Below are 57,671 nucleotides of genomic sequence, written 5' to 3'. Positions count from 1 at the left end.
CTGCTTGTTGCCATTTAAATGTTATATCCTGAAAACAGGTTTGACCTTGGCGCAGCGCAACACATCGGTTTGGGGTGACATGCAAATCACTTGCTTTTTCAGCCATGTTGGCTTGAGTATGCATGCTCACAAGTGGCAGCAGGCATAATAAAACCAGCTTTAAATGAGCAGGGGTGAGCTGTTGTACTGTTTGATTACAATTAAAAGACATAACTAACGCTACAATCAATCACAGTATAAAAGTTTCTAGCCTTACTAAATAATGGACTTTTAGTATTGCCTAAATTTGACCCTGCAAATGCTTCAGCCCGAAACACCCAATGTTGTGATATCGGGTAAGTCATGCCCACTGAAGCATCTAAGTTTAAAGAGGATTGACCTAGATATGGACTCAATCCAGAGTCAGTTGCTTCTTGTTCTGTTACACCGTAGTAATAATTGTTGTGTTTGGCATCCCGAAATGACAATCCGATTAAGCCGTGAAAATTGACGTTTCGCACTTGCCAGTTTTGGCCTATTAGTGCGCTTGCAATGGTGCCATCATTTTTTCTAGAAACGTCGTGTTTTAACATCAACTGCACAATGTATTCACTGACATAGCCAGTTAATCTGCCACCTAACATGGAATTATTATCTCTGTCGTTGATGCCTTCAACATTGATATCGTTTTCATCTCTTCTTAGACCAGAGCCTGGTCCGGTAAAAATGACATCAAATGACCACTCGTGTTGATTATAAACGGTATAACCTAGCAAGACAGGGTCGGAGGCTTTGTTGGCGATATCAAAGAAAAAATTATGCCAATTGTAACTACCAGTAATGGTAATGTTAGTTTCGTACTCCTTGCCATCTTTATCATTAAACAATGAGCCCACATAGGCTGTTGTGCCGACACCTAATTCAAAAAAGTTTTCAGGTGTACTATTTTCATCGGTATTTGAAATTAACGAACGAGCTAAATCAGCCGCATAGGCACTTGATGCAAAATACGTAACCACTAGCACTGTCAAGATGAGCTTTTTAACAAGTGAATCAATCACTTAAACTTCCTTATTGATTAAACACCGAAGCAGTATAGTTTTTAGCAACAAATAAAGACGTAATAATATGTAGCGTGTGTAACAAAGTGTAGCTTGGCAGCATGAATACTATGTTGTAGCGTTTTTAGGAATGTGATGTTAATCGAGATCTCTCTATCAATCAATCAATGTAGTTTGGGTTGCACTTCATTAAAGTCCGCTCTTGTGTTTATCGCTTAACGCGCTTGGTGCAGATGTCCTAGCTATTTAAAAACTATGAATTTATTGTTTTCATTGTAGGAACGTACTGTTATTTTATTGTTCAAACTCAAAAGTGAGCCAGTGATTAGCGAACTAAAACGAGTCGCTAGATGATTGATTACTCGATTGCTTTGATCGCAATCGCATAATTTTAAAGGATTAAAAATGAACAACCTTATGAAACTAAGTTTGCCTTTTTTTGTACTCAGCCTTTTTGGATGTGGTGGTGGGGGTGCGACTAAGCCTGATATTCCAGCACCCCTTAAAAACTTTACTCTTAATATTGAGCTTACTGGCGCCACCGAAGCGGTCAATCTGAATTGGCTCGGCAGTGGTCATAAGATTACCGCTAATACCTCTTTATCCGCAAAAGCGCTGAAGTATTCAGAGCCAACAGGGTTAAGTTTTCCACTGCATCATCACTGCCAAACCCTGCATACTAAACAAAACGACCTCAATTATTTACTGAAAGTTAGTTGTGACGTTGAAACCCAGTGGCAATTGACCATGAAAAGTGAAAACGTCAGTTCACCGATGAAGTTTGAATGGTTTGGTCAAGAATATACATTACAAAACACGTTAGATTTATCTCATTGGGCGTTAGCGTATCAAGCACCGAATAATTTTAATTTTGCAGATAATCAAGGATGTGAGCTGTTATCAAGCAATAATGGGGTGCATTATACAGTCAATGTGAGTTGTCAAAGTAACGAGGCAGTTTTGTTAGTGCCAAAGTCATTACCTTATACTGTTACCGTTTCAGTCAATGGGCTGGTGGCACACTATCAAGAAATGGGGCGTTTTAGCTTTAATGACACGCTTTCATTATCGAGTTTTAACATTGGACACGTATTTGGTCCAGCCGAATGTACCATATCAAAGACTGACAACACGCAACAATTTACCTTATCGTGTAAAGAGTTCGAGCTGATCGATGAACAAGGTTCAGTGGCTCTCGTTTATCAAGATAATACAACTCGTTTGGTCGTAAATGGTGAAGGGAAAGTGCCACTTTCACCTGTGGTCGAGCATCAAGGGCAATTGCGTTATTTAAGTCAACACGGTATTGAATTACTTAATACTGATAACGGTGTGGTAACGGATTCTCAACTTGAACTTGGGCAAGCTTTAGCATTTGATTACCAGCCTGGTCTGTATTCAAATCCGCAAGCTTTATTAGCACAAGGATTATACGAATTTGAAGCCAATCAGTGGTCCTTAAAACAAGCTTTATCTGATAATGCATTGCCATTTTTACATCGCTCAGGGCCCGTTTTATCGTTTGTAACTCAAAACAGTGAGCAGCGTTTTCGTGTTGCTAAAAGACTCAATGGCAAGGCTTCGAGGTCGTTTATTTTAACTGATGAAGCGTCAAAATCGACAGGGTTAGGAGAGATTTTCAGTGATGATGTCGGTATTCTGACATTTTGGGATAACCAAGGTCGTTTAGGCTATCAAATGGCGCTGCACACAAATACGCCACTCGTTGATTATATCGATGGGGTTAAATCGGTCAGTGTGTGGCAAAAAGCGCCAAATGAACATCGCTTGGTTCGTGTGCACAATGGGCATTTTGAGAGCTTCGAGTCTTATGACATCAGAAAGTTTGCATGGATTGATAAAGGTGCGACCGAGGCGCGTAATCTTGTGGGTATAAAGGATTTGGTATGGCTTGGAGACTTTCAAGAAAACCAGTTATTTACCGTAGAAAATCTGCTCAATAAAGATCAAACGTTGTTAGCTTCGTTGCAGGCTAAAAGTGGCAAAGATACACAGTTTAACGCTCGATTTAATTTTGCATCGTCACCTTCAATAGAAGCGTTATTACCGAGTGAAAGTGAATTAGGGTGGGTTTTGTTATGGCAAGCCAATGAACCAAACAGTGAACTCGGCACTGTTTGGCTAAGCGATGGTATTGAATTGAAAAAGGTAAAAAGTAACTTAACACAACGCCAATTTTTAACTTATCAGCTTGCTTATACGGCAGATACGATGATGGTTGTCACTGCTGAAGGTGAGCGTTGGATTTTTAATTAAAGCTGTGTTGGTTTTAATTTAGCTTGTTGAATTTGTATCGTTCCAATATATTGTTGCTTTATTTACAGGTAACTAACAGAGTGAGTTATGAAAAACAAACAGTATATTGGGCTACTTTTTGTAGCGCTAACGGGGTGCAGTTCGTTATCAGAGCAGGCGTTATCTTCACCGGTACGTGTTGATATCACTGCTGATGAGGCGTTTATTCAATCGGTGTCGAGTCAATATCCAGATGAAATTGCAGGAGAAGGCCTCGCGCAGCTTTTTGATGATTCATTAAAAAGTAAATACTTATCGACTAAGCCAAATACATGGATCCAAGTACATAGCCCTGATGGATTTATGCTAAAAGAATATCGCTTTACATCTGCGCAAGATGCACCAATGCGTGATCCTGCTAATTGGCGAGTACTTGGGTCGGTGAATGAAACGACGTGGCATGAAATTGATACCGTATCTGATTTTTCGTTTTCAAGCCGAGGTCAAACAGCAGCATTTGTGGTTGATAATCAAAAAGTATTTAATTTTTATCGATTCGAGTTAAGTCAAAAAGGCACTACACAATGGGGTGATAATTATTTACAACTGGCAGATTTAGCTTTGTTTGTACCGACACTTGCACCTGTCGTTGATTTCACTGCTGCAAAAAATCGTGTCGCGCCGAATGAAACCGTGTTTTTGAAAAGCACCACACAAAACAAAGTTGACGAATATGTTTGGTCAGCCAATGGTGTGGCATTACAGACCAATGGCGACAGTGCAACCGTTACCTTTACGGCACCGGGTAGTTATGATGTCAGTCTCAGTGCAACAAACCAATATGGTCGTGATGAACAAACGCAGCATCGGCTCATCAAGGTACTTGACGCTGCACAACCTTGGCAGGGATTTGAAACACCTAAAGTTGTACTTAATTTTGTAGATCATGAATCTCAAGGGTATCAACGTTTGGTGACGCTTTTTCCGGACTTGACCCGAACAATTGACGAAGTGACTCGCGAATTAGTAAAAAAACTCTATAAAAACTATGCGCAAGTGCCTGATTTTAAGCAGGTTGAATTCAAGTTGGAATGGATGGATACCCTCGCATACCGTGCGGGAGATGACACGAACATGATCATTTCATTTAGCTCAAAATACATTGCGACTAAGTTACAATCCCAACCAGATGAGGTGGTTAAGTATGAGTTATTAGGCGTGTTGTGGCACGAATTAACGCATGGCTATCAGTTGTTTCCAGCCAATACGAGTTATGCAGAACAAGAAACGCATGCGTTTATTGAGGGGATGGCCGATTTAATTCGAATTGATGCGGGTTATCATCAAACGCGCTCAGCCAAAAAATCAGAAAGTTGGTTAGGTGGGTACACTAATACTGGTTTTTTCTTAAAGTGGTTAAGTGATAATAAAATCAATGATTTTGCATATCGTTTTAATCAAACAGCAAACACAGTGGCACCTTGGAGCTTTAAGAAGGCAATTGAATCGTTAAGTGATGAGCCCTTAGAGCAATTATGGCAACAGTATCAAGCGAGTTTAACGGTTATACCTTAAGGTAAAAAACACATATTGTTTCATAAACGTAAATAAATTGAACAATAATGGTTTGACAGCAATTATAAATTAAGTAAGTATTGGAACGTTCCACTGATTTTGATTTTAGTTAATTAAAATCAGTCATAAAATACGTCAATAAAATAGAGTAATAAGTGATTTATTGTATTTTTTGGCATGTTTAATAATAGATAATTGGAACGTTCCATTTGTTGGGCACTTTAATCTGGTGGGGGAAATGAAAATGATACAAAAGAAATATACGCTGTCTAACGTGTTTTTAGCGTTAATGGGGGTGATGGTTACACCGAGTTTTGCAGCAGACGAACCAGTAAAAACCTTGGTTGCGCAAGAAAATATAGAACGCATTATTAAAACGGGTTCACGTATAAAACGCACTGAATTAGAGGGTGTGGTGAATGTTGTTTCGATTAGCTCTGATGACATGATCAAAAATGGGTTTTCGTCTGTTTATGATGCGCTGGCAAATGTAACTGCAGCTAATGGCGCAGTACTTGGCGAAATTGATACTGGCTCCTACACCCCTGGTGCAAAAGAGCTTAATTTACGAGGATTAGGCCCGGAATATACTCTGATTTTAGTCAATGGAAAACGCTTGGCTTATTACCCAATGCCATTTGGTGGACAAACTAACTTTGTTAATTTGGATATGATCCCCACAGCGATGGTTGAGCGCATTGATATTCAAACCGGTGGTGCATCAGCAATTTATGGCTCAGAGGCGATGGGTGGTGTGGTCAATATCATCACTAAAAAAGGGATTGATGGCCATTATGTTGATGCAGAGGCAGGTATTGATACTTATGGATCAAATCGCCGCAAGAGTATCAGTTTAGTTGGCGGGCTTAATCAAAAAGAATGGACTTTCGATTACGCGCTTGAATATAAAGATAATGGCGGTTTGTTTTCTGGAGACAGGCCTTTTCATGATAGTGTGTGGGATAACCCATCACCTACGGCAACCCGGGAGCTAAATCGCTCTATTACAGTGTATTCCCTTGATACGCCAACCATTAATAACTATGCCGATCAATATTGTAATACAGCTGAAAATCCTCACTCTAAAGCAATTGCGCATTATATTAAACGTAATAACTATGGCATGAGCTGTGGTTGGGATGAAACGTCAGAAAACCACTTAATCAATAAAAATCAATCACTCAGTGCCTACTTAAATACCGAATATCATGTGAGCAATGACCTCACCTTGTTTGCGAATGGTTTTTATATTACTCAAGAGAAAAAGGGTAGCCGTGGCGCATTATTTTTTAATGACAAAGAGTTTTGGGATCCAGATTTACCCAATAAATCAGGTGGGTTAGGTGCCAGCGTTAAGTATATGTGGCGCAAAATTATAGATAGTGAATATACCAATGATGGCTATGGCCGCACGTTTGATGATCAATCGTATTCTCTTAATTTTGGCGTAATTGGTAAGGTAGGTGATTTTGATTACTCGGTTGGGTATGCCCGTTCGCAATATGATTTTGCCGATCAATACATCCACAATACGGTGAGCGGTTTAAATGCTGTTCTTGGCCCACAATTTGGTGAATACAATGGGTTACCGGTACATCGGCCAAATTATGCGTTGTGGTTTGGTGGATTAAATCAAGAGCAAACCTTTCAAATTGCAGATTGGGCTACCTATGAAGGTAGCTCATTTAACAATACGTTTACTGCTGATATTACAGGTGATTTGTATGAGCTCCCCGCAGGCCCGATTGCATTTTCAGCCTACATAGAGTTAATGAATGAAGGGACAAAAGCCATTCCTGATGCGCGTATTTTAAACAAACAATTTGCGGGTTTAACAGGAGTAACAACCGAGGGTGAGCGTGACCGATATGCCGCAGCCATAGAAATGATGCTCCCCGTTTTTGACACCTTAGATGTCGAAACAGCAATTCGTTATGATTATTACGACGATGATTCAAATGTCGGCGGCGCATTCTCATCTCAAATAGGGTTTAGTTATCGTCCTGTTGAGCAAGTTGTATTTCGCAGTGCCATTGGTTCAACCTTTCGAGGCCCAGATCTAGCGGCTGTTTATAAAGGCTTTAGTGGAAACTTTGGTGCAGGTAACGACCGTACGATTGCTGATGTATGTAAAAAAGTGGCAAAGGGCGAACCTGTGGCTGGGTTTGATGAGTCCGCGTTACACGTTAGCTGTGCTAATGCCGATTTAACCAGCAATCCAAGCCAACCAGGTTTATTGGTTAATTTTGAAAGTGTTTCGCAAGGCGATAAAACATTAAAAGAAGAAACAGGAAGCACCTTTACAGCAGGGTTAGTTTATGAATTTAATGACTATTTATCGTTTAACATCGATTATTACGACATCACAATCGAAGATAAAATCCAAGTTTTAAGCGCAGGCTACATTATGGCGGTTGATTATGATTGTCAAACAGGTGTTTTTGATAGCGGATCTGAGCGCTGTAAAAATATGGCCTCACGGATCAAACGTTATGATGCAAATGGTCAAGGGGTTGATCGATTAGGTAATGCAATTTCGGGCGATCCTTATACCCCTCATACAATTACTGAAGGATACATCAATGCGGCACAGCGCCAAGATGCTGGGGTAGATTTAGGCTTTAAAGGTGCCGCAGATACGGAATATGGCACGTTAAAGTATCAATTTAACTTAACTCGAACGCTTAAGAAAAAAGAGCGTTTACGCTCAGGCGATGAATTGCTCGATTTACTCGATGACCAAAATAATATGGATTTTCGCACCATGGCGAATGCCAATTTAACATGGGAGCGAGATGGCACAGCAGTGTCTTTGATGGCGAACTACAAAGGCGCGCTTTGGAATAATGCCAATTATGGGGAGCGCGTAACACTTCCCGCATGGACTCGATTTAACCTAACACTTGGGCAGCAACTCAATGATGATGCTCGTGTGATTTTTACAGTGACCAACTTATTAAATGCAATGCCACCGCAAGATGAAACGTTTGGCAGTTACCCGTTTTATCGCATGGGCGCATACGACACCTTAGGTCGGCAATTTGCGCTGCGTTTGACGTATGCATTTTAACCAAACAAACACTGACTTAAACGAAGTGGATGGTATGGACAAATTAAATAAGTGGGGTAACTAAAATGAAAAATTATAAATTATCAGTTGTAGCGTTATGTGTAATGGGGATGATGGCAGGCTGTAATGACGGCTCGGGCTTTGTATCAAATGCGGTTGAGCAAGTGTCAAAAACGACAGAGGTCACTTTAGCTGTACGCAATATGGTGAATGATGCGGGCAGTGAAATTAGTGCGATTGATGCCGATTCACCCTCGGGTGAGCAAGTGGGTAACTTAATTGATGGCAACCACGAGAGTAAGTTTTTAACTTTTGCTAAAACGGCCACTGTGGTGTTTAAAGCAAGCCAAGCTTATCAATTGGTATCGTACAATCTGGTGTCAGCGAATGATGAACCAAATCGCGATCCTAAAAACTGGGTCGTAAAAGCATCAACTAATGGTCAAGATTGGATTGAAGTTGACAGTCAAGCCAATCAAACCTTCGCTAAACGAGCTGAGCTTAAACAGTATGAAATTGAAGGTGATTTGAGTGAATACCAATACTACCAATTTGAACTGACTCATGGCGGCACTGATACGTATGGGAATGACATCCTGCAATTTGCCGAATTAGCATTATTTGTTAAAGCGCAAGCGCCCATTGTGTCGTACACAACAAGCGTTGCAAAGCCACAGGTTGATGAAATTGTAATATTTACCGACAGATCATTAGCGGGTGCAACAAGCTGGCATTGGCAATTTGAAGATGGAGTACCTGCGACCAGTACAGATAAAAGCCCGTTGGTACGCTTTAATTCAGTGGGTCCAAAAACAGTGACACTCACCGCCAGTAATGATAAAGGCAGCAGTACCTTAGTTGATAAACATGCGATCCGTGTCTGGGAACCAAGTCAACCGTGGTTGGGTTTTCCTAAACCTTCGGTGAGTTTTACTAAGTTGTTGCCTGATCATCCAGGCCAAGTAGCACTTGAGCGTGTTATGCCCGATTTAATTGAGGTGATCCACCAAATTTCATTAGGTGTGGCGCAAGTACTCTATAGCAATGTCACCGAAATCAATGTATTTGAGACTGTGAATTTTGAAACCGGTGAATACGATTTTCCGGCAGCAAAAGGCGGTACTGATCAAAATATGGTGCTGTATTTTGATTTAAACCATTTAGCCAATCTTGAAAGTCAAGGTGATGAAGCGCTGCGCAACGAAATTATGGGTGTGCTTTGGCATGAATTAACTCATGGTTACAACAATACGCCCGCTAAAGGGCAGTATCAGCCTGGCAACGAACTGCACAGTTATCTAGAAGGCTTAGCCAATTATGTGCGTATTCAAGCGGGATATTTAGAGCAGCACCGAGCTGGGATCCGTTGGATTGATAGCTGGAATGAAGATGCGTACAACCAAACAGCCTTTTTTTTAGAGTGGGTGGTTAAAAGTAATCGTAATACTGATTTTATTCGATTATTTAACCGCTCTGCACGGACAATAAAAGACTGGAGTTTTGATGCGGCGTTTAAATCTATTTTTGGTGCTCATCGAGGTATTGACGCGATTTTTGCAGAATATCAGCAACATTTAAAAGAAGATTTAGGGATTACTCCGCCTTACCCAACACCCGTTGACGGGTATCGTAATTTTGCGCAAGATGCCGCTATCACGGTCACTGCAAACGCAACCGATGTGGCTATTTGGGGGGAAGGTGTTGATAAGCTTATTGATAATAATATCAAAAATAAATACAACGCTATTATTGAAGCGCCATGGTGGGTTGAGCAATATGCCCCATCATTATTGCCTATCAAAGAAGTAAGCTCGGTTGATATTGATTTTACTTCGACTAAACCACAGGTGTTACAACGTTTTAGTGTAACGACTGGAAATGATAATCCACAGCGCGATCCTACAAGTTTTGCGGTAATGGGTTCGTTTGACGGCAACAACTGGGTAACATTAGCGAATGAGCAATACCCAGAAAATCCTCAAAGGCTCACCACCTATCAATTTGTCGTGCAAGGTAATACAACTGCGTACCCAATGTATCGTTTTAGTTTTAAAAATGAGCAGCAAAGTGAGGCGGTCGGTGGCACCGAAGGGCGTTTAGTGCAACTGGGTGAAATTGCGCTTTTAACCGAGCAGTAATTAATCACCTCAACATAAAAAGAGGCGTTATTTTAAAACACCTCCGTTCAATGAATGGAGGTGTTTTAGTGTGTGATGTGGAAATCAATTTAAAGGTAAAATCATTTATCTTTAAAATAGTTATTCGTCTTTTGTTTCTATGGTCACTTCAATGGTTTTAGCACTTTGAGCAAACCATTTTTGTAAATAAATAGTGCCAGCGACAGGGGCTTGTCCAGGTTCAGGTAATTCTTGATAGCGTACACTGTTTTTTGTTTCTTTTTCAAATTCAAAGGTGATGGTTTTTTTGGTCATAGGAATTTAGCCAGTTATAAAAGTAACAAAAGGATGCCATATCTAGGTGTGTTTCAAAATAGCGAGATGGTTTTTTATAACGGTAAGCTGTTATCGAGCATGGAGAAAATCGGTATAAATGGCTCATTTGAATTAAACAATCAGCTTAACCAAGCAAGATTAAGCTGATAGAGCAAGTCAATATTAAGTTCAATGTGCTATGAACATGGTGCTGTTGGCCTTTTTTAGCGACCTATTTTTGTAGTTTCTTTTGCATTAATTTATGTAAACGTTCAAGAGCAACCTGACTGGCGCGTACGGTAATGGTAATGCCATCAGCACCGTATTCTTCGGCTAATACTTTCATATTGCTTCGAATTTCGCCGACGATGCCATTGGCGGTGTACGGTACTAAAATTTGCTCATCCTGCATGTCTTTTTCGGAGATGGTGACGATTTTTTGATGCAGTGCACTGATATGTAGTGGGTTATGAGTCGACATCATGATGCTATCAGGATATTGCTCAAGTAACTCGGTTTGCTGCTGCTCGGTTAAGTTATCGGATTTATTAAGAATAAGTATTTTAGGTGTTTCATCGACGCCCACTTCCTGCATAACCTCATTAACAACCGCCAATTGTGAGCGAAAGCTCGGATCGGAGGCATCTACCACATACAGTAATAATGAGGCATCGTGCGCTTCTTCAAGGGTAGAATGAAACGATGCAACTAAATCATGTGGCAGCTTTTTGATAAACCCAACGGTATCTGAAATTAAAATACGTGGTTGAGTTTCGGGTTGTAATGCGCGCACTGTGGTATCGAGTGTGGCAAATAATTTGTTTTCTACTAAAACGTCACTGCCTGTTAAGGCGCGCATCATGGACGACTTTCCTGCATTGGTATAACCAACGAGTGCGACACAAAAATGATCCGAACGTTTTTCACGACGCCCTTGCATTTGACCTTGCACGCTGATGAGTTCACGGCGCAGTTCAGCAAGTTGGTCGCGCACGCGGCGACGGTCTAGTTCAAGTGCACTTTCACCTGCGCCTTTGCCCATTTGGCGCTCTTTTGTGCCAATATGTGATTCGCGTAGGCGCGGGGTGAGGTATTTTAATCGTGCGATTTCAACTTGTAAGCGTGCGGTACGAGTGCGCGCATGTCGGCTAAAAATCTCAATGATAATACCAGTGCGATCAAAGACTTCAACGCCTAACTGAGTTTCAACATTACGCAGTTGCGAAGGGCTTAAATCACAGTCAAAAACGACGACATCGGCCGTTTTTACTGGCAGTGCGCTGTGTGCGAGTTCCTCGAGAGTTTCATCATCCACATCCGATGTAAAAGAATCATTGTTTGGTTCGTCGTCATCGAGTTCAGCGGCTTGACTGGCAGTTAATTTTGCCAGTTCTGATAATTTGCCACTGCCCAGCACCGTAATGCGTTTGGTTGACGCTTGGCGTTGTGATTGGGTGCCTATTACTTCAAAGCCAAGTGTGGTAACAAGGCGAGCCAGTTCGGCGAGCGATTCTTCGGCTTCATGCTCTTTTTGTTGAGGAGTGCGAATGGAAATGAGCAGTGCGCGATGCTGCAAAGTATTTTGACTAAAGGACATAATAGCAAACCTCATAGGTGCAAATGATAGCTAGATCGTAAGCTTTTTATTGGTGCTTGCCTATGAAATTAAATGATTTTATATCATATTTTTGCATTGACATTTTGCAATGTTAAAAACCTACAGACACCCTACTGGTGGTTAGGTTGTCATAATAAAGTTAAGTATATAGGTTATTGAAATTTAATAGAAATATGTGAGGTTAAATTTTTACTATTGCGCTTAGTATTAATCTAACCCTATCTCGTAAAAAAGGGATAATTAAACGTGAAACTGCAAAGAATGTTACGCTGATTTTCCTTGCAGCTATATAACTAAATTATTCGATAGCGATTAACTCAACGTCAAATATAAGTAAAGATGCCGCTGGGATTTTACCCACACTGCGTGTGCCATAAGCAATGTGATGTGGAATAAAAAAGCGCATTTTATCGCCTTCTTTCATTAACTGTAATCCTTCAGTCCAACCGGGGATCACTTGATTAAGACCAAAACTAATCGGCTCGCCGCGATTAACTGAGCTGTCAAATACGGTACCATCAATTAGTGTGCCGTGATAATGCACTTTAACTTTGCTGGTTGCTAAAGGGTGCACCGTGCCAGTGCCTTCGGTTAACAGTAAATATTGTAATCCTGAAGGGGTTTCCATCACGTTATCGACTAGACGGTTGGCGGCTAAAAAGGTTTGCTCGGCCGCAATGTTGTCGGCGGCTTGGGCTTTGGTTGCTTGTGCGTTTCTATAGAGGAAAACACATGTTACGGCGATGAGGAGAAATAAAATAATATTAGTCATATTCGATTTTTGCATAAATTAAGTTAGCTCTAGTTTAAGGGAATTGATTAAAAACGTCATGTGGCTATTGCAGCTTTATTTCATTGGGTACACAGCGTAAATATTGGTTTTGGATAGTAATTTTAGCCCCTAGCTGATTTGCTGCATGCCAAGGCCAGCGTGGCTGATAAATAATGGCGCGGGCAAGAGCGATGGCATCAGCTTGTTGGGCAGTGAGAATATCTTCAGCATGCTGTGGCTCAGTGATAAGGCCAACCGCAATGACCGGAATAGATACTTTAGCTTTAATGGCTTGTGCAAAAGGCACTTGAAAGCCGGGGGCTGCTGGAATGCGCTGCTCTGGGCTTAAACCACCCGTTGATACATGGATAAAATCACAGCCCAATTGCGCTAATTTTACCGCAAGCTGCTCGGTTTGAATTAAATCCCATCCGCCATCTACCCAATCAGTGGCTGAAACTCGAACTCCCAAAGTGAATTTTTCACCTACCGCGCTTCGAATTGCTGTGAATATTTCAAGTAGTAATCGGCAACGATTAACAAAACTACCACCGTATTCATCGGTTCGAGTATTGGACAGCGGCGATAAAAATTGATGGATTAAATAGCCATGGGCAGCATGAAGTTCAATGCCGTTTAATCCAAGAGTTTGGGAGCGTTTGGCTGCCAGTACAAATTGGTCGATTAGTTGTGTTATTTGCTTGAGTGTTAATTGTGTTGGTGTTTGAAAATCTTCGCTATATGCGAGCACCGAACACGATTCAACTTGCCAGCCGTGGATGTCATCAGCAGCTCTTGCGCCTTGTTGTTGCCAAGGTGTATGGGCGGAAGCTTTTCGACCTGCATGAGCAAGTTGAATTAAAACAGGCATATCACTGTGGGCACGGGCAATGCTCAGCGATTGGGCTAGAGCTTGCTGGCAATCGTCATCCCAAAGCCCTAAATCTAAATGACTAATACGACCTTGCGGACACACAGCGGTGGCTTCTAAAATCAGTGCTCCAGCGCCAGAATGTAATAGCTGGCTCCAATGAGCGGTATGCCAGTGTGTTGCTTGGCCATTTTGTGCACTGTATTGGCACATTGGGGCGATAATAATTCGGTTACTTAGCTGGCAAGCACCTAATTTAAGTGAAGAAAACAATAAACTCATGATGTAACCTTGGGTTATTCAAATAAGTTTATTGTAATGGGAGGTCGTCTACATCTGCAATAGGCTGACTTGGGCCGAGTTGTTCCATTAACCAATCGAGCGCATTTTGCGCTGTACTTCGAAAAGTGGTGAGTTTTCCACCATAGACATTGAGTAGGTTTGGATGACCTTCTGGGCTGTGAAATAAGGTGTCGCGAGGTTTAGCAAATGCTTTACCTGTTTGTTTTGGTAATACTCGAACGCCACAAAATGTATCGCTAATTTTTGATTTTAGCTGTTCTAAATTGCCATGAGACGGAAAGTAATGCGTATAAATACCCAGTAAATAATCTTGCTCTTGTATGGTTGGTACGGGTTTTTGTTCGAGTGTTGTAATTTCAAGTTCTGTGGTGCCAAGTAAGGTTTTTCCATACCAGGGAATGACAAATATGACTCGATTATCAAAACAAGATTCGAGATAAATAATGCCATTTTGTGCTGGAATATCAAGTACTAAATGGGTGCCTTGCACCCATTCAATTTCTTCACTAAGGGCTTTTGGTGACACTTTAGCCATCACATGATTTACCCAAGGCCCTGCAGCATTTATCACCATTTTGGCTTGTATGGTATTAGGTTGATTATCCTTAAGGTAATGGACAAGATAGCCTTGATGGTTTTTCTCTATTTTATTGCAAGGTGCACGAGAAGTAATAGCGGCCCCTAATTGTGATGCACTTCGTGCAACGGCTTGGGTCAGTAATGCATCGTCTGTTTGTGCATCCCAATATTGAAAAACGGTTTGTAAACCTCCTTGGTTTAACCCCTTAATTTTATTAATTTGACTTGCATCTAGGGTTTTAAACCGCCCTAAAGGGTCAAAACCACTTAAACAGGCATAAAGTGATAATCCAATTCGAATTTGCCAGCTTGGCCTTTGGCTTGTTTTATAAATCGGAATATAAAAAGGAATTGGTTTGACTAAGTTTGGTGCAAGCGTAAGCAACATTCTTCGTTCATGTAATGCTTTGTGAACTAGATGAAATTGACCCGTTTCTAAATAACGTAGTCCACCATGAATAAGTTTACTTGAATTGGCCGATGTTTGTTGACCGATGACACCTTGTTCTAAAAGTTGTACACGATAACCTTGAGCGCTGGCAAATTGCGCAATACCGACGCCGGTTATGCCGCCACCAATAATTACAACATCAACCGCAGACTTGTTCATAACGACTCCATCAATAATCACCAAATCAACATAGCATAAAAATAAACAGTTAACTCAGTAGCTTAAAAAAATTATATTTAGTTATGCTGTGAACTTGAATACTGAGTAGCTAGGCAATATTCGTTATTAATCTCAAATTTAGCAACGTAATTGTCGCCTCATTACTTTATTTGAGCTTGATGTAAAATTTTATCTAAATGATTGGCAAAGTTTTGTCTATCAGCTTGGTTAAGCGCTGAAGGGCCGCCAGTGTGGATACCACTACTCCTTAATGTATCCATAAAATCACGTACGTTAAGACGAGACTTGATATTTTCTTTAGTAAACAACTCACCACGGTGACTTAATGCTTGACCACCTTTGGTAATAATTTCATCCGCTAAAGGAATATCACTGGTGATTACTAAATCATTGGGATTACAGCGTTTTACTATTTCATTATCAGCTACATCGAACCCAGCGCTTACTTGTAATGTTTTTATATAAAGTGAAGGCGGAACTTTTAATGGTTGGTTGGCGACAAATAAAGTGACGATTTTTGTGCGTTCAGCGGCGCGATATAAAATTTCTTTAATTACGATAGGACATGCATCAGCATCAACCCAAATATTCATTTTTTCTCTTTATTTAATAACTTTAATTCAGTGCCCTTATGATCAGACCAGAGTGATTATTTGTAAAGAGTCGTGGTTTTAAAACAGGTTAAGATATTTATAATTTGAGTAAATACTCAGATTTCAAATGTCTTAAAAAGAAAAATAATCAAGTTAATCAGTAGCAAACGAATAGATAAAAACAATTAAAATAGGTTGGATATAATTTAGGATACTCTTTGACTGTTCTAAAAACTTATATATAATGATCTTGTCTGAAAGTAAGTCTAGTATTTATGCACACCATTTTGATGTTTTATTTACAGTACCAATGTCCTGTTTTTAAAAAAGTAATGGCAGCACTTCCAGCCGAATCGTCTCATTTTGAGACTTTATTATTTTTGATTTAATAGGATAAGATTATGTCTACAACTACTACTGGTACAGTTAAATGGTTCAACGAGTCTAAAGGCTTTGGTTTCATTGAGCAAGAAAACGGTCCAGACGTTTTCGCACACTTCCGTGCAATCACTGGTACTGGTTTCAAAACACTTGTTGAAGGCCAAAAAGTACAGTTCAAAGTAACTCAAGGTCAAAAAGGTCCTCAAGCTGAGGAAATCGTAGTACTTTAATTAGTACTCGACTAAACCTATTTGGTTTAGACCTTCAAGCCGCCTAGCGCTTGAACTAAAAAGGCGATACTGAAAAGTATGGCCTTTTTTGCATTTTAGTCATATTAAAAAGAGCATTCATGTTAGAAATTACGCCTCATATTATTATCTCTGAATGGGAACTGGAGTTGACTGCAATTCGTGCACAAGGTGCAGGTGGTCAAAATGTAAATAAAGTGTCTAGTGCGATACATCTGAGATTTGATATTACCCACTCTAGTTTGCCTGCTTTTTATAAAGAACGTTTATTAGCCTGCTCAGATAGCCGGATCACCAAAGAAGGTGTAGTGATCATCAAAGCCCAGCAATATCGCGATCAAGCACAAAATAAGCAAGATGCACTAGAGCGTTTAGCTGATTTAATTAAGCAAGCCACCAAAGTTGAAAAAACTCGTCGAGAAACTCGCCCCACACGGAACTCTCAAAAAAGACGAATGGATAAAAAAACACAAAAAAGTCAAACCAAATCATTACGTGGTGCTATTCGGTTTTAAAGGCATTTCAAAAGAGGAAAAAATAAAGAACTCTGTTACGCTTACTTCATAAAAATTATAAATTTATGATTTTCAAACCCGATTATCATTGTTTTAAATTAAAAGAGTACATAACTAGTGTTACCCATCTCATTGTCTCGTCATTCTTTGTTTATAAAAGCCATCGCATTGGGGTTAATGGGAGGGTGTGTCAATCTGCTTCCTTTATATTTCTTATCAAGTACTGAGTTTATTTTCGGCCAAGTGTTTGCCTTATATGCTTTGTTAAGGTTTGGTCCTCGTATTGGATTTATTGTTAGTATCATCGCAGCCTGTTTTTTATGGTTTAAATGGGGACATGCTTGGCCTGGGATTTGTTTTGTATTAGAAATTGTATGGCTATCATGGTTTAGTATTCGACGTCGCCAGCCATTGTTGGGTTGGGGCATCGTATATTGGTTCGTGATTGGTTTGCCGATATTAGCCGCAATGGGCTATTGGATCGTCGAGATCCCACCTTTGGCGCTATTAACCGCATTGGTGAAATATTTACTCAATGCAGTTGTCTGTTTAGCTATTGCTGATGTATTAGGATTTTATTCTAAAAACTATTTATTAAACACAGAAAATAAAGTGCCACTAGTTCGTTTGTTGCGCTATACCGTGAGCTTATTGGTGGGGCTTGCATTGCTCATCATTACGGTGATTTTAATTAATTACAATTATCAAAATGTAGAAAGTCATGTTCGCTCTCAACTTAAAGGAAAAGCAACCGATATTGCAATCGGTGTTGATCAATATTTACATGAACATCTAAATGCGGTTGCAGTACAAGCAGAAGTGGTGGCAAATGGTTTTACCCAGCAAAAAGCGCTTGATATATTGACAGAGCAATACTCTGTATTTATAACCAGCCTTGCAACTGATAGCTTAGGTAACATTGTAGCGGCAGCACCAAGAGAGTTTTATGATAAATTAGATAGCCAGTCTGTTAATGTGTCAGATCGTTCATATTTTATTGAAGCAAAACAAAGTGAAGATCCCTATATATCGCCCGTTTTTCAAGGTCGGGGGTTCGGTACTCAACCGATTGTTGCTCTTTCTAAGGGGGTATATCACAACGGCCAGTTTCAAGGGATTATCGAAGGGTCGTTAAACTTAGATGCCTTCTCAGCTTTTACACCTCAGTTATTTGAGCAACCGGCTCAATTATTAATCCTTGATCAAGATAATACGATTGTCTATCAATCTGAACAGCTCAATTATCCAATTTTAGAAGCATTAGCAGAAGATGAGTTAGCGCGCTTTCGGAATACTCCGATTTCGCCAGTATTTATCGATAATCAAAAAATATCTTATTACAGTGTCCTAAAGCAAACAGCCCATTATCGGTGGCAGGTTGTACTTTTATTAGATAAGTCATATATCGACATGATGGCTGCTTGGTCATGGTTAAAAGCGATGCTGGTTATGGCGTGTGTGACTTTGTTGGTAATTATGTTTATGGTGCGCTTAAGCCGTTGGTTGGTCGCACCTATCGATTCACTGCATAAACAAATGATTAGTTTTGACCCCGAAGATACAAAAAGTAATATTCAAAGTGCTATCCAGTCATGGTCAGAAATCGATGCTCTACAGCTGCAATTTATTGCAATGGCAACTAATTTGCGAAGTAGCTTTACTGCGCTTGCACATTCGAATCAAGAAAATGAAATATTAAATGATAAGCTAAGCGAATTTAATCATGAACTTGCGATAGAGGTTGAGAAAAAAACGTTTGAACTCTCCCTCAGTGTTCAGATGGCAGAGCAAGCCAATAAAGCAAAATCTATATTTTTGGCCAATATGAGCCATGAAATCCGCACCCCTATGAATGGTATTTTAGGGATGTTGAATATTTTATTAAAAGAACAGACGCTCCCAAGTCATATTGTAGATAAATTACTCCTAACACATAGCTCAGCAAAAACATTAATGCTGATATTAAATGATATTCTCGATTATTCAAAAATAGAAGCTGGGCAGTTAGAGCTTGAAGAGCAATCGTTTGATTTAGTTAATTTGTTTGAAGAGCTAGGTAAAATATTTCAGTTATCATCGCTAAAACCTGACGTTGTGTTTGTTTTACATGGACTTGAAGGATTACCTCGTACGGTTTTGAGTGACTCGGTGAGGTTGAGGCAAATTATTACAAATTTGTTGACCAATGCGGGAAAATTTACTGCAAAAGGTGAGATTCGAATTGATACGCAATATAAGAAGGGCTCACTGATTTTTAGTGTAAAAGATACTGGTATTGGTATTCCAGCCAAAATGCAGTCGAAACTTTTTAGTGAGTTTAGCCAAGTTGATGCATCTACAACCAGGCAATATGGCGGTACAGGTCTTGGTTTAGCAATTTGTTTAAAATTAATAAGATTATTTAAAGGAGAGATTGTTTTAGAAAGTGAAGAGGGTGTTGGTAGTTGTTTTACTGTTACTTTGCCGATGAAAATTGCTTCAAAAACGAACGATGTTAACAGCCCTACACCAGCCATACCTAATTTAACCCAAAAAGATATTTTGCTGGTTGAAGATAATCCTTTAAATCAACTTGTTGCACGAGCGATATTAAATGCCTTAGGGGCCAATGTGGTGATTGTGCAAAACGGAGAGCTTGCATTATTAGAACAAAAGAAAAATCAATATCAGTTGATCTTGATGGATTGCCAGATGCCTGTCATGGATGGTTTTACAGCGACACGGATTATACGAAGTGAATCGCACATTTATGGTAACCCAGTAATTATAGCTTTAACTGCCAACGCATTTGTCGAAGATAGGCAAGCGTGTTTAGATGCAGGAATGAATGACTTTATTAGCAAGCCAATTGATGAAAAGTTACTTCATAGTGTATTAACAAAATGGACTGATTGAGTTAATAGTCACTTTAATATGGGATAATGCAATTATCTAAGGTTCTGATTTTCAACGCTAATAGCGTTGCGTTGATTGCATCGTATTGATTTGTTCAATCTGCCTTGTAAGCCTTGATTATACAGGCAAGGGATTGAATAATTGTTCTGGTCAAACGTAGTTTTTTATGTTTAGTTCAATATGAGAGAGCTTTTTATTAAAGACGGATATTAGGCAAGAAAAAAGCCGCATCCTGCGGCTTTGGTTACAACTGTTAGAAGGTACAATAATAATTTATTAAATTGATTCTAGGGCAATTTTAACCATTTCATTGAATGTGTTTTGACGTTCTTCAGCAGGCGTTGCTTCACCAGTAATAACATGATCGCTTACCGTGAATAGCGCCATTGCTTTAACGCCATATTCCGCTGCAACACCATATAAACCCGCAGTTTCCATATCAACAGCAAGTACGCCTAATTTGTCTAAATCAGCGTAAAATGTTGAGTCTGCTTGATAAAATGTATCAGTAGTAAAGACGTTACCTACTTTGACATTAACGCCTAACTTACGGGCTGCATTAACACCGTTTTCTAGTAAGCCAAAATCGGCAATGGCAGCAAAATCATAACCACGAACACGCGCACGATTTACATTTGAGTCTGTGCTTGCGCCTTGGGCAAAAATAACGTCACGAATCTTGATCTCAGAACCTATTCCACCACAGGTGCCGATACGGATTAAGTTTTTAACATTGTAGCTGCAGATAAGCTCACGGGCATAAATCGACATAGATGGGATCCCCATGCCTGACGCCATAATGCTGACTGGCTTACCTTTATAAGTACCAGTAAAGCCAAACATATTACGTACACCTGTGACTTGACGCGCGTCGTCTAAAAATGTTTCAGCGATGTATTTTGCGCGTAACGGGTCACCTGGCATTAAAACTGTTTCGGCAAAATCGCCTAAAATTGCATTGATGTGAGGAGTGCTCATAAAAACTATCCTGTTAATTAGCTTTATTCAGTGATTGAGCGAAACTTTCGCCATATTCCATTGCAGGTAAATCAAACCACTGGGCAAGTGTTTGGCCTATATCTGCAAAACTATTTCGTTCTCCTAAATTAATAGGAATCATATTCGGTTGATAGGCAAGTACAGGCACATATTCGCGAGTATGATCTGTGCCAGGCCATGTAGGATCACAGCCATGATCGGCTGTGATAATCATTACATCATCTGGGTGCAACTTCGCCATTAACTTTGGCAAATAAGCATCAAACACAGCTAATGCTTGCGCATAACCAACAGCATTTCGGCGATGGCCAAACTTCTCATCAAAATCAACTAAATTTGTGAAAATAATACTTTTTTCAGGTGCTGTATTCATTACTTCGACTGTTTTATCAAGTAAGTTAATCAACCCTGACGCTTTAAATTTTTGTGTTATACCCTGATGGGCATAAATATCTGATATTTTGCCAATGCTTATGACTTCACCACCTGCTTGCGCTAACTTATCAAGTACTGTTGGCGCGGGTGGCAATACTGCGTAATCACGGCGATTACCTGTGCGGGCAAACTCTAAGGCTGTTTCACCTAAAAATGGGCGAGCAATGACGCGTCCAATGTTCATTTCATCGAGTAATTCTCGGGCAATTTCGCACACTTGGTAGAGCTTATCTAAACCAAAATGGGCTTCATGCGCAGCGATTTGAAAAACAGAGTCGGTTGAGGTGTAACAAATTGGTTTACCTGTTTGGATATGCTCTTCGCCTAATTGCTCTAAAATTGTAGTGCCAGATGCGTGGCAATTCCCCAAAATTCCTGGAATATCAGCACGCTTAACAAGTTCGTTAATAAATTCTTCGCTAAAACAAGGCACTGTTTGTGGAAAATAACCCCAATCAAATAAAACGGGCACACCGGCCATTTCCCAATGCCCTGATGGTGTATCTTTACCCGTTGATAATTCTTTGGCAAAGCCGTATGCCCCAATAGGGCGAAATTGCTGAGTCACTTGGCAAATTGTGCCGCTTGCTTGTTGGCAGGCTGCAATTAATCCAAGTTTGGTTAAGTTAGGTAAAGCCAATTTTGTGCCGGTTTCACCATGATAGGCGGCTAGCAAATGAGCTAAAGTATTCGCTCCAGTATCACCAAAAGTATGCGCGTCAGGTGTTGCACCTATGCCTAAACTATCGGCCATTAAAATAATTGCTCTTGCCATTGGCACCCTCTTAGAAGACTAACTCTAAATTAGTCTAAACTTCAAAAATTGCTTCTAGTATAGCTAAACTTTGTTGCTTATCGATTGCAAGAACTTAAGTTGGCTTTACGTTTTAACTTAACTGTCTCAGACTGTCTGAAAGTCTCGTCAGTCATTACACTTTATGATTTTGTTGATTTTGTCGTACAGGACAATTGTCCTGTTTGCTCTTTAGCAAAAACGATAAATTTGTGACTTTGAAAGCGTCAGTTGAGATTCTTTTTTTCTTTTTTGGTATTGTTAAGCTCTTTGAGTTTAATCCTTTAGGTGTGAATACTTGTGACCCGAACTATTATAGCGATTGCTGGTGCTTCAGCTTCAGGTAAGTCTCTGTTTAGCCAAACTATTTATAGTGAATTGGTTAATGAGCTCGAACCAGGTGCAATTGCTATCATTGAAGAAGATGCATATTACCGCGACCAATCTCATTTGCCCTTTGCGCATCGTACGCAAACAAATTATGACCATCCTGACGCGTTTGAACATGAATTAATGCTGTCACATTTGAATCAGTTACGCAGAGGTGAGTCAGTTGATGTACCAATTTACGATTATTCTCAACATACTCGCAGTGGAAAAACAAGAAAAGTACTGCCAGCAAAAATTTTAATTGTCGAAGGCATTTTATTGCTTTGTGATAAAAAGCTATGCGATGAGTTTAATATCAAAGTGTTTATTGATACACCTCTTGATATTTGTTTAATGCGCAGAATGAAACGAGATATGGAAGAACGTGGGCGCTCGTTGCAATCGGTTATTGAGCAATATACCTCGACTGTAAGGCCGATGTTTTATCAGTTTATAGAGCCTTCAAAATATAACTCTGACCTTGTGGTCACTCGTGGTGGTAAGAATCGTGTTGCGATCGATATCATCAAAAGCAAAATAAAACAGCTGTTACAACAATAATAATGGGAACAATTTGATGACAACGATCATGAGTTTAGTCGGTATGGCATCACTGCTGTTGGTGGCTTTTTTAGCTTCAACAAACCGTAAAGCAATTAGTTTAAGAACAGTTGGAATTGCCTTTACGATGCAGTTTATTATCGGCGGCTTTGTCTTGTTTTTTGAGGCGGGTAAAAATGCACTGGTTGCTGTTTCAGCTGCGGTGTCATCGGTAATTGGTTATGCGAATAATGGTATCTCGTTTTTGTTCGGGCCATTAGCACAGCAAGACACTTTAGGGTTTATTTTTGCCATTCAAGTCTTACCTGTCATCGTATTTTTCTCTGCTTTAGTGGCAGTGCTTTACCATATTGGCATCATGGATTGGATTATTAAGATTCTAGGTGGAGGACTGCAAAAATTACTCAAAACATCGCGCACTGAATCACTTTCAGCTACCGCTAATATTTTTGTTGGTCAAACTGAAGCGCCATTAATCGTAAAGCCATTTATCGCGACAATGACAAAATCAGAGTTATTTGCTGTGATGGTGGGTGGTCTTGCTACCGTAGCTGGCTCGGTCATGGCGGGCTACGTCATTATTGGTGTCGAGCTTAAGTATTTAATCGCTGCAAGTTTTATGGCTGCACCAGGTGGTTTTTTAATGGCAAAAATGATGGTGCCAGAAACTGAAACCCCAAAAGATAACTTATCTGATGTTGAAAACGCAGATGATAAACCGGTCAACGTGATTGATGCTGCAGCCTCTGGTGCTGCAAATGGTATGCAGTTGGCCTTAAATGTCGGCGCAATGTTACTGGCATTTGTTGCATTGATTGCGCTACTTAATGGTTTATTGGGTGGTGTAGGCGGTTGGTTCAATCATCCAACGTTAACACTTCAGGAAATTTTAGGTTATGTATTTGCACCAGTGGCTTGGCTATTAGGTGTACCGTGGAATGAAGCTGTTATTGCGGGTAGTTTCATCGGTCAAAAATTGGTTGTAAATGAGTTTGTTGCTTATTTAGACTTTATTAATTATCGCGATACGTTAAGTGCGCATACACAAGCAATCGTTACTTTTGCGCTGTGTGGTTTTGCTAACTTATCGTCGATAGCAATACTACTAGGCGGATTAGGTGGCATGGCACCTAGTCGTCGCAAGGATATCGCCCGCCTAGGGCTCAGAGCGGTTATGGCTGGATCTATGGCCAATCTGATGAGTGCCGCCATCGCCGGCTTTTTCCTGTCACTAGGATAAGGTCAGCTATGTTAAGGACATTTAATGACAATTAGAACGATTCCAACATTAGATATTTCGCGTTTTAACTCAGATAAAGCGAGCTTTGTTGCAGAACTAGGCAAAGGGTACCGTGAGTTTGGTTTCTGTGGCATTGTTGGTCATGGTATCGATACCGAATTGGTTGCAAAGGCCTATGATGCAATTCGTACTTTCTTTGCTTTACCTATCGATGTGAAGCAGCAATATAGTGCCGCTAATATCGGTGGTGCCCGTGGTTACACCGGTATGGGTGTTGAGAAAGCCAAAGATAATCCGCATCCAGACTTAAAAGAGTTCTGGCATGTAGGGCGTGAACTTGCACCAGAACAATTGGTTGAGGGTTTATACCCCAATGTGTGGCCTGCTGAAGTACCGCAATTTAAAGCTGATGTTTATCCGCTTTATGAGGCATTGGATGAGCTTGGTCGCCAAGTTTTGTCTGCACTTGCGTTATTTTTGGGTCAAGACGAACACTACTTTGACGATAAAATTGACCATGGGAATTCAATTTTGCGTCCGCTTCATTATCCGCCTATTTTACAAGGAGCAACACCTGCAGTTCGAGCGGGTGCACATGAAGATATTAATTTTATAACGCTGCTTGTCGGTTCTGAGGAGGCTGGTTTGGAGGTCCTCACTCGTGATGGTGAGTATATTCCTGTGACAACAATTCCAGGCACGATTGTTGTTAATATCGGGGATATGCTGCAAAGGTTGACGAATAATGTGCTACCGTCAACAACCCATCGTGTGGTTAATCCACCGGGTGACGGCGCCAAACACAGCCGATTCTCAGTTCCATTTTTCTTACACCCGAATCCAGAGTTTATGATTGAAACTCTGGCAACGTGTGTGACCGAAGATAACCCTAATCGTTATCCGGAGTCGATTTCGTCAAATGATTATTTGACTGAACGCTTAATTGAGATTGGTTTAATTAAGTGATCCCGAAAGGGAATGTCTAAGTCTTAAGGGGTTAAGACCGACACAAAATTTGAACGATACTAGAGCAAAGGGCCTTTTAAGGCCCTTTTTTTGATCTAGCGCAAGGTTTAAAGCCTCATTTAATGCAAATCTTGCATGTTTACCTGATACTAGGCATATTTAAGGGCGTTTTCTTATTTTGGAATAGACGGATGAAATCGGTTGGTTACAGGCAGTATAAAGCTTTCCCTACTTTTTTATTGGCACTGTTTTTTATTCCATATTCTCATGCAACTACCTTAGAAAAAACAGAGTTAATAATCGGGTTAGGTAATTTTGAGCCCATGTTTGCTGATGAAAACAAGCCAGCTTTGTTTAAAGATTTAATTGATGGTGTCTTTAAATACTTACCGCAGTATGATGTAAGTTACCGATTTATGCTTTCAAATAGCCGTTTAGAGCAAGATTTGGCCGCAAATCGGCTAGATGGAGCCGCTAATATTTTTAAAAAAACAACGGCAACCACCTGTTTAACAAAACCTTTTTTCCGGTTTACTGATGTCGCTATTACGCAAAAAAAACACTCTATAGTAATTGATAATATTTCTCAGCTTGCGCAGTATTCAGTAGTCAGCTATCAAAATGCGACTAAATTACTGGGTGATGAATATCGAAATTCGCTCACTCATAATCAGCATTATCAAGAGGTTTCTCAACCTGAGCAACAAGCTTTGTTATTATCACAAGGATTAGTTGATGTCAGTATTGGTGATAAATTTATATTTTTATATAGTTTGCAACAATTAAGAAAAAAAGCGCTCAGTATCGATGAGTTCGAGTTCCACCCTATATTCCCTGCCGGTTATACCTCAATGGGGTTTAGTCATGTATCCTTGTGCTTACTTGTTAATGAAGCAATTGATAAATTTGTGCAAAGTGGCGGTTACGAGTCTGTCTATCGCACACATTTAAAAACACTTGGTTATCATCCCTTAGTACAAGATATTGCACATTAATGTGATCAGTCAGGTAAGTTCGTACTGATTTTTTTCTTTTTATTGATCACACCATCATAGTATGTGCCCATTAAAATGTTCAGTTCCTCTTGGTAGCGGCGTAATTCTGACTTTAGTTGGATATTGTCTTTTTTACTGATGTTAAAGTCATTTTGCATGTGAAGAAAATCAGCCGTTTGTTTATTAAATAATGTATTTATTTTTTGTAATTTTTCATCACTTAATTTTAGTGCCTGATTTAACTGTTGGTTACGTTCGCTTAAATCTCTGCAATGATGATTGAGCACCTTTTGGCTCATTTGTAATTCTTCTACTTTTGCAGTTAATTCAATGAATTCTTGATCGTTATGATGAGAGCTGTGCAGTGGTGTTAAAGCACTTGTTTGATTTAATAATGCGCTTTCGAGCTGTTGATTGCTGATCTGCCATTGTTGTTCAACAATATCGATATGAGCTTGTTGCATCTTATTTCGTTTATTAAGCTGTTCAATTTGGTTGCTTAGTGCATTGATTTGATTGTTTTTATCATCAAGAAGGCGCTCGAATGCCTGCTCAATATTAAATTGCATTTGTTGATTTTGTTCCAAAATATCTGCTTGCAAAGCGTGCTCTTGAGTTTGATGTTCCATTCTAACCACACATATTTTAAATAGTGCCCAGACTTTAATGTACCGACTTCATACAAGTGTTGATATCGATCAGGATTTATTTAATTTTTAGATTTATTTATACATGTTTTGCCGGTGTGATTGTTGAGTATTTCGGATTGATATAACGTTATTCGAATAAAATATTAATAAATTATTGTCTATTATTGTCTATTATTGTCTATTATTTGCTCTTTTAAAGTTTAAGTTATTGATTTTAAGTGGTTAAATTTAAATTAAAAAATAAGCAAATTGTTAAATAAATGTTTGTTAAATGTTTGTTTCATATTACCTGTTGGTGGTACAGTTGTGTTCCCTTTTAAGGGTAATTAAATAACAGGAATATCTCATGGTTAAAATAAATAAAATAACGACATTACTTTCTTTTCTCTTAATGAGCCAAAGTTATGGCTCATTTGCACAAGATATTAGCGTTACAAATAAAACAATTGATGAGCAAGGTCAGGTGACTTTTTTAACGGGTGAATTGGGCGCTGTCGCAGCGGGTAATACTATTGCTGCGGTTAAACAGGTTATTATTGCTGAGGCGAGCTATGGTGCAAAAGGCAACGAAGACTTTTCTATTAAAAGGCAATGGATTGACGAATTAGGCAAGCTTCATACACACTTAAATCAAACCATCAATGGTTTACAAGTTTATGGAACCAGTTTAATTGCGCATGCTACAACGACCAGTGGCTCAGCCACTTCATCAGCGAGTCTTTCAGGATCTGAGTTGTTTGCATTGAGCGGTACGTTAGCTGTCGCAGATGAGGTGCCATCGCTGACATTACAAGGTATGAATCAAACTCAAAGTACCGCCAATCTGAACGAGTTAGCCAGTGAAATGGGCGAGGTAATATCAAGTGCTCAGTTAGTTTATGTTTATTTACCGCTTAGCAAAGAAACAAAACTTGCTTGGAAAATTGAGGTTAAATATCAAGGGATAAACGGTTTTGAGCATGATAGTGTGTTCTTCGATTTCAGCACGCTGAGTGAAATTGCTCGTCATGCTAAAGTACATTCTGTAAAGCAATACAATACCTATACCCATAATAATCGCCCTTATAACGATAGCTCACAACGTCAATTATTATGTTCAACATCGCAATCATGTGCCGATGCAGCTGCCCAACGTGCTCATTCAGGTGCGTCTATTGTTTATGACTATTACAAGAATAAGCATAATCGTAATGGTATAAATAACAGTGACTTAGTCATGAATTCAAATGTTCATGTTGGCAGTAACTGGAATAATGCAGTTTGGTATAATAACCAAATGTTTTATGGTGAAGGTGATGGCAGCCAATTTACCGATTTCACATTATCATTTGATATCATCGGTCATGAACTAACCCATGGTGTGACTGAATATACTGCTGGGTTAATTTACCAAAATGCATCAGGTGCATTAAATGAAGCGTGGTCTGATATTTTAGGCGTGTCTGCAGATGCGTATAAACGTAACTCTACACAACCAATCTGGAAATTAGGTCAGGGTTCTTACACACCAGGTACGGCTGGCGATGGCTTACGTTATATGAATAACCCAACGCAAGATGGTTATTCAAAGGATTATTATCCAGAGCGTATTCCGTTTACTAACAGCCCATCAGATCAAAATGATCGTGGTGGTGTTCATGGTAACTCAGGGATTGCAAATTTAGCCTATGCATTATTGGTAGATGGTGGTACGCATCCTCGTAATAAAACCACGGCAAATGTCCCTAGCATTGGTTTAGCTAAAGCTGAAAAGATTTTCTACCGCGCCTTAACAACCTATTTTACACAATCGACTGACTTTGCTGCAGCAAGAACGGGTACAGCGCAAGCTGCACAAGACTTATATGGTGCAACAGAAAAAGCTGCTGTAGAAACAGCATGGTGTGCTGTGGGTGTAGGAAGTTGTCCAACAGGCGGCACAACACCACCGACAGGATCACAAGTATTGGTAAATGGTACACCAAAAACAGGTTTATCTGCTGCAACGAATGCAGAGCTTTTATTTACGTTTGAGGTTCCAGCAGGTGCGACTGATATTAAAGTGGCTACATCAGGTGGAACAGGTGATTCCGATCTTTATGTAAAATTTGGTTCAGCACCTGATGATAATAGCTTTGACTGTCGCCCATATGCCAATGGTAATGCTGAAAACTGTGCTCTTACATCGGCAGGCGGTACATATTATGTTCGTTTAAAAGCCTATGCAGGATTTTCTGGTTTAACACTTACTGGCAGTTATACCGCAGGCAGTACGGGCTCTTTACAACCAATCAGCGAAACAGTGAATAATGTTACTGTCGCCAAAGGGGCTTGGACACGCTACACCTATAATTTACCTGCAGGTTATGCCAACATGACTATTGCTATTTCCGGTGGTACGGGTGATGCGGATATGTATGTGCGTTTTGGTGAGCAATCAACGACCAGCCAATATGATTGTCGTCCATATAAAAATGGCAATACAGAATCATGTAGCTTTTCGTCACCAAAAGCAGGGACTTGGTATATCGATTTGAGCGGTTACGCAGCAACATCTGGTGTTACGCTAACACTAAAAGCAAATCCATAACACAGCGTTTTAATATGTTGTAATTATTAAGGATGGCGAAGGCCATCCTTTTTTGATCATCACACATGCTACTTAGCTCATTTTTCGATACTGGCCTATTGCACGTTAATAAAACACAGTTAGTTGAAAATAGCTGCTTGAGAGTGATTTATTACCTTGTATGAGCTTACTAAATAAAAGCACTTAGCCAGTTTCGTCTATGCTTAATCGAAGCACTCAAAAAGGACAACATTATGGCAAATTGGCAAACTGGAATAGTAAAAGACATTGTTTGGTGGAACGAACGATTATTTAGTTTAATTATTGAGGCAGATATTGCACCTTTTAAAGCGGGGCAGTTTACAAAACTTAGCTTAGATCAAGATGGAAAACGAATTGCACGTGCCTATTCATTTGTAAATGCACCTGAAGATCCAAATTTAGAGTTTTATCTTATTCATGTTGAAGATGGACAATTAAGCCCGCCATTGTGTGCATTAAAAAAGGGCGATTATGTTCAAGTTGCTGACCAAGCAAGTGGCTTTTTTACGATTGATGAAGTGCCAGCGGCAGAGCAATTATGGTTATTAGCAACGGGGACCGCTATCGGGCCATTTCTTTCTATTTTACAAAGCAATGATGTGTGGCAAAAATTTAACGAAATTTACCTTGTTCATGGTGTTCGCAAAGAGGGGGATTTAAGTTATCAACCGCTTATTAATCAGCTTATGGCAGCTCATCCTGAGTTAAAGTATGTCAGTGTATTGAGTCAACAATACAATCAGTGTGGATTAAATGGGCGCATCACATCAGCTTTAACGACCCATTTGTTAGCAAAGCATTTTAATGTGGTCTCTACACCTGCAAACAGCCAATATATGATTTGTGGGAACCCGGCTATGGTGAAAGAAAGTAGCCAAATCTTGCAAGCTCTGGGGTTTACGCGCAATCGACGCACAGAGCCTGGGCAAATAACGGTCGAGCAATATTGGTAAATAATGATTAGGTTAAAACATGACTGACCCAATTTTGATGCCATGCAATAAGCTCATTGCATGGTTTTGGGCGGCAAATTAAATACCCCTGTAGTAATATTTCGTGCTTAAAATGGTTTTGTAAATACTCTAGCTCATTAAAATTCTCAATTCCTTCAGCGACTAACGTAAATTGTTGTTCTAGAGCAATTTGTACTAGTGAGTTAACAACTACTTGGGAAAAGTTATCGATGTGGATATCACGGATGAGGCTTCTATCGATTTTAATCTCTGTGAAAGGCAAAGTTCTCAGTTGCGTGAGGTTGGTAAACCCAGTACCAAAGTCATCAAGTGAAATCGAATATCCGCGCATTCTTAAACGATTAAGCGTTTCAAGCTGAGCATTGCTTTTGAGAGCGTATTCTTCAGTAATTTCAATAATAATATTTTTCGATAAAATACCATATTGCTCTCTAAGCTCATCAATTTTTTTCGGCATTAAAAAGTCGGTTAGTTGCGTGGGCGATAAGTTAAGGGCTATTTTTAAATCAGGGCCAAAACTTTGGCTTAGCTGTTTGAAATCGGCCATCGCTTTACTAAATAATTGGAACGAAAAGGCATCGGTTAAGTTGTATTTTTCAGCGGTGGGAATAAATAAACTAGGTTGTATTACTTGATTGCTCTTATCTGAGCTAATTCGAGCAAGGACTTCAATGCTATAGATTTTGTTATCTAAATTACTAACTTTAGGTTGGTAATAAGGTAATATCCGGTTTGTTTTAATGGCATTAATAAGATCTAACTCGGTGAGCTGAAAAAGGGTATTGTCTTTTCTACAAATGAAATCATTGAGTTTATATAAGATCATTTTCAAGTTGCTAGGGTCAACCGGTTTTGCAATATTGCCAATCAGGTGCGTATTATTTTCTTTGGCAAGTTCAGATGCCAACGTAATCACCTTTTTATCCATTTCTGAAATAATAATGACGCCACCACAATAGTTATTTTTGCCAAGATGCCGTATAAATTCCATCCCATCCATTTCTGGCATGTTTAGATCTGTAAATACAGCGGCATAAAAGTCGATATTCGTTTTGATTTTTTTTAGTGCGGCATCAGCACAATTAAAAGTATCAATAAACTGGAAACCAAGCTGTGTTAAGTGGGCTTTTAAAACCAAAAGTAATGCAGGGGAGTCATCGATAATTGCAACAGGTTTTTTGAATATATCCATTTCATAGTACGCCTATAATTTAGTCCCTTAAATTAATATTTTAGTAGGGTAAATTATTTTTGCTAAATGAATTCAAAGGTAAATTTGATTTAAAACACGAGCGAGTGATTTTTAACTTTTATTTTGGATTTAAAAGGTCTACCTTATAAACAACAATAAGAAAGGATTGGGCGCTAGTAATATGTTATTTAATAAAAAAATGGTTGATGAATTAAATTTAATTTTAACGTTTCCTGACAATAGCATGATGCAAGGAATTAAGATCCATGCTGACGCAGAACCCGCAGTAATAGAAGCGGCACAACGCCTTTTTGCAAAAGGCATTATTGATAAAGTAGATGGCGGGTATTTAACCGATTTAGGGCTTGATCTTGCAGAGCATGCACAAGTTTTAAAATTAGCGCTCAGCGACAAATAAAAATGAAATTAGCTAAATAAATGCTCAGCTTGCTGAGCATTTATTTTTTTAGTGTAGGCCACACAAATGTTGACTGGCAACGGTCTAAATAAAGTTGTTCAACAGCGGTTCTGGCCCAAGGTGTTTTGCGTAAAAATTTTAAGCTTGATTTAACGCTTGGGTCATTACGAAAACAATTAATGTTCACTTCCTTTGCCATTTCAGCCCAGCCTATTTGCTGCTCCAGCGTAGAAACGATTTTCTCCAGAGTAAGACCATGTAATGGATTGTTTGCTTGTGTATTGCTCATGAAATTGCATTCTTAAATAACTAAAGTGTAATTGTACCATCGCTTAGTTAATAAATGAATGAACAGCTAAAAGCACTTTCATGTTGCTGCAATTTAAATGTACTTTTGTTGTCACAGTGTGAGCTTACTCTGAGGTTGATTTTTAAACTTAGGGTTGAGTAAACACATGAATTTTGCACTTTTAAGCCTATCAGTATTAAGTCTTAATTTGACCGATGTATTACAAGCAGACTCAGTTACAGACCTCAATACGGCTGAACCCATATTTGTCACAGAATTTCGAGCTGAGTTACAACTTAGCTTAGAACAACTACATTCATCGATTACTCATGATATTAAAGGCTACAAGTTGCAAGCCCCTGTTATTACTCCTTTAACCAAGCCTGTAAATGAGCACAAACGTGGTAAAGCGCGGTTACTTATCGTCAAAAATTAATTAAGTCGGTGACCTAAATTATTGTGCCATTGTGACGACTTAGATTACCTATTCAATGGTCTGATGTGTGAGTGTTTGACCTCATTCTTTTGACTCTGCCCCAGAGTCTGTGCACTATTAGTTCGTTCCAATTATAGCTAACGTTTTATTTTTTATAGTTCAATTTGGCTATAGGATTTGAAACGGATAAAAATTAATAATTACTCTGGGCTAATTAGGTCAACTATGAATCATATTCTACTGCGAAAAAGCGCACTGTTACTTGCGCTTTTACCAGCTGTGTATAGTGCTTGCTTACACGCTAAACCTTTGGGTCAAATCCATACGCTCACGCAACAAAACAATCAATTTGATGTTGAAACTAAAGACAAAGAACAAGTTCAAATCAACTTTTTGCGTGACGATATTGTAAGAATTTGGGCAGGACAAGAAAAATTACTTCCAGCAAATAATAAAGCCGCACCTATCGTGGTACAAAATGACTTTGGTCAAGTGGCTGTAAAGCAATCTGATTTTGCCGATTACACGCTACTGACTACGTCTAAAATGGCGCTTAGGGTGTATCATCAACCGCTGCGTTTTGAGTTGTACCGTCCAGATAATAAAACGGCTATTTGGCAAGAAGTAAAACCAATCGAACTGACCGAAAAATCAAGTTATCAAACCCTCACAACTCATAAAAATGAGTATTTCATGGGGGGCGGTCAGCAAAATGGCGCTTTCGAGTTTAAAGGTGAGATCCTCGATATTTCTTACTCGGGTGGCTGGGAAGAAGGCGACAGACCCAGCCCCGCACCTTTTTACATGAGCAGTGAAGGCTATGGTGTGCTGCGCAATACGTGGAGCAACGGCCAATATGATTTTCGCTCAGATGAATACCTCACTGCCGAGCATCAAGAAAACCGCTTTGATGCCTATTATTTTGTTGGTGATAATATTGCAGATGTATTAGACGCTTACACCGATGTATCGGGTAAAGCGCCACTTATTCCGCGTTGGGCGTTTGAATACGGCGATGCCGATTGTTACAACGATGGCGATAACGTGAAAAAGCCCGGAACAGTTCCTGATGGCTGGAGCGATGGCCCAACTGGTACGACGCCAGATGTGATTGAGTCGGTTGCCAAAAAATACCGCGAACACGACATGCCGGGTGGTTGGATTTTACCCAATGATGGCTATGGCTGCGGATATACCAATTTACCCGAGGTGATTGAGGGGTTAAACGAGCTTGGCTTTAAAACAGGCCTGTGGACTGAAGATGGCGTTGATAAAATTGCGTGGGAAGTGGGCGAGGCGGGCAGCCGCGCACAAAAACTTGATGTCGCTTGGACAGGCGCAGGCTATCAGTTTGCACTGGACGCGAATCAAAGTGCAGCGCAAGGGATTTTAGATAACTCAGACTCACGGCCATTTTTATGGACAGTGATGGGCTGGGCGGGTATTCAACGCTATGCGGTAACATGGACAGGCGATCAGTCTGGCAGTTGGGATTATATTCGTTGGCATGTTTCGACTTTAATCGGCTCAGGCTTGTCAGGACAAGTGTATGCAACAGGTGATGTCGACGGTATTTTTGGCGGCAGTCCAGAAACCTACATGCGTGACTTACAATGGAAAGCCTTTACACCGGTATTAATGGGGATGTCGGGCTGGTCAAAAGCGGCGCGTAAACATCCGTGGTGGTTTGACGAGCCATATCGCTCAATTAACCGCAAATACCTCAAGCTAAAAATGCGCTTAACCCCGTATATGTACACCTTAGCGCATCAGGCCGAACAAACCGCAGCGCCCATTGTGCGTGGTTTAATGTGGGATCACCCCAATGATCAATATGCATTTACCGAGCAATATAAAAATCAGTTTTTCTTAGGCGAAAGTTTATTGGTTGCACCAGTGTTTCGTTCGCAAGCGGGCAGCAATGGCTGGCGTGAAGACGTCTATTTACCGCAAGGGCAGTGGATTGATTATTGGGATGGCACAGTCACAGACGCCCCTAAAGAAGGCCGAGAAATTGATTACCCAGTCACACTCGATAAACTGCCGCTGTTCGTTAAAGCGGGCGCCATTTTACCTATGTACCCAGAAGCTTTATATGATGGGCACGTGGCAAAAGATACCTTAACACTCGATATTTACCCATTTGGCGAGTCCTCGTTCGAAATCTATGAAGACGATGGTCATACCCGCCACTACCAACAGGGTGCGTTTAGTAAGCAGCTGATTAAAGTCGATGCACCTCAAAATAAAGCGGGTGATATCACGGTCAACATTGGCGCTGTTAAAGGGCAATATCAAGGTATGGAGACTGAGCGGGTCTATCAGTTACAACTGCATACCCGTGTCTTGCCAGACAACGTCGAATTAGACGGCAAGCCTCTAACACAGGTTTCTACGCAAACGGCCTTTGAGCAAGGTCAAAATGTCTGGTTTTACGATGCCAACACTCAATTTGGTGTGGTGCATGTTAAAACACAAAAAGTTGCGGTTAATCAGCAGTATAACGTGACTCTACGTGTGAACGATGGGCTAAGACTCACAGCAACACCTGCTTATCCAACCATGCCCGATTACGGCAATGCGATTTCGGCCGATAGTTTACTGATTTTAAATCGCCCCCTTGAAGAGCCGGGTCACCCGATGGAAAATGCCTTTGATAACAACCCAAATACTTGGTTTAGAACCATCCGCGACCAAAGTTTAAAAACAGGGCCGCATGAGTTTGTACTTGCCCTAGGCGAGCGCCGAATGATTGAAGGGTTTGAGATTGCACCACGTAATGACAAACACTGGAAATACTCACAAGTCAAAGATTACGAAGTGTATTTAAGTGATGTCAACGGCCAATGGGGCGAGCCAATTGCAACAGGCAGTTTAGCCCGTGTACAAGAAAGCCAAAAAGTCACCTTTGATGCCAAACCGGGCAGCTTACTACGCTTTAGAATTGTCAGCACCCACGACCAAGGTAGCTTTGTCACCGCAAATAAAGACGATAAACCGACAGGTGAAGCCTTTAACGCGTTTATTCCCATGCAAGTGACACCCATTGCAATCGGTGAATTTAAATTACTTGAGCAACCACAACCAAAGCGTGACAAACAGCGCGTGTATTTATCGGCGGCTACATGGGATAACGCAACCACCGGAAGCAAAAAAGGCGTGCAAAAAGACAAAGCCTGGCACCCAAGTAACACCAGTGCCATGAAAATGAATGGCCTTGGTTTTAACAAAGGGCTCGGTGTTGATGGCCACAGCCAAATTGATTATACCTTGTCGGGTCATTGGCACACCTTTAGAGCCGATGTGGGCATTGATGACAGCTGCGAAGCAGGAGCAAAAGTGAATTTTCAGGTTTATGCAGATAACAAACTGTTATTTGATAGCGGCGAAATCACCCCGCCAGCCGTGGTCAAGCCCGAGCTTGATATTCGCGGTGTCAAACAGTTGAGCCTGCGCACGTATAGTCAAAATACCCGCCAACAAGCTGCTTGCGCTAACTGGGCCAATGCACAAGTGATTGGTTTTGAAGGGGATAAAGTTGGTAAATAAACTCATCGCTTAACTGTAGATAAGCCCTTGCTCAATAGAGAGTAAGGGAATTCTATTGATGGTCACTGAGGCAGACAGTACATAGAGTACGCGTTATTTTTTACCGAAAAACAAGGCATATCGAGGATAAAACTAAAATGGAAATACGATTTGTTGAAGAAAAAACCATTAATGGACTCAGCACACGAACAAACAATGCGACCGAGATGAACCCACAAACTGGGAAAATTCCCGGCTTGTGGCAAACGTTCGATCACACCGTGCCCGTTGATTACAAAAATGGGGAGCGTGTCTATGGCGTTTATTTTCAGTATGAATCTGATTACAACGGTGACTTTACCGTATTAGCGGGGTTTGATGGGGCGCAATACCCAAGCAGTGCGCAGCTCACATCCATTACCTTGCAAGAGGGAAAATACTTGGTTTTTAAGCGCCAAGGGAACATGCCCGATATCGCCATCGAAGCGTGGACAGATGTGTGGAATTATTTCAGCGACCAAAACGTTGCTCACCATCGGCTGTACACCACTGATTTTGAGTTTTACCCAAATGGCAATGAAATTGAAGTCCACATCGCCATCAAATAAACAGCTGACGATACGATGAAATGCTGCACTTATAAAATAAATAAGTAAAAATAAATAAGGACACGCACGATGGATTGGTTACTGATAGTGGTTGGCTTGCTCATTCTGGTGTGCGTGGTGATGTATGTGATCACACCAACATCCACCTTGTATCACTTTTTACTGAGTATAGAACGCAGCATTGCGCGTTTATACTTAGCGCGTTTACAGGTTGATGAACTCAGCATTGAGTACCTACGTGGTGGCTCGGGCGAACCATTGTTGCTGCTACATGGCTTTGGGGCCGACAAAGATCATTGGAACCGAATTGCAGGCTATTTAGGCGACCACTTTGACGTGATTGCGGTAGATTTACCGGGTTTTGGCAACAGTAGCCATGAGATACAACACGATTACGATGTACAAAGCCAAGTCAGGCGGCTAAAAAAAATAGTCGATGCACTTGAGTTAACTCAGTTTCATCTTGGCGGTAGTTCAATGGGTGGCTACATTGCCGGTCATTTTGCTGCCACCTATCCCAATTACATAAAAAATCTCTGGCTCATAAGCCCTTTAGGGGTCGAAAATTCAGCGCATAGCGAGATGTTTAAGGCAATGAAGGCAGGGCAGCAACCTTTGGTATTGCCGCGCACACCATCAGAATTTAACGTGCTCTATAGCCATTTATTTGTCAAAAAACCGTTCGTACCTAATTTGGTCCTCAATCACCTTGGCGCCATGGCCGAGCAACGGCTGGCACTAAACAGCAAAATATTTTCGCAAATCCATTCAGTTAAACATGGCGAGCCAGAATTCAATAACCCGCTCGACAGTGTGTTACAGCACTACAATGGCAACGTGTTCATTACGTGGGGTGATCAAGATCGCATCTTACACGTCTCGGGCGCCCACGGGCTCAAACAGGTTTTGCCACATGCGCATATAGACATACTTAACAATGCTGGCCACTTACCCATGTTGGAGCAACCATTAAGAACCGCGCAACCTTTTATTACCTTTTATGAAGCACAAAAATAGGGAAGCACCCGAGTGGCTTCGACCTGTAGGTTGGACGTGAGCCCGAGAGTTTTATCAAAGCATTCGTGTTGTTAAATCAACACTCGCTTCAATCTTCAAAAAATTGCTTTGCAAATTGCTAACGTTGTCGCGTGGGCAAGGACAGACAAAGAACCTGTACCTCAGAATAAATTGAGGTTGTTTTGTAGCAAGGGTTTTATGTTGCGACAAGGTATGTATGCCAATAGCGAATACTTTGAATTGGTGATGTGTCTAGGGCTGCACAATGTAAGATTTAACCCTCGTTATTCATGCAAAACACCCAGACGAAATCAAATTAGAGTGGGTGTCTTTGTTATTTGATGGTAACCGACTTGGCTGTATAGAGCTCGTGTTCGGCAATATTACGGTAAACAAAGGCATGAATAAACTGACCTTACGGGGACAAACGAAAGTGAATGCCCAATGGCAACTGTATTGCTTGGTTCATAATATCGAAAAGCCGCAAAACTGCCTAAATGATTGAATCAAAATAGGAACTCAGTTATTGTTCGTTGATTAATAAAACAAATTAAAAACGAGTAAATCTACAGACTCGTTATATTTTTATGATGAATCGAGCAGTATTTACATTTCTATTTACTTTTTCAGGTGCGCTTAATGCAAGTGTTCAACTAGATTTTAAATGGTTGCCACTTAAAAAAATCACTTATGAAATTTCTATACCTCATCCTTTTGGTGAAACTATATTAGAGTTTTATCCGACAATTGATTCAGATCGAAGGATCCGAGAATTACGGATTTCTACGGCTAAACATGGTTGGTTCACTCCTAATATAGAACCTTTAAAAAAAGAGACATCACTTCAAGTAAAAGATATTGAGTTCATTATCAAAGATGCTGCTGTGAATGAAGATGGAAGTGTTAAATATTTTGAGTTTAGTATTTATTACGGCGCTCCTAATAAGGTTAATTGCAATGGTAGAACAGAGTATGTTCCAAATAGTAAATTATTAAAGGTTTTCGCTGACGGCCAAGTGTCAATAACAGAAGATAGAAGTTATTTTGAGTTATGTGAGGCGTTAAATAGCTTTCATGGAGGATACAAGTAAATGGCAACTTTATTTTTAATTACGGCACTGATTTTAACCGTATTTAGTGCACCTGCTTATGTATGTTATATTTCTAATGGGTGACCTTTTTGGTTTCTATTGAATTGTTAAGGGGTTATCAGAGATAGACGCGATTAAAAGACCATAATAACTGCCATTATCTTCAATAATACGCATTGTGCCACCTTTCCAAGTTGTTTTTAGGCGTTGATCGCGGGTTAAAGCATCTAATGTCGAGTCGATTAAATCATGATGTTCAGCTTGAAACATAAATCCACATAACTGATCGGAGCATTGCACATCTTCCATTCGTAACGCTTGGTTTGATTGCTCAAGTTCAATGGCGATAGCGTTGAATTGTTCTTTGATATTACTAGCATGATTGGTTGTTAGATTTAATGCAAGCTCTGAAATTAATGAGCGGACCTCGTTAACTGTTAATGATTCTATAGGGTCAGGATTGAAATAATCTTTGTGCCCATCGGAGCTAACTAAGCTATCAAAAGAAACAATTTGCGTTACTTTAGGACCATTTTGGTTATCAGTTTCTTTTTGCTTATAGTCTCTTTTAAGTGAAGCTCTGTTATTATTTAAGGGTAAAGTCGGTTGTGTGGTTTGTTTTTGTTGTGAAGATTCGGTGTCAGGGTATTGTTGACTGATAGGATATTTAGTTGCCACTGTGATTTCTTGAGACATTTGCTTAGGCGCTTGTAAAGTTAGGTAATAGCTGGAGCATCCAATAAAAATAACAACCAGTATTAACAATATGATTTTTTTCATCTCTATCCTTACGAGTGGCAAAGCCACTCTACTTTAACTGTTTAATTTATTGATGGAATTTGTTTTTTCCAAACATTACCGCCAGCGGAGTCAGTTAACCCGCCATTCTCATCGACAACACACGCATTATCACCTTGCGAGGTTACTACAGTGCTTTCAGCGAAGTTAACTGAGTAAACAATATTGTAGACACCAACCCAATAGATAAAATTACATTTTTTTTCATAACATTACTTCCTTTTTGTTCCTTTGATGGGATTTTTACAATGCATGTATTTTACTGGTCTTGTCAATAGTATTTATTTTGCGGGAGAAAATAAGTGGTATTTATTAAGTAACCTGAACTCTGGATAATAAATCTATCTCCAGTGGCTATTTTCAACGATAACTATGTTGAGTTTACTTGCAATAGACCTAAATAAAATAACATTGACATATATGGACACGACCCACTTTGCAAGCATGAGTGGGTCGTGTCCATATATGTCTGTATAATTCTTCCCATTTAGAAATAAAGCGGCGAACCAACATCAGCCAGTGTGAAAAGCTGCTGGGCTAAATCACCAATCAACCCTACACATACAACCCCATTCATATGCTAACTAAGTAGGTAAAACTGCGCCTGTCACTGTGTTTTAGAGCCTCCAATCCTCGAATAAAATCAAACAATAATTTGTTTAGATACTTTTGGAGTGAAAATACACATGTATTAGCACTGTACGTTTGTTGTTTGATAATTTAAAAGTGGGTGTCTGTATAATTCTTGCGATTTTACTTGTATTTATGTCAGTGGCGGTCGACGAGGATTAGAAATAAGCTTGGTAGCAACCGAACTATCACGGTTGACAATCGCGAGTTTCACTCAAATTAGTCGAATAAATTATTTCTTAAAACGGTAAGTTAACATAAAACCGCGTTGAGGCAGTTCATCATGAGAAGAAATCGATATATCGCCATATAAGGTGCGCTTAATCAACGAGTAGACGATAGCTAAACCTAAACCAACTCGGCCTTGATTTCGTGCGGAGGTATAAAATGGCTCGCACACTTTATTGATAGCACTTTGTTCTATGCCCACGCCATTATCATGGTAACGGACTTCAACCCAGTCATCTTGCTGGGTCAGGGTCAAAGTTATCAAATTATCATGTTCGAATTTGAACCCATGCAAAAGACTGTTTTGAACCAAGCTAGTTAATACTTGATTGTGCACACCTAGTACCGTATCGATCCGTACATCTGTATCACCTTTTAGGACAATATCAAACTGCTTGCCGTGCTCTTGGTATTTAATGGTGGTGATAAAGTTTTGCAAGTATTGATGGAAATTCACTTTTGTTGCTTCACTAAAAAGTTGATTCCCCGCAATATTTTTAAAGCTGTCTATTAATTCTTTCGAACGTTGCAGGTTATTTTTTTGCAGTAATAAGATTTCGTCTACCGCTTCAATGTAATGGTTCATTTCACAGAGTGATATTTTGCCATTTTTTACATGCCCGGTCAGTTCGATATGCTTTTGCTCTAAAACCGAGTGCGAGGTAATTGAAATGCCTAACGGTGTGTTAAGCTCGTGTGCTAAACCAGCAACAATATTTGAAAGTGATGCCAGCTTTTCTGATTCAATGAGTTGTTTTTGAGTGTGTTTTAACTCATCTAATGCTTGTGTTAATGACACTGTGCGTTGCGCCACCTTTTCTTCAAGGTGGCGGTTAAAGTCTTTTAGACTTGACTCATAATCTTGTCGCTCTATTTCAGCAGAGATCCGTCCTGAAAAAATCTGGAATAAGGCTGTGACAAATTCAGACTCAACTAACTGATGTTGATAAAGCGCCACTATCAGCCCTATCACTTCCCCTTTCGAATTATGTAAGGGAGTCCCTAAATAGGCTTGAACTGACATATCAACTAATAGCTGATCATCTGGAAACAAATTGCAGACATCGGTTGGATAGCAACATACAGAATCATCAGCTACGTTACTGCAAGGTGTTCCAACTAAAGAGTATTTAATATTATCAACCAGTTGATTGTTGACCACTAAGGCGATGGTCTCAGACATCCTTTTCGCCTTATCTAATCGCGCTATAAACGTATAATCGGCGCCAATCACTTTATTCAGTTGCAATGTAATACTATTTAAAAAGTCATCGCCGTAGGTATTCGATACACCTTCAATTATGTCTCTTAAGTGATTTTTCATTCATTCTTTTCCTTGGTGTTTGTCAAAATATGGGTAACAAAGGTAAAAAAATCAATATTATTATCAATTTTGAAAAGACCAATATTATCTTTACGCTATTGCTTGGTTGAACAACCCCAAAAACAACTTATGAGCAATGAATACGAACTGGCAAAAAATATATGTCATGATATTGAGGAAGGACAAGTTCGGCCATTTAAAAGTGGGTCGTGTTCATATATCTACGTAATTTCTTCTACGTAATTTCGTAATTTTTACATAATTTTCTATTCATCGCTTTTGCAGCGTCAATGATTGTGTGGTTTTTATCGAGGACTCATTGAGCAGTCAGGAGTTTGAATTCAGCGCTAAATGTTTTTCAGGTGGTCGATGTTATTTTTTCACCTAAAGTTATCTACGAGACAATAATATCGCCACTATTTAGGTGGCAAAAATAACTATGCTATTACAGTCAGCCATTCGTCAGTTTAACTTTTCTCAAAACGCGTGTTCACCCTTTTATTTGTGTGCGAATAACCAAATCCGCATAATCGAAATCAATTTTTCAAAATCGATGGGTTTAGTTATGTATTCTGATGCCCCTGCAAGCAGACATTTTTCTTTATCCTCAGGCATTGTTTTTGCTGTTAAAGCAATAATAGGTACGTTTTTATATTCGGGTATCTGGCGTATCAGCTCTGTCGCTTTATTTCCATCCATCACGGGCATCATTGTATCCATTAATATCAGGTTAAAATCATGCTGCTGTGCTAATGCATTTAATGCTTCTTGCCCATTTTCAGCCAGTTCGACAGTCATTCCAAGTTCTATGAGTCGTTTTGATAAGGCATAGCAATTACGCATGTCGTCATCAACTAACAGCACTTTGCTTAAATTGAATATTGCGCTCTCGTTATGAATTAAGTTCACCTCTTTTTCATGCATTGTATTTTTCTTATGTAGAAAGAGAGCAATATCGTCTTCTAGCCGTTCGGCAGAATTTGCCCCTTTTAATACAATGGAAGCGGAATATTGATCGAGATGTTTTTGTTCTTGTGGACTGATCTCGCGCCCAGTATAGATAATGATAGGTGGTGTGTTTTCTTGTGCACTTTCGCTAATGATATTGAGTAGTTCAAAACCGCTCATGTCTGGTAAGCCGATATCAAGAATAATAACATCGTACAATCCGGTTTCTATTTGGGCTATACCTGCTTTAGCTGTTCCGACGCTGGTGATTTTAATATATTCATTTTCAAGGAGTTGAGTTGTGGCTTTTTGGTTACTTTTATCATCTTCGATGAGCAACACTCGGCGAACATGATTATCAGTGATTTTTTGAATTCGAGTGAAAATAGCGTTTAATTGAGTTTCATTGATAGGTTTTTTTATAAAGCCCATGGCCCCCAACCCTAAAATCTTATTCTTTTGCTCACTATAGGATGAGATAACTTGAATGGGTATATTGCTTGTTATGGCGTCACGTTTTAGTTGTGCAATGATTTGACAACCATCAATATCGGGAAGGTCAATATTTAAAATAATACCATTTGGATGATATTGTTTGGCTAGGGCGACGGCGCTGATAGTATTGTGGGTTACTAAGTGTTTATAGTTGTATTGATTCGCTAATTTTTGTATTAGCTTGAGTGAGTTGTCATCGTCTTCAATAATTAATAACGTACTATCACCTTGTTTAATGAGGTGTCTGTCATCGAGTGGTAACTGCGTGATCATTGATGTTGTTTGCTTTTGCGTTGTGGTTTCATTGTGCGATGTTAGGGTGTGTGAGATTGGCCCTTTAGGTGTGCTTTCATTGATGATGTCTGATAAATATAGGGTAAAGGTGCTGCCAACACCTAATTCACTTTTAAGATGAATTTCGCCACCTAATAAGCGGCTAAGTTCGCGTGCTATGGTTAGTCCTAGTCCAGTGCCGCCATATTTTCGGCTTGTAGTGCCATCCTCTTGTTGAAATGCTTCAAAAATTGCAATTTGTTTATCATCAGGAATACCTATCCCAGTATCAATGACTGAAAAAGCAATACTCGTTAGAGCGTTAAGGTCACTATGGGTAAAGTGTGTTTCTAACGGAGGTTTATAGATAGATAATGTTACGCTGCCATGTGGTGTAAATTTTATTGCATTGGAGAGTAAGTTTCGCAAAATTTGTTCAACCCGCAAACTGTCACTCTTAAACACCTTTGCTATTTTTTCGTCGATTTGAATAGAAAAAGCTAAATTCCGTTCTTTTGCTAATGGGCTAAACATTTTATCTAAATTACTGCTTAAACGTTCAAGCGAAACCGGTTCGTCATGTATGGTTAGCTTGCCAGCTTCAACCTTTGATAAATCCATAATGTCATTTATCAAGGTTAATAGGCTATTACCACCATCAAAAATTACTCTTGCATCTTCAACTTGTACAGGTGTTAAATTACCTTCTTTGTTGTTTGCTAACCCTTTGGCTAATAATAACAAGCTGTTTAAAGGCGTTCGTAATTCATGTGACATATTTGCCAGAAATTCGGATTTATATTTGCTGGCAATCGCTAATTCTTTGGCTTTTTCTTCAATTTGTTGGTTTTTAATTTCAATGTCTTTTTGTTTTATTTCGAGATCTTTTGTTTTTGCTTCTAAATCGGCATTTGCGTTTTGTAATGCGTTTGATTGCCGATTTAATGTATTTGCTTTTTGTTCTAATTCTTCATTGGTGGCCCGTAATTCTTCTGATTGGCTTTGTAGCTCTTCAGTTTGGCTTTGTAATTCTTCAGTTTGGCTTTGTGATTGTTCTAATAGTTGAACTACGCGTTTACGGCTTATTAAGCTATTTATTGTTATGCCTAAGTTAGTCATTGCTTGGTTAAGAAACTCTAATTGTATTTCATTAAATGGATTGAAACTGGCGATTTCAATAACTGCAAGCGTTGAGCCTTCGAATAAGATAGGTAATAAAAGGATATTAAGAGGGGTTTGTTCACCAAGCCCCGAATTAATTTTAATATAATCAGTTGGGACATTTGTTAATAAAATATTTTGTTTTTCTAGAGCGCATTGCCCAACTAACCCTTCTCCTAAAGCATAATTATTAGCTATGTGTTTGCGTTCTTTGTAACCGTAGCTGGCCCTTAATTGATAACGTACCTCGGTTTTTGTTTGTTGTTCTTCTAACAGATAAAAAGTTGCATGCCCTGCTTGCAAAGTGCTTGCTAACTCACTAATGAGTTGCTCAGTCATCAGTTGTATGTCATCAATACCTTGTGAAAGTTTGCTCACTTTCATCACTTGGGTTTTTAGCCAATTTTGCGCTTCCACTTGATTATTTCTATCAGTTACTTGCTTCATCATGTGTGATAGGGCGATACCAAACTCATCTTGCTTTGAGCGTGGTGTGATTTGGCTGCTGTAGTCTCCTGCTGCAAAGGCATTTGCTTGCTCAACCATCTCTTTAAAATTAAGCTGCATTTTATTTAATGCGATACCTAAAGTGTCATTGTCAGAAGCAAGTTCAATACGCGAAGATAAATCACCTTGCGTAATTTGTTCTGTCATCTTAATTTTTATTTTCAAAGCCTCAATCATATTAATAAGTGCGGCATAGATACCCGTAGCTTCGTTATGTTTGTTATCTAAAGTGAGAATGATATTTCCTAACGACACTTCATTGGCGAGTTTTGCAATGACATCGGGCTCACCGCCAACAGCGCGTAAAATCGTTTTGGTGATCCAATAACTAATGATGAGCCCTATTAGAAGGGAAATTACGGTAATGCTGATAACTATCTCATTAACGGTGTCTAAGGTTTCTGATAAACCTAACAATGCCATGTTTGAATCGTCTTGTTCTTCTAAAGACGAGCTATCAAGAATCTTTTCCATTTCTTTAAAAGTAGTTTGCTCAAGCCTATCAACCACTTTTAAGCCGTTTTTTTTACCTTCAGGGTTATATTTACGAAAAATCGTGTCTGCAGTTCGCACTATGTCGCTATAAAGCCGGTTAATGGTTATCAAATCACGAATTTCATTTGGCTTTTGCTCAAGGGGACTGAGTAAATTAAAATAATGAGTGAAGTTTTCGGCATTGGTTTTAAAAATTTTCTTTTGTTCATGTTTACCTTCTACGTACCCATTTAATGATGCAAACATGTCACCTGTTAGGTCAATTAATTCGAGGTAGTAGCGTATGCCGGGCAAACCATCTTTAATTGCCTCTTCGATGCTGAGTGTTTTGAGAGAATCATTAAACTCTTGTTCTTTTAATGTACTTAAGAGTTGTTGTAACTCAGCGCCTTGATTACGTTCTAGCTCTTCAATCGTTTGTAAAGACCATCGCTCATTAAGGGGATCATAGACATCAAAGACATTATGTTTAACATCATTAATGTATTCACCCATTAAGCGTTCTATTTTTTCTACTTTCTGTTTATCTTCAGTAGAGCTGATTTCAAGGGGCTTTAATTGAGCAAAAAAGTTCTGAAATTCGTGTAAATTACTTTGAAACTCTTCTAGCCTATTCATTTCACCATTACTGTATTCAACTACATTACGGTGCATATCGCCTATTTCATCTAACAGTTGTAAGTAGAGGATCACGCCTGGCACATCATCTTGTTGTATTTCTTTAGCGACAACCTGAATATTTGAGTTAAGACGATAGATGATGATCCCCATTGCGAAGATAAGAGTCAGTATTGCAGTAAACGCTAAGGATATTTTTTTACCTATAGTCAATGTCATTAACCTTCTCCGATCTATATGGATGAAAATTTAATATTTAAAAAGTTTATATTATTTCGGTGCTATTATTCTTAGCGATAACGGGAGGCAAATTGTAAAATGTGCCCCTTGATTTATCTCACTGTGACAGACTATCTCACCGCCAAGGTTTTGAGTTACTAAGTTAAAAACAATGGAGAGCCCAAGGCCGCTGCCACCCATGCCCCGTTTAGTTGTAAAAAAAGGTTCAAAAATAAGTTTTTTTGTTTCTTTATTCATACCTATGCCATTGTCGCTATAGTGAATTTGAATACCCTGATTGTCTTGCAATAAATTAATCACTATTTCGCCTTTTTTTTCATCTTCAAATGCGTGTAATAAAGAGTTCATTACGAGATTTGTAATTATTTGCGAAATATTACCCGGCGAGGTATTCACCCAAATAGAGTGGTCACCTGTTAAAGATGTTTTAATTGTTGTTTGTTTCAGAGCGGGCTGTAAATTATCGAGAGTGGTTTGGATATATTCAAATAAATTAAAGTCGCGCAATGCTTCACTGCTAATGTCAACGGCGATTAATTTGAAATTACTAATAAGTGCAGCTGCGCGTTCTAAATTTGATAAGAGCAATAAAGATGCTTGGTTCGCGGACTCTAAATAAGTCGTTAGTTTCTTTTTACTTATGGTGTTTTCTGTGACAGATTGCCGGACTTCTTTGGTGTCAATTTCAAGATAAGATGCCGCCGTGACACAAATTCCTAAAGGCGTATTCAGTTCATGTGCAACACCTGCAACAAGGCGACCTAAAGAGGCCATTTTTTCTGTTTCTACTAATTTTTGTTGTGTGTTGAGTAATTCAGTTATTGAGGTTTGTAATGCTTCGGTCCTCTCCTGAACAATGTTTTCTAAATTAGCTTGATGGATGCGTAATTCGTTTTCAACCTTTTGGCGAATTAAACAGGCTTCCTCGAGCTTTTCTTTATCTAAAAAAAGTTCTAAAAACACATTCACTTTACTTTTTAAAATATCATCATTAATAGGCTTTACGAGGTAATCGACTGCGCCACTAGCATAGCCTTTAAATTCAAAACTTTCATCGCGATCAAAAGCGGTTATAAAGATAATTGGGATATGAGCTGTTTTTGGGTGGTTGAGTAATAAGGATGCGGTTTCAAAGCCATCCATTTCTGGCATCTGTACATCCATTAATATCAAGAAAAAGTGGTGTTTATGGGCCACCGCAAGCGCTTGTTGCCCAGATAAAACATTAACAAATTCGATGTGCAACGATTCGAGCGTGCGCTGATAAACACGGTGGTTATTGGGTTCATCATCCACTATCAGGATTTTACATCGAGGGTGTTTCATCTTGTTTACTCATAAGCAAGGTTGTTAAAAAAACGGGGATATCGGTTAACGGTAAAATAAAATCAATGGTTGATGTATTGATAGCTGAATTTGGCATTGTGGCATACTCTGCCGTTTCAGGATCTTGTACTAACGATAGCCCATTATAATAATTAATCATTTTTAGCCCTAAACTGCCATCATTATTTGCACCTGTTAAAATAAGGCCGATGAGTTTGTCTTGATAACACATCGCGGCAGATTCGAATAATACATCAATCGACGGAATGGAATAGTTAACGCGGTTATCAATACTTAAACTAAAGGTGTATTGTTGCTCAATTAATAAGTGGTAACCCGATGGCGCAATATAAACAAATCCCTTTTGGATAGCTTGTCCAGGTTCAGCACACATGACTTTAAGTTGGCAGCGCTTTGCAAAGTAGTCTACGAGATAGTCGCCTCTTGTATGTTTACGATGTGGCACAATTACTACAGGAATAGGAAAATCGCTAGGTAGTTCAGGTATTATCTGAGTGAGTGCTTCTAAGCCTCCCGCAGATACGCCAATTACCAGAGCTTCATAGTTCATAAGTTATTGCTTTTGCGATAAATGCGTTCATTTTTTATATACTCAGTAAATGCATTTCTTTCTTTAATTAATTCTAAGCTTTCTTTTTGGCCTAAAATCAAAAAACCGCGATGGACTAAACTCTCTTTGAAGAGATTAATTACGCGATTTTGCAAAGTTGGATTAAAGTAAATGAGCACATTGCGACAAAGCACGAGGTGCATTTGTGCGAAAACTTGATCTTTCATCAGATTGTGGTTGGCAAACGTGATCTGCTGTTTTAGCTGATCATTGAAAACAACATTCCCTTTTTGCGTGCGGTAATAATCAGATAGGAGTGTTTTCCCCCCAGCATCAAGGTAATTTTGTGCAAACGGTGCGATTTTTTTTTCAGAGTATGTGCCTTTTTTAGCAATATCTAGAGAGTGGTTATTATAATCAGTTGCATAGATTCGCGTCCTTTGGAGTAATCCCTCCTCATATAATAATATCGCCATCGAGTAGGCTTCTTCACCCGTTGCACAGCCTGCATGCCAGATATTGATACGTGAATAAGTTTGCAAATATTGGCAGATTGAGTCTCTTAACGCTTTAAATACGTGAGGATCACGAAACATTTCAGTGACGGTAACCGACATATCTTTAAGAAATAAATTAAAAAAGTCAGGTTCATAAATAATTTTTTCATTCATTGCTGAGATACTACTTAAATTTGAAAGTGCTACACGATGCCTGATTTTTCGTTCTAAAGAGGCACGCGCGTAATTTCGAAAATCATAGCCATAACAAAAATAAATTGATTCAAGTAATTGATTTATCTCAAAGTTCATTATGTCGACTTGATTTTTCAAAATCACCTCCTTTAGTCTCAGTCAAAAGAGTATAGATAATAATGTTAAATTTAAAACCAACGCTATGTATTAAATTACTGAAACTTAGGATTTTATTTGATGATTTAACTTTTTTACTCGGAATTAATTAAAACACCGAAAAATTGCAGTTTTATTATAGGGTGCTAAAACTGCGTTGATTTTTGGAAATAGAGTTCGAATCACTTTCAAGCACTAGGCTTTCAATGCCGCTCGATTAAAGATAAATCACCAAGCACGGTGTATGATCCGTCTTCAAGTTTGATCGAAGGGAAAATTTATCAGCCTTGAGTTTTTTAAGATTTCCGTAGGTGTAATCTTGCTAGTGAAGGAATGTGGAGTTCGGCCGATTCTAGCTGTTCTATAGAGCGTAAATAATATGGTTAATGAATTGGGTCGTTCTTATTTTGTACTATTTATCCAAAACATCCCGTTTTTTAAAGTGGTGGGCTATGTCTGTTTAGCATTTAAAATTGCCAAGTAAGTAACTGTTTACACGATTAAAGTTCGTTGGCATTATTGGGACGAGTTGAAAACCCCATATAGTCTGTTTAAACATCCTATTTTGGGATGTGTGAGGCTGTTAGCTTTCATGGAGGATACAAGTAAATGGCAACTTTATTTTTAATTACGGCACTGATTTTAATCGTATTGAGTGCACCTGCCTATGTATGTTATACAGCAAATAAAATAAGTAACACATCTGCGTTTTGGCAATTATATTTTTCAGATGCGCAGCCTAGGTTAATGCTCACTTTTATCACATTCCCCATCATTGGTGTTTTAAGTGTTATAGATCTCATCAGGTGCACCTTTGGGAAATCGGTGTTCACTCAATCAATGGTTATATCTGCATGTTTCACTTTATGTTGGTCGGCATTGTTAATTTCAGGTTTGTTGGTCACCTCAGGTTAACGGGCAATTAAACAAGCGTGTTCTCCCATTCGCTTATGTGCCTTTAGATACGCAAAACGCCTCAATTGAGGCGTTTTTAGTTGGGTTTTGAACCTTTAACGTTAAGCGGCGTCGATTTGGTTTTCGGGTGCAGCGTCAATAAAGGCTTGTAGGGTATTACAATGCTGATAAATGGCTTCAATTTTTGGAAATTGCGTCATATCGACTTTAAAGCGGTGTGCATTAAATACTTGTGGCACTAAACATAAGTCCGCAAGGGTTGGTGTGTCACCAAAACAAAATGGCCCAGCGCCAAGCATGGTTTCGATTTTAGCAAAACCCACTTCTATCCAATGGCGGTACCAGGTATTTTTAGTGTCGTCGTCTGCACCGAGCTCGCTGCTTAAATACTTTAATACCCGTAGATTATCAATTGGGTGAATATCACACGCGATGGCATAACACAGATTACGGACTTGCGCTTTTTGCCACGGATCGGCTGGCAGCAATGCTGGGGTGTTGGGCTGTGTTTCTTCTAGCCATTCTAACATGGCTAACGATTGTGCCAGTACACCTTGCTCAGTTTCAAGAGCGGGTAATAACCCTTGTGGGTTTTTACTTATGTAATCAGCGCCTTGTTGCTCAGATTTTAATAAGTTTACGGGCACTAATTCATGGTCAATATTCTTTAAATTCAACGCAATGCGTACGCGGTACGCAGCAGATGAGCGAAAATAGCTGTAAAGTTTCATGGTGTGATCCTTATGCCTGACCGGTGAATTTCTTTTCAATTTTTTGCCAGCACTTGGTGTAATCTTTTTGCAAGTGATCCCCTTCAAGTGCGAACTTAGTGGGCGAAATAACATAACGCGATTCGAACATAAAGGCCATGGTATTTTCGTAGCGTTGTGGCTGCAGCTCAGCGTTCGAGGCTTTTTCAAACACGTCGGCTTCTGGGCCATGTGGAGACATGCAGTTATGTAAGCTCATGCCACCTGGTACAAATCCTTTTTCTTTGGCATCGTAAACACCTTCAATTAAGCCCATGAACTCACTCATGATATTACGGTGATAATACGGTGGTCTAAAGGTGTTTTCTGCCACCATCCAGCGCGGTGGAAACACAACAAAGTCTAGGTTTGCTACGCCAGGTGTACCCGATGGTGAGGTCAATACTGTAAAAATAGACGGATCAGGATGATCAAAACTGACCGTGTTCATGGTACAAAAACGGCTTAAATCGTATTTGTAAGGGGCGCTGTTTCCTGTCCACGCAACCACATCAAGCGGTGAGTGACCAATATCACAACGGAATAAATTGCCGTTAAATTTAGCAACCAGTTCAAATTCACCTTCAATATCTTCAAATGACGCAACTGGGTATTGGAAGTCACGGTCATTGGCATAGCCATTGGCACCTACAGGGCCACGTTCGGCTAAAATGTATGGGTTGCCATAGTTTTCACAAATATAACCACGGGCTGTCTCGTCGAGTAGTTCGACTTTGAATTTAATTCCGCGAGGGATCACGGCAATCTCACCCGGTTTAATCGCCAGCTTGCCACATTCAGTGTGCAGTACCAAGGCACCAAGCTGAGGCACGAACAGCATCTCGCCATCGGCATTGTAAAAGTAACGCCCTTGCATCGATTGATTGGCTACATAAACGTGAATACCGACCCCAGCTTGACCTTGTGCACTGCCGTTTGCAGCCATGGTTTTTAAGCCATCAATGAAGTCGGTTTGTTCGCTTGGAATAGCAACCGGATCCCAACGGAACATGGTCGGTGGGGTAATGGCTTCAGTAATTGGCGCGGTGCGAATTAAACCGTTATCCATTGCTTGATAATCACCTTGGATCACAGAAGGGCGAATACGATAAAACCAATTACGACGGTTGTCAGCACGAGGTGCTGTAAAGGCGGTCACATTAAACTGCTCAGCATATAAATCGTATTTTACTTTTTGTGGGCTGAACTGGCCGATAGGTAATGCACCTGGTAACGCTTCGGTTTCGAATTCGTTGCCAAATCCCGTCATGTAATTAAATACTGTCATGGTTTTATCTTCTGTTTCTGTTGAGAGTTATTTGAATTTACTCTCACGTGAGAGTAAATTCAAGGGTGAAAGTATAAATATTTTCATTAAAAACGCTTTATTTAACTCGCATTGCAATTAAATACTCTTGTTTGAGAGTATTTTCTTTTTTTGTCTGCAGTGCTATGGTGCGACTTGACACACCTTTCACTCTTTTATGGCACAGACATTTTATGGCTCTACAACTGCAACACTTTTTACCTTATCGCTTGAGCTTATTAACGGGCCATGTGAGCGAAACGTTTGCTAAGGTCTATCAAGATGAGCATCAACTTTCGATCCCAGAATGGCGCATTTTAGTTAATTTGGCTGAAAAAAAATCTGCAAATGCAAAAGAATTGGGTGAATGTGCGGTGATGGATAAATCAACGGTGTCACGTACCATTAAGTTATTACAAGATAAACAATTGATAGAAAAACTACCCAATCAACTTGATAAACGGGCGAGTGTTTTAACGTTAAGCGAAGGCGGGCAGTTGCTGTATCAGGAACTTGCGCCTAAAGCGTTGGCATGGGAGTCTGAGCTCCTTGGCGCTTTGTCGGCATCTGAATACCGCGATTTGATGATCACGCTTGATAAACTTGAACAGCGATTATTAGCTTTAAAATCAAATCAATGACATAAAAAAAGACCTAAGCAAGCTTAGGTCTTTGGTATTTAAATTGCGTATTTAAATTAGAAACGGTAGTTCACACCAAGGCGCATTTCCCATAAAGAGGCATCGCGTTGGACAGATAAGTTAGCATTTCTGGCATTGAACGTATTATATTCGTATTTACCTTCAGCATTAATTTTTGCCTTCACCATACGGTTACCAACAAAGCCACCTTTTTCCATTGTGCCCCAATCACTGTTAAGTAAGTTTGTTAAGTTGTTAATAACAAAGAATACTTCGCCTTTATGACCATCCATAAAACCTGGGATTTGTTGCGATACACGTAAATCAACTTTAGTGAACCAATCAGCGTTGTTACTATTACGACCTGCAATAGCGCCACGAGTTAAGCCTTCAGATTCAATGAATTGATCAAATAGCGCTTTATCAAAACCAGTTTCTTTACCGGTAACTGGGTCTTTTGAGTATGGCGTGTAAACAACATTCGGATCGTCTACTAATGGAATATACACTAATTGACGAGAGCGATTTGAATTGGCATCACCAAACTGGCTATCAGCGCCATCAAACGTGAAGCTGTATGGTTGACCTTGGCTTGCTTGACCAAATAGGTTAAAGCGAGTGGTATAACCTTCGAATAATTCGACTTTATAGCCTAATTGAAGTGTAAAGCGATGCGGCACTTCATAATCAGAAGTAGCAACACCTGGGTTACCAGGATTTGTAGTTGCTAAGTTACCGTAGTTAGAGCTAGCCGTTGAGCTAGTCATAGGGTTTACATCTTTTGAATCGGTATAAGCATAAGACACAGTAAAATTAATACCGTTATCATATTCTTTACTCAATGCAGCTGAAAGGATTGTTGATTCGCCATCATCACCCGATACGTTATCAAGCAATAATTCACCGCTACGGCCTTCAATTGATTCATAGATTGGGCGACCATCAAACGCATTTTTACCCGAATCACGTTGTGCAATATCAGTTAAAATCGCTGAATTACGTTTTTGCGTATGAAGTAAATCAACAGAAACGGTGTAATCATCTGGCAGAATGTAGGTTGCGCCTACTGCATATTTCCACTCTGATGGGATTTCAAAATCTTGTGCAATAGCGTTTACAGTGCCATCACCTTGACCAATTGGTGTATTTTGAATGGCATCAAACATAAATTGAGGCACTTCATAACCAGGTTTTCCACCATTAGTCATTGGAATATCAAATAATTTGATATTGCCAGCATAACGACCAATCTGAGTTACACCATCATTAGAGTAAGCATTTGATACCCACACATTTGGGTTACCACCAGAGTAAAGACCCATACCCGCGCGTACTTCTAAGTCCTCAGATGCAGACCAGTTAAAGCCAACACGTGGTTGTAATAAGTCAATGCCATCCATGTTCTTTTGATTGCTGAAGTTATAACGATCTTCAAACTGTTTGTTGTAGTTTGGTTTATCATCGCTGGTATATTTGTCGTAACGAAGACCAAATGTTAGCGTTGCATCGATATTGTCAAAGCTGTATTCATCTTGGATATAAAAAGTGTGCTGTGCATAAGCAAATGCTGCAGCGACATCATTTGGATTATTGGTGCCAGCGGCATTATTATAATAAACATCACCAGCTAAACCAGCTGCATAATCATCAACAGAATCAAATACAAACTCACCTTGTGAATGTTGCATAAATAAGTTGAATACGTCTAACTCTTCAAACTCATAACCTGCTGTCAGGGTGTGTTGATCTAAGTAATAAGTACCAGCTACTTTAAATGTAGTTGTGTCGTAGTTTAAATCGTTTGATTGACGCGAGTCATCAGGACCAATATAAACACGTCCACCATCGGTGGTGTTGATTCTGAATTCACCAAAGCTACTTGCAGCATCAAGTGATTCTACACGTGCGTCTAATTTAGATTTACCAATACGAACTTCTGTTGAGAAGTTTGAGTTCCAATCAGAATAAACAGAGCCGATGATTGAAGTAAATTCAGCACCTTGCTCATAAAAATGACTGTCTAATGAAACTGTATCGCCGCCTGAATCTGACTGAGATAAGGTATAACCATCATTCCAGTTATACACTAAGCTAGCACGGTGGTCTGAGTTAATATTCCAGTCTAGTTTAACTAATACTTTTTCATCGCCAACTGGCATGCTACCAGGCATAGAGCCTGCGTCATAACCATACGTGTCGCGAGTGATTTTGATGATGCGGTCTAATTCAGCTTGTGAAACACTGCCTGTGCTTAAACCATCGTACTGAAGCTGTGCAATACCATCTAATTTCTCATACGAGGTAAATAAGAATAATGTATCTTGGATTAAAGGTAAGCCAACGTTGAAGCCATAACGTTTTTCAGTGTAATTACCGTTATCAACGCTTTCGTCTTTGATTTTGTCGCCTTTTAATGAGTCGCTCGTGAAGTCATAGAAGAATCCACCGTGTACTTCATTTGTACCAGACTTTGTTACAGCGTTAATGTTACACGAGGTGAAACCACCGTATTGAACATCAAATGGCGCAAGTTCAACAGCAACTTGTTCAATTGAATCAAACGAGAATGGAGCACGAATTGTTGGGTAACCATTTGAGCTTAAACCGAAGTTGTCATTCATACGAACGCCATCAAGCGTTAAGCTGTTGTAACGAGGGTTACCACCACCACATTGAATCGCACCACGGCTATCATCAACATAAACACGAGGATCGGCACGTACAATGTCTTTTAAATCGCGGTTAATTGCTGGAGCAGATTCAAGATCTGACAATGTAAATGTTGACGCAGGACCCGTACCACCAGACATTGAACTGATAACGTTACCCGTTACAACGATTTGCTCCATATTTGTTTTAGCATTTAGAGCAACATTCACAGGGTAATCATTACCAAGACTCAGATAGACATTTTCAACCATGGTGTCTTCAAAAGTATCAGAATCAACGATTACTTGGTATGGGCCACCAACACGCAGACCTTTTACACTGAAGTAGCCAGCATCATTAACTTCAACAATTTTAGTTGAACCTGACGGTACATGAATAATCGTGACTTTAGTACCCGCGGCAGGATTACCGTTAGGTCCCATAATCTGACCTTTAACAGCAGAAGACGTTTCATTCGCCATTGCTGCACCACTGACACCTAAACAAGCTGCAACAGCAAGTGTTAGCGCCTTTTTACGTAGTTGAGTTTTCATCTAGTTAGTTTCCCGTGTAACTATAGTTTTAAAAAGTTAGCTTTATATTAATTATTAACTTCATTGGTTTGGTTTAGCTTTAACGCGTGCACCAAAGGTATTGCAGCCGGGTCAAATATTGCATTTAACAAGCCTGCTAATCTTATTCCGCCTTGTAACAAGCGGGTATTCATTGTGTTTTTTTGTTCATACACATAGCTGTATGAAAAGTCACCATCGTCAATTTCATATAATTTTTTTGCAATATGAAATGATTCAAGTACCCAGTCTTTTGGTTCACTGGCTAAATATTCACTAATAATTTCTTTATTCGTTGTATCAATAAAATACGCGTATTCAGTAAAAGACAGGTTTTCACCTTCCAATAAATCCCGATCCCATAATGCATGTAAGTTAGTATCTTTATTAAAATATTTTACTTTAATATCATTACCGCCACGGTCGTCTTTTCGACCAACGTGCATGGGTTGGTGAATGTCACCGACTAAATGCGTTAAAAAGCGAAAGTAAAAACGCTTTTTGTCTAGCGATATTTGCTCGCTTTGTAGCACTGCAATGCTTTTTAAGATGGCAGAGTAAGCATCCGTTACCTCACCTTCAGTTGCCGTAATACGATAACGTTCAGGTTTAAAATCATTCACTTCATTGATATTAATGTAATGCCATACAACTGATTCTTTTTTCCAAAACTTGCTTGGATCAGAGCGCATTTCATCAGCCCAGGTCGTGACCTGTGGTAATTTGTCACCTTCAAGCAATTGGGTAATGGCTAATTTTGTTGTGTCGGTTAAATGGTTTTGGGCAATCTGTCCAACAACCCGATGACCGTTTTGAGCCCATGCATGAGATTTATTTATAATACTGAAGGTTAAAAATGTCGAAATTATGACAATGGTTTTTATTTTTGCGCTGATATTCATGCTGATTAATTCAATTTTTGAAGTTATCCGATGTGTTAAATTGTCCTTATTTGAGACCAAATAGAAAGGACTCAATGATATTCATAATTACTTGTTAATATACCTTTATAAACAAACAGTTAATGATTACTGGTAAAATTACCTATTGATATAAGTAAGAATAATTGTTCAAATAAGCTTAAGTTAGTCAGAAGCTGGTAAAGCGAGTGCGCCTTTATAACGTTTTAAGCTCAAAAATTACAATTGTTACATTTTTGTTTCTAAGTCTTGTCGTAATTTATTTTATTGCTAAATTACAAAAATACCCAGAAACCACAGAGCTGCCATTAATTGTTGATGTATCAGTGCAATGTAATTTTGAAAATCAATCTCAATTAGAATCATTGGTTGTGTATGTACCGTCAGAAGATCTCGCGCATCAAGTTGCGGCTAAGTTATGTCATGATGCCGTAGTGAGCCGACAGTTTGGAGGCGTTGAAGTCTTTTGGGGTTATAAGCTAAGTGATTCAATCGAGTTTTTGGGCAAAGGATTTGCCGATTTAATT

The 57,671-nt window shown here is 39.5% G+C and carries 45 protein-coding genes and 1 pseudogene (2 of these 46 cut by a window edge); 22 read left to right on the top strand and 24 right to left on the bottom strand.

The genetic code is table 11. From position 1 onward, the window contains the following. Both AC3KZC_RS18745 and AC3KZC_RS18740 read right to left on the bottom strand, forming a co-directional pair. Nucleotides 1-211, bottom strand: partial view of a DUF3019 domain-containing protein gene (locus tag AC3KZC_RS18745; protein WP_490577619.1) — the start only. 224 nt of this gene lie to the left of the window's left edge; 211 of the gene's 435 nt are visible here — the first part of the coding sequence; it begins with the start codon at nucleotides 209-211; the stop codon falls past the left edge of the window. Beyond that, nucleotides 201-1,040, bottom strand: a complete 840-nt coding sequence (locus AC3KZC_RS18740) for a MipA/OmpV family protein (RefSeq protein ID WP_490577620.1) — start codon at nucleotides 1,038-1,040, stop codon at nucleotides 201-203. The genes AC3KZC_RS18745 and AC3KZC_RS18740 overlap by 11 nt, the downstream gene beginning before the upstream one ends. 405 nt (nucleotides 1,041-1,445) lie before the next feature. On the opposite strand from AC3KZC_RS18740, the gene AC3KZC_RS18735 reads away from it, so the two are divergent. From AC3KZC_RS18735 to AC3KZC_RS18720, 4 genes are all read left to right on the top strand, one after another. Further along, nucleotides 1,446-3,317: a hypothetical protein gene (locus AC3KZC_RS18735; RefSeq protein ID WP_490577621.1), complete on the top strand. Its 1,872-nt coding sequence runs from the start codon at nucleotides 1,446-1,448 to the stop codon at nucleotides 3,315-3,317. Between the two features lie 87 nt (nucleotides 3,318-3,404). Next, nucleotides 3,405-4,871, top strand: coding sequence for a basic secretory protein-like protein (locus tag AC3KZC_RS18730; protein WP_490577622.1), 1,467 nt, complete (start codon nucleotides 3,405-3,407; stop codon nucleotides 4,869-4,871). Nucleotides 4,872-5,115: 244 nt separating this feature from the next. Next, a complete protein-coding gene (locus tag AC3KZC_RS18725) occupies nucleotides 5,116-7,941 on the top strand; it encodes a TonB-dependent receptor domain-containing protein (RefSeq protein ID WP_518525935.1) in 2,826 nt (941 codons plus the stop codon). Nucleotides 7,942-8,006: 65 nt separating this feature from the next. Further along, a complete protein-coding gene (locus AC3KZC_RS18720; protein WP_490577624.1) occupies nucleotides 8,007-10,079 on the top strand; it encodes a basic secretory protein-like protein in 2,073 nt (690 codons plus the stop codon). Between the two features lie 120 nt (nucleotides 10,080-10,199). On the opposite strand, the gene AC3KZC_RS18715 is transcribed toward AC3KZC_RS18720, so the two are convergent. The 6 genes from AC3KZC_RS18715 to AC3KZC_RS18690 form a co-directional block, all read right to left on the bottom strand. Beyond that, nucleotides 10,200-10,373, bottom strand: a complete 174-nt coding sequence (locus AC3KZC_RS18715) for a hypothetical protein (protein ID WP_490577625.1) — start codon at nucleotides 10,371-10,373, stop codon at nucleotides 10,200-10,202. 232 nt (nucleotides 10,374-10,605) lie between these two features. Beyond that, nucleotides 10,606-11,970, bottom strand: coding sequence for a GTPase HflX (gene hflX, locus AC3KZC_RS18710; RefSeq protein WP_490577626.1), 1,365 nt, complete (start codon nucleotides 11,968-11,970; stop codon nucleotides 10,606-10,608). Nucleotides 11,971-12,289: 319 nt separating this feature from the next. Beyond that, nucleotides 12,290-12,763, bottom strand: a complete 474-nt coding sequence (locus tag AC3KZC_RS18705) for an FKBP-type peptidyl-prolyl cis-trans isomerase (RefSeq protein WP_490577627.1) — start codon at nucleotides 12,761-12,763, stop codon at nucleotides 12,290-12,292. Nucleotides 12,764-12,827: 64 nt separating this feature from the next. Then, nucleotides 12,828-13,916, bottom strand: coding sequence for an NADH:flavin oxidoreductase/NADH oxidase (locus tag AC3KZC_RS18700; protein ID WP_490577628.1), 1,089 nt, complete (start codon nucleotides 13,914-13,916; stop codon nucleotides 12,828-12,830). A 28-nt stretch (nucleotides 13,917-13,944) separates the two neighbouring features. After that, nucleotides 13,945-15,126: a glycerol-3-phosphate dehydrogenase/oxidase gene (locus AC3KZC_RS18695; RefSeq protein ID WP_490577629.1), complete on the bottom strand. Its 1,182-nt coding sequence runs from the start codon at nucleotides 15,124-15,126 to the stop codon at nucleotides 13,945-13,947. 161 nt (nucleotides 15,127-15,287) lie between these two features. Continuing rightward, nucleotides 15,288-15,740 carry a YaiI/YqxD family protein gene (locus tag AC3KZC_RS18690; RefSeq protein ID WP_490577630.1) on the bottom strand — a complete coding sequence of 151 codons (453 nt, stop codon included), beginning with the start codon at nucleotides 15,738-15,740 and terminating at the stop codon, nucleotides 15,288-15,290. 401 nt (nucleotides 15,741-16,141) lie between these two features. Here AC3KZC_RS18690 and AC3KZC_RS18685 point away from each other — a divergent pair, with 401 nt between their 5' ends. From AC3KZC_RS18685 to AC3KZC_RS18675, 3 genes are all read left to right on the top strand, one after another. Then, on the top strand, nucleotides 16,142-16,351 hold the full coding sequence (locus tag AC3KZC_RS18685) for a cold-shock protein (protein ID WP_009836930.1): 210 nt from the start codon (nucleotides 16,142-16,144) through the stop codon (nucleotides 16,349-16,351). 119 nt (nucleotides 16,352-16,470) lie between these two features. Then, on the top strand, nucleotides 16,471-16,884 hold the full coding sequence (gene arfB, locus AC3KZC_RS18680) for an alternative ribosome rescue aminoacyl-tRNA hydrolase ArfB (protein ID WP_490577631.1): 414 nt from the start codon (nucleotides 16,471-16,473) through the stop codon (nucleotides 16,882-16,884). Between the two features lie 117 nt (nucleotides 16,885-17,001). Next, the gene (locus AC3KZC_RS18675) at nucleotides 17,002-19,779 is read left to right on the top strand and encodes an ATP-binding protein (protein WP_490577632.1); all 2,778 of its coding nucleotides are present in this window, start codon (nucleotides 17,002-17,004) and stop codon (nucleotides 19,777-19,779) included. Nucleotides 19,780-20,055: 276 nt separating this feature from the next. On the opposite strand, the gene deoD is transcribed toward AC3KZC_RS18675, so the two are convergent. Further along, nucleotides 20,056-20,757, bottom strand: coding sequence for a purine-nucleoside phosphorylase (deoD, locus tag AC3KZC_RS18670; protein ID WP_490577633.1), 702 nt, complete (start codon nucleotides 20,755-20,757; stop codon nucleotides 20,056-20,058). Nucleotides 20,758-20,770: 13 nt separating this feature from the next. After that, entirely contained in the window at nucleotides 20,771-21,988 is a 1,218-nt protein-coding gene (locus tag AC3KZC_RS18665; protein WP_490577634.1) for a phosphopentomutase, read from the bottom strand. Nucleotides 21,989-22,306: 318 nt separating this feature from the next. On the opposite strand from AC3KZC_RS18665, the gene udk reads away from it, so the two are divergent. From udk to AC3KZC_RS18645, 4 genes are all read left to right on the top strand, one after another. After that, on the top strand, nucleotides 22,307-22,936 hold the full coding sequence (udk, locus tag AC3KZC_RS18660; RefSeq protein ID WP_490577635.1) for a uridine kinase: 630 nt from the start codon (nucleotides 22,307-22,309) through the stop codon (nucleotides 22,934-22,936). A gap of 16 nt (nucleotides 22,937-22,952) precedes the next feature. Next, a complete protein-coding gene (locus AC3KZC_RS18655; protein ID WP_490577636.1) occupies nucleotides 22,953-24,176 on the top strand; it encodes a NupC/NupG family nucleoside CNT transporter in 1,224 nt (407 codons plus the stop codon). A gap of 24 nt (nucleotides 24,177-24,200) precedes the next feature. Next, nucleotides 24,201-25,142 (top strand): isopenicillin N synthase family dioxygenase, encoded by a 942-nt coding sequence (locus AC3KZC_RS18650; RefSeq protein ID WP_490577637.1) that lies wholly within the window; start codon nucleotides 24,201-24,203, stop codon nucleotides 25,140-25,142. A gap of 191 nt (nucleotides 25,143-25,333) precedes the next feature. Beyond that, nucleotides 25,334-26,137, top strand: a complete 804-nt coding sequence (locus AC3KZC_RS18645; RefSeq protein WP_490577638.1) for a substrate-binding periplasmic protein — start codon at nucleotides 25,334-25,336, stop codon at nucleotides 26,135-26,137. A gap of 5 nt (nucleotides 26,138-26,142) precedes the next feature. On the opposite strand, the gene AC3KZC_RS18640 is transcribed toward AC3KZC_RS18645, so the two are convergent. Continuing rightward, nucleotides 26,143-26,766: a hypothetical protein gene (locus tag AC3KZC_RS18640; RefSeq protein ID WP_490577639.1), complete on the bottom strand. Its 624-nt coding sequence runs from the start codon at nucleotides 26,764-26,766 to the stop codon at nucleotides 26,143-26,145. A 367-nt stretch (nucleotides 26,767-27,133) separates the two neighbouring features. On the opposite strand from AC3KZC_RS18640, the gene AC3KZC_RS18635 reads away from it, so the two are divergent. Together AC3KZC_RS18635 and AC3KZC_RS18630 are read left to right on the top strand one after the other, a co-directional pair. After that, the gene (locus AC3KZC_RS18635; RefSeq protein ID WP_490577640.1) at nucleotides 27,134-29,356 is read left to right on the top strand and encodes a M4 family metallopeptidase; all 2,223 of its coding nucleotides are present in this window, start codon (nucleotides 27,134-27,136) and stop codon (nucleotides 29,354-29,356) included. 233 nt (nucleotides 29,357-29,589) lie between these two features. After that, nucleotides 29,590-30,330 carry a ferredoxin--NADP reductase gene (locus AC3KZC_RS18630; protein ID WP_490577641.1) on the top strand — a complete coding sequence of 247 codons (741 nt, stop codon included), beginning with the start codon at nucleotides 29,590-29,592 and terminating at the stop codon, nucleotides 30,328-30,330. Between the two features lie 7 nt (nucleotides 30,331-30,337). Here AC3KZC_RS18630 and AC3KZC_RS18625 read toward each other — a convergent pair whose 3' ends face one another. Then, on the bottom strand, nucleotides 30,338-31,543 hold the full coding sequence (locus AC3KZC_RS18625; protein ID WP_490577642.1) for an EAL domain-containing response regulator: 1,206 nt from the start codon (nucleotides 31,541-31,543) through the stop codon (nucleotides 30,338-30,340). 181 nt (nucleotides 31,544-31,724) lie between these two features. Between AC3KZC_RS18625 and AC3KZC_RS18620 the strand changes: the two genes are divergently transcribed. Next, complete coding sequence (locus AC3KZC_RS18620; protein WP_490577643.1) at nucleotides 31,725-31,961, top strand: TIGR02647 family protein; 237 nt, start codon at nucleotides 31,725-31,727, stop codon at nucleotides 31,959-31,961. Between the two features lie 40 nt (nucleotides 31,962-32,001). Here AC3KZC_RS18620 and AC3KZC_RS18615 read toward each other — a convergent pair whose 3' ends face one another. Then, a complete protein-coding gene (locus AC3KZC_RS18615) occupies nucleotides 32,002-32,250 on the bottom strand; it encodes a VF530 family protein (protein WP_490577644.1) in 249 nt (82 codons plus the stop codon). A gap of 166 nt (nucleotides 32,251-32,416) precedes the next feature. Between AC3KZC_RS18615 and AC3KZC_RS18610 the strand changes: the two genes are divergently transcribed. From AC3KZC_RS18610 to AC3KZC_RS18585, 6 genes and pseudogenes are all read left to right on the top strand, one after another. Then, nucleotides 32,417-32,686, top strand: a complete 270-nt coding sequence (locus AC3KZC_RS18610) for a hypothetical protein (protein WP_490577645.1) — start codon at nucleotides 32,417-32,419, stop codon at nucleotides 32,684-32,686. 225 nt (nucleotides 32,687-32,911) lie between these two features. Beyond that, on the top strand, nucleotides 32,912-36,235 hold the full coding sequence (locus AC3KZC_RS18605) for an NPCBM/NEW2 domain-containing protein (protein ID WP_490577646.1): 3,324 nt from the start codon (nucleotides 32,912-32,914) through the stop codon (nucleotides 36,233-36,235). 137 nt (nucleotides 36,236-36,372) lie between these two features. Then, a complete protein-coding gene (locus AC3KZC_RS18600) occupies nucleotides 36,373-36,822 on the top strand; it encodes a GyrI-like domain-containing protein (RefSeq protein WP_490577647.1) in 450 nt (149 codons plus the stop codon). Nucleotides 36,823-36,891: 69 nt separating this feature from the next. After that, nucleotides 36,892-37,839: an alpha/beta fold hydrolase gene (locus tag AC3KZC_RS18595; RefSeq protein WP_490577648.1), complete on the top strand. Its 948-nt coding sequence runs from the start codon at nucleotides 36,892-36,894 to the stop codon at nucleotides 37,837-37,839. Nucleotides 37,840-38,188: 349 nt separating this feature from the next. Further along, nucleotides 38,189-38,344 (top strand): annotated as a pseudogene (locus tag AC3KZC_RS18590) (transposase); the annotation flags it as partial. An 82-nt stretch (nucleotides 38,345-38,426) separates the two neighbouring features. Next, nucleotides 38,427-38,930 (top strand): hypothetical protein, encoded by a 504-nt coding sequence (locus AC3KZC_RS18585; protein ID WP_490577649.1) that lies wholly within the window; start codon nucleotides 38,427-38,429, stop codon nucleotides 38,928-38,930. Between the two features lie 96 nt (nucleotides 38,931-39,026). Here the strand turns inward: AC3KZC_RS18585 and AC3KZC_RS18580 are convergent, their stop codons facing one another. From AC3KZC_RS18580 to hmgA, 9 genes are all read right to left on the bottom strand, one after another. Continuing rightward, nucleotides 39,027-39,710 (bottom strand): hypothetical protein, encoded by a 684-nt coding sequence (locus tag AC3KZC_RS18580; RefSeq protein ID WP_490577650.1) that lies wholly within the window; start codon nucleotides 39,708-39,710, stop codon nucleotides 39,027-39,029. Between the two features lie 880 nt (nucleotides 39,711-40,590). Further along, on the bottom strand, nucleotides 40,591-41,910 hold the full coding sequence (locus AC3KZC_RS18575; protein WP_490577651.1) for an ATP-binding protein: 1,320 nt from the start codon (nucleotides 41,908-41,910) through the stop codon (nucleotides 40,591-40,593). Nucleotides 41,911-42,408: 498 nt separating this feature from the next. After that, nucleotides 42,409-46,626, bottom strand: coding sequence for a response regulator (locus AC3KZC_RS18570; RefSeq protein WP_490577652.1), 4,218 nt, complete (start codon nucleotides 46,624-46,626; stop codon nucleotides 42,409-42,411). Nucleotides 46,627-46,677: 51 nt separating this feature from the next. Next, nucleotides 46,678-47,973, bottom strand: coding sequence for a response regulator (locus AC3KZC_RS18565; protein WP_490577653.1), 1,296 nt, complete (start codon nucleotides 47,971-47,973; stop codon nucleotides 46,678-46,680). Beyond that, nucleotides 47,954-48,544 (bottom strand): chemotaxis protein CheB, encoded by a 591-nt coding sequence (locus AC3KZC_RS18560; RefSeq protein ID WP_490577654.1) that lies wholly within the window; start codon nucleotides 48,542-48,544, stop codon nucleotides 47,954-47,956. The genes AC3KZC_RS18565 and AC3KZC_RS18560 overlap by 20 nt, the downstream gene beginning before the upstream one ends. After that, nucleotides 48,541-49,380: a CheR family methyltransferase gene (locus AC3KZC_RS18555; RefSeq protein ID WP_490577655.1), complete on the bottom strand. Its 840-nt coding sequence runs from the start codon at nucleotides 49,378-49,380 to the stop codon at nucleotides 48,541-48,543. The genes AC3KZC_RS18560 and AC3KZC_RS18555 overlap by 4 nt, the downstream gene beginning before the upstream one ends. A gap of 686 nt (nucleotides 49,381-50,066) precedes the next feature. Beyond that, nucleotides 50,067-50,195 carry a hypothetical protein gene (locus AC3KZC_RS18550; protein ID WP_490577656.1) on the bottom strand — a complete coding sequence of 43 codons (129 nt, stop codon included), beginning with the start codon at nucleotides 50,193-50,195 and terminating at the stop codon, nucleotides 50,067-50,069. A gap of 213 nt (nucleotides 50,196-50,408) precedes the next feature. After that, the gene (maiA, locus tag AC3KZC_RS18545; RefSeq protein ID WP_490577657.1) at nucleotides 50,409-51,038 is read right to left on the bottom strand and encodes a maleylacetoacetate isomerase; all 630 of its coding nucleotides are present in this window, start codon (nucleotides 51,036-51,038) and stop codon (nucleotides 50,409-50,411) included. 10 nt (nucleotides 51,039-51,048) lie between these two features. Beyond that, nucleotides 51,049-52,344, bottom strand: coding sequence for a homogentisate 1,2-dioxygenase (gene hmgA, locus AC3KZC_RS18540; protein ID WP_490577658.1), 1,296 nt, complete (start codon nucleotides 52,342-52,344; stop codon nucleotides 51,049-51,051). A 212-nt stretch (nucleotides 52,345-52,556) separates the two neighbouring features. On the opposite strand from hmgA, the gene AC3KZC_RS18535 reads away from it, so the two are divergent. After that, entirely contained in the window at nucleotides 52,557-53,003 is a 447-nt protein-coding gene (locus AC3KZC_RS18535; protein ID WP_490577659.1) for a MarR family winged helix-turn-helix transcriptional regulator, read from the top strand. A 56-nt stretch (nucleotides 53,004-53,059) separates the two neighbouring features. Here AC3KZC_RS18535 and AC3KZC_RS18530 read toward each other — a convergent pair whose 3' ends face one another. Next, nucleotides 53,060-56,206, bottom strand: a complete 3,147-nt coding sequence (locus AC3KZC_RS18530; RefSeq protein WP_490577660.1) for a TonB-dependent receptor — start codon at nucleotides 56,204-56,206, stop codon at nucleotides 53,060-53,062. Between the two features lie 47 nt (nucleotides 56,207-56,253). After that, nucleotides 56,254-57,126: a S1/P1 nuclease gene (locus tag AC3KZC_RS18525; RefSeq protein ID WP_490577661.1), complete on the bottom strand. Its 873-nt coding sequence runs from the start codon at nucleotides 57,124-57,126 to the stop codon at nucleotides 56,254-56,256. A gap of 254 nt (nucleotides 57,127-57,380) precedes the next feature. Here AC3KZC_RS18525 and AC3KZC_RS18520 point away from each other — a divergent pair, with 254 nt between their 5' ends. Beyond that, nucleotides 57,381-57,671, top strand: the beginning of a protein-coding gene (locus tag AC3KZC_RS18520) for a type 2 periplasmic-binding domain-containing protein (RefSeq protein WP_490577662.1). It continues 555 nt past the right edge of the window; the window shows 291 of its 846 coding nt (coding positions 1-291); its start codon is at nucleotides 57,381-57,383; its stop codon lies beyond the right edge, outside the window.

The sequence above is a fragment of the Pseudoalteromonas sp. J2K-J031 genome, assembly GCF_058197095.2.
This window is presented reverse-complemented; position numbering and strand designations above follow the sequence as displayed.

Coding starts and splice junctions, on each gene's coding strand:
- AC3KZC_RS18735 (WP_490577621.1), top strand. CDS start 1,446: ATGAACAACCTTATGAAACTAAGTTTGCCTTTTTTTGTACTCAGCCTT.
- AC3KZC_RS18730 (WP_490577622.1), top strand. CDS start 3,405: ATGAAAAACAAACAGTATATTGGGCTACTTTTTGTAGCGCTAACGGGG.
- AC3KZC_RS18725 (WP_518525935.1), top strand. CDS start 5,116: ATGATACAAAAGAAATATACGCTGTCTAACGTGTTTTTAGCGTTAATG.
- AC3KZC_RS18720 (WP_490577624.1), top strand. CDS start 8,007: ATGAAAAATTATAAATTATCAGTTGTAGCGTTATGTGTAATGGGGATG.
- AC3KZC_RS18715 (WP_490577625.1), bottom strand. CDS start 10,373: ATGACCAAAAAAACCATCACCTTTGAATTTGAAAAAGAAACAAAAAAC.
- hflX (WP_490577626.1), bottom strand. CDS start 11,970: ATGTCCTTTAGTCAAAATACTTTGCAGCATCGCGCACTGCTCATTTCC.
- AC3KZC_RS18705 (WP_490577627.1), bottom strand. CDS start 12,763: ATGACTAATATTATTTTATTTCTCCTCATCGCCGTAACATGTGTTTTC.
- AC3KZC_RS18700 (WP_490577628.1), bottom strand. CDS start 13,916: ATGAGTTTATTGTTTTCTTCACTTAAATTAGGTGCTTGCCAGCTAAGT.
- AC3KZC_RS18695 (WP_490577629.1), bottom strand. CDS start 15,126: ATGAACAAGTCTGCGGTTGATGTTGTAATTATTGGTGGCGGCATAACC.
- AC3KZC_RS18690 (WP_490577630.1), bottom strand. CDS start 15,740: ATGAATATTTGGGTTGATGCTGATGCATGTCCTATCGTAATTAAAGAA.
- AC3KZC_RS18685 (WP_009836930.1), top strand. CDS start 16,142: ATGTCTACAACTACTACTGGTACAGTTAAATGGTTCAACGAGTCTAAA.
- arfB (WP_490577631.1), top strand. CDS start 16,471: ATGTTAGAAATTACGCCTCATATTATTATCTCTGAATGGGAACTGGAG.
- deoD (WP_490577633.1), bottom strand. CDS start 20,757: ATGAGCACTCCTCACATCAATGCAATTTTAGGCGATTTTGCCGAAACA.
- AC3KZC_RS18665 (WP_490577634.1), bottom strand. CDS start 21,988: ATGGCAAGAGCAATTATTTTAATGGCCGATAGTTTAGGCATAGGTGCA.
- AC3KZC_RS18655 (WP_490577636.1), top strand. CDS start 22,953: ATGACAACGATCATGAGTTTAGTCGGTATGGCATCACTGCTGTTGGTG.
- AC3KZC_RS18650 (WP_490577637.1), top strand. CDS start 24,201: ATGACAATTAGAACGATTCCAACATTAGATATTTCGCGTTTTAACTCA.
- AC3KZC_RS18645 (WP_490577638.1), top strand. CDS start 25,334: ATGAAATCGGTTGGTTACAGGCAGTATAAAGCTTTCCCTACTTTTTTA.
- AC3KZC_RS18640 (WP_490577639.1), bottom strand. CDS start 26,766: ATGGAACATCAAACTCAAGAGCACGCTTTGCAAGCAGATATTTTGGAA.
- AC3KZC_RS18635 (WP_490577640.1), top strand. CDS start 27,134: ATGGTTAAAATAAATAAAATAACGACATTACTTTCTTTTCTCTTAATG.
- AC3KZC_RS18630 (WP_490577641.1), top strand. CDS start 29,590: ATGGCAAATTGGCAAACTGGAATAGTAAAAGACATTGTTTGGTGGAAC.
- AC3KZC_RS18625 (WP_490577642.1), bottom strand. CDS start 31,543: ATGGATATATTCAAAAAACCTGTTGCAATTATCGATGACTCCCCTGCA.
- AC3KZC_RS18620 (WP_490577643.1), top strand. CDS start 31,725: ATGTTATTTAATAAAAAAATGGTTGATGAATTAAATTTAATTTTAACG.
- AC3KZC_RS18615 (WP_490577644.1), bottom strand. CDS start 32,250: ATGAGCAATACACAAGCAAACAATCCATTACATGGTCTTACTCTGGAG.
- AC3KZC_RS18610 (WP_490577645.1), top strand. CDS start 32,417: ATGAATTTTGCACTTTTAAGCCTATCAGTATTAAGTCTTAATTTGACC.
- AC3KZC_RS18605 (WP_490577646.1), top strand. CDS start 32,912: ATGAATCATATTCTACTGCGAAAAAGCGCACTGTTACTTGCGCTTTTA.
- AC3KZC_RS18600 (WP_490577647.1), top strand. CDS start 36,373: ATGGAAATACGATTTGTTGAAGAAAAAACCATTAATGGACTCAGCACA.
- AC3KZC_RS18595 (WP_490577648.1), top strand. CDS start 36,892: ATGGATTGGTTACTGATAGTGGTTGGCTTGCTCATTCTGGTGTGCGTG.
- AC3KZC_RS18585 (WP_490577649.1), top strand. CDS start 38,427: ATGATGAATCGAGCAGTATTTACATTTCTATTTACTTTTTCAGGTGCG.
- AC3KZC_RS18580 (WP_490577650.1), bottom strand. CDS start 39,710: ATGAAAAAAATCATATTGTTAATACTGGTTGTTATTTTTATTGGATGC.
- AC3KZC_RS18575 (WP_490577651.1), bottom strand. CDS start 41,910: ATGAAAAATCACTTAAGAGACATAATTGAAGGTGTATCGAATACCTAC.
- AC3KZC_RS18570 (WP_490577652.1), bottom strand. CDS start 46,626: ATGACATTGACTATAGGTAAAAAAATATCCTTAGCGTTTACTGCAATA.
- AC3KZC_RS18565 (WP_490577653.1), bottom strand. CDS start 47,973: ATGAAACACCCTCGATGTAAAATCCTGATAGTGGATGATGAACCCAAT.
- AC3KZC_RS18560 (WP_490577654.1), bottom strand. CDS start 48,544: ATGAACTATGAAGCTCTGGTAATTGGCGTATCTGCGGGAGGCTTAGAA.
- AC3KZC_RS18550 (WP_490577656.1), bottom strand. CDS start 50,195: ATGAGATCTATAACACTTAAAACACCAATGATGGGGAATGTGATAAAA.
- maiA (WP_490577657.1), bottom strand. CDS start 51,038: ATGAAACTTTACAGCTATTTTCGCTCATCTGCTGCGTACCGCGTACGC.
- hmgA (WP_490577658.1), bottom strand. CDS start 52,344: ATGACAGTATTTAATTACATGACGGGATTTGGCAACGAATTCGAAACC.
- AC3KZC_RS18535 (WP_490577659.1), top strand. CDS start 52,557: ATGGCTCTACAACTGCAACACTTTTTACCTTATCGCTTGAGCTTATTA.
- AC3KZC_RS18530 (WP_490577660.1), bottom strand. CDS start 56,206: ATGAAAACTCAACTACGTAAAAAGGCGCTAACACTTGCTGTTGCAGCT.
- AC3KZC_RS18525 (WP_490577661.1), bottom strand. CDS start 57,126: ATGAATATCAGCGCAAAAATAAAAACCATTGTCATAATTTCGACATTT.